The sequence below is a fragment of the Amycolatopsis sp. NPDC054798 genome (assembly GCF_053611505.1).
Map to the genome: position 1 here is coordinate 1 of NZ_JBSHAM010000037.1, position 56950 is coordinate 56950.

50 protein-coding genes and 1 pseudogene (1 of these 51 cut by a window edge) are annotated in these 56950 nt (G+C 69.7%); 28 read left to right on the plus strand and 23 right to left on the minus strand.

Annotated features, from left to right (window positions below):
* Positions 1 to 49: 49 nt before the first annotated feature.
* From ACWGIC_RS22895 to ACWGIC_RS22910, 4 genes are all read right to left on the minus strand, one after another.
* On the minus strand, positions 50 to 1432 hold the full coding sequence (locus tag ACWGIC_RS22895; RefSeq protein ID WP_452077979.1) for a DUF7850 domain-containing protein: 1383 nt from the start codon (positions 1430 to 1432) through the stop codon (positions 50 to 52).
* A 54-nt stretch (positions 1433 to 1486) separates the two neighbouring features.
* A complete protein-coding gene (locus tag ACWGIC_RS22900) occupies positions 1487 to 3571 on the minus strand; it encodes a PhoX family protein (protein WP_452077980.1) in 2085 nt (694 codons plus the stop codon).
* A 160-nt stretch (positions 3572 to 3731) separates the two neighbouring features.
* Entirely contained in the window at positions 3732 to 4952 is a 1221-nt protein-coding gene (locus ACWGIC_RS22905; protein WP_452077981.1) for an MFS transporter, read from the minus strand.
* Positions 4942 to 5436, minus strand: a complete 495-nt coding sequence (locus tag ACWGIC_RS22910; RefSeq protein WP_452077982.1) for a MarR family winged helix-turn-helix transcriptional regulator — start codon at positions 5434 to 5436, stop codon at positions 4942 to 4944. The genes ACWGIC_RS22905 and ACWGIC_RS22910 overlap by 11 nt, the downstream gene beginning before the upstream one ends.
* Positions 5437 to 5521: 85 nt before the next feature.
* Here ACWGIC_RS22910 and ACWGIC_RS22915 point away from each other — a divergent pair, with 85 nt between their 5' ends.
* Together ACWGIC_RS22915 and ACWGIC_RS22920 are read left to right on the plus strand one after the other, a co-directional pair.
* A complete protein-coding gene (locus tag ACWGIC_RS22915; protein ID WP_452077983.1) occupies positions 5522 to 6160 on the plus strand; it encodes an HAD family hydrolase in 639 nt (212 codons plus the stop codon).
* Positions 6161 to 6219: 59 nt separating this feature from the next.
* On the plus strand, positions 6220 to 7077 hold the full coding sequence (locus tag ACWGIC_RS22920) for an SAM-dependent methyltransferase (protein ID WP_452077984.1): 858 nt from the start codon (positions 6220 to 6222) through the stop codon (positions 7075 to 7077).
* Positions 7078 to 7158: 81 nt separating this feature from the next.
* On the opposite strand, the gene ACWGIC_RS22925 is transcribed toward ACWGIC_RS22920, so the two are convergent.
* Together ACWGIC_RS22925 and ACWGIC_RS22930 are read right to left on the minus strand one after the other, a co-directional pair.
* The gene (locus tag ACWGIC_RS22925) at positions 7159 to 8247 is read right to left on the minus strand and encodes an inositol-3-phosphate synthase (RefSeq protein WP_452077985.1); all 1089 of its coding nucleotides are present in this window, start codon (positions 8245 to 8247) and stop codon (positions 7159 to 7161) included.
* A gap of 65 nt (positions 8248 to 8312) precedes the next feature.
* On the minus strand, positions 8313 to 8870 hold the full coding sequence (locus ACWGIC_RS22930; RefSeq protein ID WP_452077986.1) for a PadR family transcriptional regulator: 558 nt from the start codon (positions 8868 to 8870) through the stop codon (positions 8313 to 8315).
* Positions 8871 to 9114: 244 nt separating this feature from the next.
* Here ACWGIC_RS22930 and ACWGIC_RS22935 point away from each other — a divergent pair, with 244 nt between their 5' ends.
* The 3 genes from ACWGIC_RS22935 to ACWGIC_RS22945 all read left to right on the plus strand — a co-directional run bounded on the left by ACWGIC_RS22935 (position 9115) and on the right by ACWGIC_RS22945 (position 15280).
* Positions 9115 to 9516 carry a DUF5318 domain-containing protein gene (locus ACWGIC_RS22935; RefSeq protein WP_452077987.1) on the plus strand — a complete coding sequence of 134 codons (402 nt, stop codon included), beginning with the start codon at positions 9115 to 9117 and terminating at the stop codon, positions 9514 to 9516.
* Between the two features lie 100 nt (positions 9517 to 9616).
* Positions 9617 to 12520, plus strand: coding sequence for a transglycosylase domain-containing protein (locus ACWGIC_RS22940; protein WP_452077988.1), 2904 nt, complete (start codon positions 9617 to 9619; stop codon positions 12518 to 12520).
* 219 nt (positions 12521 to 12739) lie between these two features.
* The gene (locus ACWGIC_RS22945; RefSeq protein ID WP_452077989.1) at positions 12740 to 15280 is read left to right on the plus strand and encodes a transglycosylase domain-containing protein; all 2541 of its coding nucleotides are present in this window, start codon (positions 12740 to 12742) and stop codon (positions 15278 to 15280) included.
* A gap of 65 nt (positions 15281 to 15345) precedes the next feature.
* Here the strand turns inward: ACWGIC_RS22945 and ACWGIC_RS22950 are convergent, their stop codons facing one another.
* Entirely contained in the window at positions 15346 to 16404 is a 1059-nt protein-coding gene (locus tag ACWGIC_RS22950; protein ID WP_452077990.1) for a Gfo/Idh/MocA family oxidoreductase, read from the minus strand.
* A gap of 57 nt (positions 16405 to 16461) precedes the next feature.
* On the opposite strand from ACWGIC_RS22950, the gene ACWGIC_RS22955 reads away from it, so the two are divergent.
* Together ACWGIC_RS22955 and ACWGIC_RS22960 are read left to right on the plus strand one after the other, a co-directional pair.
* Complete coding sequence (locus ACWGIC_RS22955) at positions 16462 to 17529, plus strand: ROK family transcriptional regulator (protein WP_452077991.1); 1068 nt, start codon at positions 16462 to 16464, stop codon at positions 17527 to 17529.
* Between the two features lie 37 nt (positions 17530 to 17566).
* Complete coding sequence (locus ACWGIC_RS22960) at positions 17567 to 19138, plus strand: glycosyltransferase family 87 protein (protein WP_452077992.1); 1572 nt, start codon at positions 17567 to 17569, stop codon at positions 19136 to 19138.
* 55 nt (positions 19139 to 19193) lie between these two features.
* On the opposite strand, the gene ACWGIC_RS22965 is transcribed toward ACWGIC_RS22960, so the two are convergent.
* Positions 19194 to 19967: a deoxyribonuclease IV gene (locus ACWGIC_RS22965; protein WP_452077993.1), complete on the minus strand. Its 774-nt coding sequence runs from the start codon at positions 19965 to 19967 to the stop codon at positions 19194 to 19196.
* A gap of 103 nt (positions 19968 to 20070) precedes the next feature.
* Here ACWGIC_RS22965 and ACWGIC_RS22970 point away from each other — a divergent pair, with 103 nt between their 5' ends.
* The 12 genes from ACWGIC_RS22970 to dnaB all read left to right on the plus strand — a co-directional run bounded on the left by ACWGIC_RS22970 (position 20071) and on the right by dnaB (position 30252).
* On the plus strand, positions 20071 to 20907 hold the full coding sequence (locus ACWGIC_RS22970; protein ID WP_452077994.1) for a hypothetical protein: 837 nt from the start codon (positions 20071 to 20073) through the stop codon (positions 20905 to 20907).
* 166 nt (positions 20908 to 21073) lie between these two features.
* Entirely contained in the window at positions 21074 to 21985 is a 912-nt protein-coding gene (locus ACWGIC_RS22975; RefSeq protein ID WP_452077995.1) for a hypothetical protein, read from the plus strand.
* A gap of 79 nt (positions 21986 to 22064) precedes the next feature.
* On the plus strand, positions 22065 to 22985 hold the full coding sequence (locus tag ACWGIC_RS22980; protein ID WP_452077996.1) for a hypothetical protein: 921 nt from the start codon (positions 22065 to 22067) through the stop codon (positions 22983 to 22985).
* Between the two features lie 102 nt (positions 22986 to 23087).
* Positions 23088 to 23411 (plus strand): 30S ribosomal protein S6, encoded by a 324-nt coding sequence (gene rpsF / locus ACWGIC_RS22985; protein ID WP_116206072.1) that lies wholly within the window; start codon positions 23088 to 23090, stop codon positions 23409 to 23411.
* A 30-nt stretch (positions 23412 to 23441) separates the two neighbouring features.
* Positions 23442 to 23969, plus strand: a complete 528-nt coding sequence (locus tag ACWGIC_RS22990) for a single-stranded DNA-binding protein (RefSeq protein WP_009085240.1) — start codon at positions 23442 to 23444, stop codon at positions 23967 to 23969.
* A 34-nt stretch (positions 23970 to 24003) separates the two neighbouring features.
* A complete protein-coding gene (gene rpsR, locus ACWGIC_RS22995) occupies positions 24004 to 24252 on the plus strand; it encodes a 30S ribosomal protein S18 (RefSeq protein WP_009085242.1) in 249 nt (82 codons plus the stop codon).
* A gap of 14 nt (positions 24253 to 24266) precedes the next feature.
* Positions 24267 to 24731, plus strand: coding sequence for a 50S ribosomal protein L9 (gene rplI / locus ACWGIC_RS23000; RefSeq protein WP_344282598.1), 465 nt, complete (start codon positions 24267 to 24269; stop codon positions 24729 to 24731).
* Between the two features lie 194 nt (positions 24732 to 24925).
* Positions 24926 to 25288 carry a hypothetical protein gene (locus tag ACWGIC_RS23005; RefSeq protein WP_452077997.1) on the plus strand — a complete coding sequence of 121 codons (363 nt, stop codon included), beginning with the start codon at positions 24926 to 24928 and terminating at the stop codon, positions 25286 to 25288.
* A 7-nt stretch (positions 25289 to 25295) separates the two neighbouring features.
* Positions 25296 to 25904, plus strand: coding sequence for a DUF3558 domain-containing protein (locus ACWGIC_RS23010; RefSeq protein WP_452077998.1), 609 nt, complete (start codon positions 25296 to 25298; stop codon positions 25902 to 25904).
* A gap of 45 nt (positions 25905 to 25949) precedes the next feature.
* Positions 25950 to 27314, plus strand: a complete 1365-nt coding sequence (locus ACWGIC_RS23015; RefSeq protein ID WP_452077999.1) for a hypothetical protein — start codon at positions 25950 to 25952, stop codon at positions 27312 to 27314.
* Positions 27315 to 27325: 11 nt separating this feature from the next.
* Positions 27326 to 28123: an ESX secretion-associated protein EspG gene (locus tag ACWGIC_RS23020; RefSeq protein WP_452078000.1), complete on the plus strand. Its 798-nt coding sequence runs from the start codon at positions 27326 to 27328 to the stop codon at positions 28121 to 28123.
* A 725-nt stretch (positions 28124 to 28848) separates the two neighbouring features.
* A complete protein-coding gene (dnaB, locus tag ACWGIC_RS23025) occupies positions 28849 to 30252 on the plus strand; it encodes a replicative DNA helicase (RefSeq protein WP_037809085.1) in 1404 nt (467 codons plus the stop codon).
* Positions 30253 to 30278: 26 nt separating this feature from the next.
* On the opposite strand, the gene ACWGIC_RS23030 is transcribed toward dnaB, so the two are convergent.
* On the minus strand, positions 30279 to 31553 hold the full coding sequence (locus ACWGIC_RS23030; protein ID WP_452078001.1) for an MFS transporter: 1275 nt from the start codon (positions 31551 to 31553) through the stop codon (positions 30279 to 30281).
* A gap of 130 nt (positions 31554 to 31683) precedes the next feature.
* Between ACWGIC_RS23030 and ACWGIC_RS23035 the strand changes: the two genes are divergently transcribed.
* Positions 31684 to 32127, plus strand: coding sequence for a MarR family winged helix-turn-helix transcriptional regulator (locus tag ACWGIC_RS23035; protein WP_452078002.1), 444 nt, complete (start codon positions 31684 to 31686; stop codon positions 32125 to 32127).
* 67 nt (positions 32128 to 32194) lie between these two features.
* Here the strand turns inward: ACWGIC_RS23035 and ACWGIC_RS23040 are convergent, their stop codons facing one another.
* The 4 genes and pseudogenes from ACWGIC_RS23040 to ACWGIC_RS23055 all read right to left on the minus strand — a co-directional run bounded on the left by ACWGIC_RS23040 (position 32195) and on the right by ACWGIC_RS23055 (position 34998).
* Complete coding sequence (locus ACWGIC_RS23040; RefSeq protein ID WP_452078003.1) at positions 32195 to 33187, minus strand: aldo/keto reductase; 993 nt, start codon at positions 33185 to 33187, stop codon at positions 32195 to 32197.
* Positions 33188 to 33262: 75 nt separating this feature from the next.
* Positions 33263 to 33724 (minus strand): hypothetical protein, encoded by a 462-nt coding sequence (locus tag ACWGIC_RS23045; protein ID WP_452078004.1) that lies wholly within the window; start codon positions 33722 to 33724, stop codon positions 33263 to 33265.
* A 262-nt stretch (positions 33725 to 33986) separates the two neighbouring features.
* Positions 33987 to 34532: pseudogene (sigM, locus tag ACWGIC_RS23050) on the minus strand (RNA polymerase sigma factor SigM); the annotation flags it as partial.
* A gap of 97 nt (positions 34533 to 34629) precedes the next feature.
* Positions 34630 to 34998 carry an ArsR/SmtB family transcription factor gene (locus ACWGIC_RS23055; protein WP_452078005.1) on the minus strand — a complete coding sequence of 123 codons (369 nt, stop codon included), beginning with the start codon at positions 34996 to 34998 and terminating at the stop codon, positions 34630 to 34632.
* Between the two features lie 95 nt (positions 34999 to 35093).
* Between ACWGIC_RS23055 and ACWGIC_RS23060 the strand changes: the two genes are divergently transcribed.
* Entirely contained in the window at positions 35094 to 36272 is a 1179-nt protein-coding gene (locus ACWGIC_RS23060) for an MFS transporter (RefSeq protein WP_452078006.1), read from the plus strand.
* A 3-nt stretch (positions 36273 to 36275) separates the two neighbouring features.
* Here the strand turns inward: ACWGIC_RS23060 and ACWGIC_RS23065 are convergent, their stop codons facing one another.
* Positions 36276 to 36815, minus strand: coding sequence for a YciI family protein (locus tag ACWGIC_RS23065; protein ID WP_452078007.1), 540 nt, complete (start codon positions 36813 to 36815; stop codon positions 36276 to 36278).
* Between the two features lie 103 nt (positions 36816 to 36918).
* Between ACWGIC_RS23065 and ACWGIC_RS23070 the strand changes: the two genes are divergently transcribed.
* The gene (locus ACWGIC_RS23070) at positions 36919 to 37698 is read left to right on the plus strand and encodes a dioxygenase family protein (protein WP_452078008.1); all 780 of its coding nucleotides are present in this window, start codon (positions 36919 to 36921) and stop codon (positions 37696 to 37698) included.
* A gap of 82 nt (positions 37699 to 37780) precedes the next feature.
* On the opposite strand, the gene ACWGIC_RS23075 is transcribed toward ACWGIC_RS23070, so the two are convergent.
* Both ACWGIC_RS23075 and ACWGIC_RS23080 read right to left on the minus strand, forming a co-directional pair.
* Entirely contained in the window at positions 37781 to 40861 is a 3081-nt protein-coding gene (locus ACWGIC_RS23075) for a PE-PGRS family protein (protein WP_452078009.1), read from the minus strand.
* A gap of 191 nt (positions 40862 to 41052) precedes the next feature.
* Positions 41053 to 42090 carry a hypothetical protein gene (locus ACWGIC_RS23080; RefSeq protein ID WP_452078010.1) on the minus strand — a complete coding sequence of 346 codons (1038 nt, stop codon included), beginning with the start codon at positions 42088 to 42090 and terminating at the stop codon, positions 41053 to 41055.
* Positions 42091 to 42387: 297 nt separating this feature from the next.
* On the opposite strand from ACWGIC_RS23080, the gene ACWGIC_RS23085 reads away from it, so the two are divergent.
* The 3 genes from ACWGIC_RS23085 to ACWGIC_RS23095 are packed head-to-tail and all read left to right on the plus strand — an operon-like array spanning position 42388 to position 45394.
* Positions 42388 to 43608: an AI-2E family transporter gene (locus tag ACWGIC_RS23085; protein WP_452078011.1), complete on the plus strand. Its 1221-nt coding sequence runs from the start codon at positions 42388 to 42390 to the stop codon at positions 43606 to 43608.
* Positions 43605 to 44741, plus strand: coding sequence for a MacS family sensor histidine kinase (gene macS / locus ACWGIC_RS23090; RefSeq protein ID WP_452078012.1), 1137 nt, complete (start codon positions 43605 to 43607; stop codon positions 44739 to 44741). Before ACWGIC_RS23085 ends, macS begins: the two co-directional genes overlap by 4 nt.
* A complete protein-coding gene (locus ACWGIC_RS23095) occupies positions 44738 to 45394 on the plus strand; it encodes a response regulator (RefSeq protein ID WP_452078013.1) in 657 nt (218 codons plus the stop codon). The genes macS and ACWGIC_RS23095 overlap by 4 nt, the downstream gene beginning before the upstream one ends.
* Positions 45395 to 45396: 2 nt before the next feature.
* Here ACWGIC_RS23095 and ACWGIC_RS23100 read toward each other — a convergent pair whose 3' ends face one another.
* Positions 45397 to 46455 (minus strand): hypothetical protein, encoded by a 1059-nt coding sequence (locus tag ACWGIC_RS23100; protein WP_452078014.1) that lies wholly within the window; start codon positions 46453 to 46455, stop codon positions 45397 to 45399.
* A gap of 72 nt (positions 46456 to 46527) precedes the next feature.
* On the opposite strand from ACWGIC_RS23100, the gene ACWGIC_RS23105 reads away from it, so the two are divergent.
* A complete protein-coding gene (locus tag ACWGIC_RS23105) occupies positions 46528 to 47190 on the plus strand; it encodes a DUF1707 SHOCT-like domain-containing protein (RefSeq protein WP_452078015.1) in 663 nt (220 codons plus the stop codon).
* A gap of 55 nt (positions 47191 to 47245) precedes the next feature.
* On the opposite strand, the gene ptsP is transcribed toward ACWGIC_RS23105, so the two are convergent.
* From ptsP to ACWGIC_RS23120, 3 genes are all read right to left on the minus strand, one after another.
* Complete coding sequence (gene ptsP / locus ACWGIC_RS23110) at positions 47246 to 48922, minus strand: phosphoenolpyruvate--protein phosphotransferase (RefSeq protein WP_452078016.1); 1677 nt, start codon at positions 48920 to 48922, stop codon at positions 47246 to 47248.
* On the minus strand, positions 48915 to 49220 hold the full coding sequence (locus tag ACWGIC_RS23115) for a hypothetical protein (protein ID WP_452078017.1): 306 nt from the start codon (positions 49218 to 49220) through the stop codon (positions 48915 to 48917). The genes ptsP and ACWGIC_RS23115 overlap by 8 nt, the downstream gene beginning before the upstream one ends.
* 452 nt (positions 49221 to 49672) lie before the next feature.
* Positions 49673 to 50545 carry a ribokinase gene (locus tag ACWGIC_RS23120; protein WP_452078018.1) on the minus strand — a complete coding sequence of 291 codons (873 nt, stop codon included), beginning with the start codon at positions 50543 to 50545 and terminating at the stop codon, positions 49673 to 49675.
* Positions 50546 to 50887: 342 nt separating this feature from the next.
* Here ACWGIC_RS23120 and ACWGIC_RS23125 point away from each other — a divergent pair, with 342 nt between their 5' ends.
* The gene (locus tag ACWGIC_RS23125) at positions 50888 to 51625 is read left to right on the plus strand and encodes a TetR/AcrR family transcriptional regulator (RefSeq protein WP_452078019.1); all 738 of its coding nucleotides are present in this window, start codon (positions 50888 to 50890) and stop codon (positions 51623 to 51625) included.
* Here ACWGIC_RS23125 and ACWGIC_RS23130 read toward each other — a convergent pair.
* The 3 genes from ACWGIC_RS23130 to ACWGIC_RS23140 all read right to left on the minus strand — a co-directional run bounded on the left by ACWGIC_RS23130 (position 51622) and on the right by ACWGIC_RS23140 (position 56718).
* Complete coding sequence (locus ACWGIC_RS23130; RefSeq protein ID WP_452078020.1) at positions 51622 to 52359, minus strand: SDR family NAD(P)-dependent oxidoreductase; 738 nt, start codon at positions 52357 to 52359, stop codon at positions 51622 to 51624. The two genes, ACWGIC_RS23125 and ACWGIC_RS23130, sit on opposite strands and share 4 nt — an antisense overlap.
* 150 nt (positions 52360 to 52509) lie before the next feature.
* Positions 52510 to 55398 (minus strand): leucine--tRNA ligase, encoded by a 2889-nt coding sequence (gene leuS, locus ACWGIC_RS23135; protein WP_452078021.1) that lies wholly within the window; start codon positions 55396 to 55398, stop codon positions 52510 to 52512.
* Positions 55399 to 55557: 159 nt separating this feature from the next.
* Positions 55558 to 56718, minus strand: a complete 1161-nt coding sequence (locus ACWGIC_RS23140) for an esterase-like activity of phytase family protein (protein ID WP_452078022.1) — start codon at positions 56716 to 56718, stop codon at positions 55558 to 55560.
* Between the two features lie 65 nt (positions 56719 to 56783).
* Here ACWGIC_RS23140 and ACWGIC_RS23145 point away from each other — a divergent pair, with 65 nt between their 5' ends.
* Positions 56784 to 56950, plus strand: partial view of an SdpI family protein gene (locus ACWGIC_RS23145; protein ID WP_452078023.1) — the 5' portion only. Its footprint extends 256 nt past the window's final position; the window shows 167 of its 423 coding nt (coding positions 1–167); its start codon is at positions 56784 to 56786; its stop codon lies off the right edge, out of view.

Here is a 56950-nt window from a genome sequence, read left to right on the forward strand (position 1 = left end):
CCTTGAGGGAATCAGATTCCCTCAAGGAGCCCTTCACGGACCGCGGCGGTTACTCCGGGACGGAGGCGGCGGACGCGGTCGGGGAGGGCGGCATGGTCGGGGAGGGCGGGGCGAGGCCGATGTCCAGGTCCGTCCGCTCGCGCTCCTTGCCGCCGAGAGTGAACGGCGAGGTGCAGCCGGTCGCCGGGTCGACGGCCGAGTCCAGTCCCGGCGCGCCCGCGCCGCGCTGGGTGACGGTGAGCCCGTCCGGCAGCTTCGACACGTCGAAGCACACCTGGTAGGTGCCGTCCTTGCGCTGGTCGAACAGGTAGCCGCCGTCGGCGTTCGTGCGCGCGGTGGCGACGGTGCCGCCCGCGCCGTCCTTGAGCGTCACCGGCAGGTCCGGGTAGCCGGGTTCGTCGTCGTCCTGTGTGCCGTTGCGGTTCAGGTCTTTCCACGCGCGATCGCCGATCTTGCCGACCGCGGGCTGCGGCGTGACGGTGACCGTCGCGGTCGCCTTCTGTTCGGCGAGCGGCCCGCCCGGCCCGGAGCCGGTGACCTTCGCGGTGTTGACGTGCCCGTTGTCGTCCTCGGTGAGGTTCGGATGGTCGCAGGCGAGTTCCTTCGACGCGTTGCCGGCGAGGTCGAACGCGCCGGGAAGACCGGTGCACCACGGGTCCTTCACGAGCAGCCCGGTAACCGGCTGCGAGCCGGTGTTGGCGACGGAGATGCGGAAGTGCGCGGCGTCGCCGGCCGGGATGGCAGCCGACGGGCCCCACGTTCCGTCCGCCGGATTCCGCACCTCCATCTTCACCGTGAACGCGGCGAGACCCACGTGCACGCAGTCCCACAGGACCCAGTTGTGGTTGGTGCTGGCGAAAAACGAGACCGCCGCGGTGTCGTCCGGCGCGGTGACCGGCGGCAGCTCCTGCTGGGCGAGCTTGCCGTCGGAGGCGATGTCGTGCGTCACCGCGAGCGGTTTCTCCACCAGCACGCGGCCGGTCCGGTCGGCGAAGCGCAACCCGGTGGTCGCGCTCGCGTGCGCACCGAGGCCGGTCTGCGCCGTGCCGGTCCACACCGACAGCGAGTATTGCCCGCCGGGCACCGCCTTCAGCTGCTGGCTGGCTGAGCTGACCCGGCCGTCCGGAGTCTGGATCTGGGCGTTGACGTGCCCGTCGACCGCGTGCCCGGTGCTCGTGACGAGCTTCGGCGCCCGGTCCGCCGGGGTGCCGCGCGGAACCGGCGCGGCGGGGCTGAACAGGTACTCCCGCGGCGCTCCGCCGGGCGAACCGGCGTCCTCCAAGCTCGGGTTGGCCGCGATGCCGCCGCAGTCCGGGGCCGCCTCGGCGGGAGCCGACCCGGGAGAAACGACGGCGAGCGCGCCGACCAGCATCGCAGTACTGGCCGCCGCGCCCGCCGTGCGTCCGATCGCGACTTTCTTTGCCCGCCTCACGCGGTGAAGCTAGACCCAGGAAGGCACTTCGGCGGTGAGAAACACCCCAAAGTGTTACCGGCGGCCGATCCGGCCAGGCAATCCGAAGGCGCCCTTCTTCCACACCGACACGATCGCCGGCCGCGGCTGCGAGGCGCCGCCGTCCGGCCAGTGCGAGGTCGGGTTCGCCGAACTGGGCGCGTCCTCGCCCGGATGCTGCACCGCGACGAGCACGAGGTTTTCGGTGACGACCGGACCGCACGTCTCGGCTCCGACCGGCACGGACAGGAACTGCTTCACGTGCCCGCGCTCGGGACCGGCCACCGGAACCGAGAAGAGGCCGTCGTTCGCGCCGAGGGTGTTGCCGTCGGTGGAGATCCACAGGTTGCCGTGCGGGTCGAAGGCCACGTTGTCCGGGCACGAGATCGGGCTGACCTGGTCCTTCGGGAAACCGCCGAAGTAGGTGTCGGCCGTGGCCGGATCGCCGCAGACCAGCAGCAGCCGCCAAGAGAACCGGGTCGCGGCGCTGTCCCCTCGTTCCTCGTCCCATTCGAGGACGTGCCCGTTTTTGTTGCGGGTGCGGGGGTTCGCCTCGTCCGGGGCGGCCTTGCCCGCCGCGCCGCGGTCGGAGTTGTTGGTGAGCGCGGCGTAGATCCGGCCGTTGACCGGGTTCGGCTCGATGTCCTCCGGACGGTCCATTTTGGTCGCCCCGGCGCGGTCGGCGGCCTGGCGGGTGAACACGTAGACCTCCTCTGCGGTGAATCCGTCCACAAAGGACTTGTCGCCGCTGGCGAGGGGAATCCACTCGCCGGTGCCGTCGAATTCGCCGTCGGCGGGCAGCTTTCCGGAGCCGTCGATCTCGCCGGGGCTGTCGCCGGAGAACTTGGCGACGTACAGGGTTCCTTCGTCCAGCAGCGCCGAGTTGTGCCGCCGGGCGAGCGCGGAATGTCCCTTCTTGTACTTGCCCTTCGACACGAATTTGTAGATGTACTCGAACCGCTCGTCGTCGCCGGAGTACACCGCGACCCGTCCGTCCGCGGTGATCTTGACGTTCGCCGCCTCGTGCTTGAACCGGCCGAGCGCGGTGTGCTTCACCGGCGTGGAATTCGGGTCGTTCGGGTCGATTTCCACGACCCAGCCGAACCGGTTGGGCTCGTTGGGCTCGCGCGAAACGTCCCAGCGCTGGTCGAAGCGCTCCCATTTGCGCGTGCTCTCGCCGGTGCCGATCGCGTACCGCTTGAGCCGCGCGGCCTGCGCCGGATCGGACACCTTGTCCGCGTGCGCGAAGTACTGGTGGAAGTTCTCCTCGCCGGACAGCACGGTGCCCCACGGTGTGACGCCGCCGGAACAGTTGTTCTGAGTGCCGCGCACGCGCTTGCCGGACGGGTCGGCCGACGTCTTGAGGTACTTCGAACCGGCCGCCGGACCGCGCACCTCGAAGATCGTGTCGAGCGTGATCCGCCGGTTCAGCGGGCTCGGCACGGTGCGCAGCGCGCCGCCGATCGGGTCGCGCAGCGTCTGCAGCACCGACAGCCCGTGCGCCGCCCAGGCGATTTTCACCTGCTCCTCGGTGGGGTTCGCCGGGTCGTACTGATCGGCCGGGAAGAGGTGCACCTCGGTGGTGTACTCGTGGTTGACCACCAGCAGATTGCGCAGGCCCAGCGGATCCTGCGGGATCAGGCCGACGAAGTCGTTGTTGTAGCCGAACTGCTTGGCCTGCGCGGCGGCGGTCTGCTTGCGGAAATCGAACTTCGGCGCGCCGGGGACCACCGGGTCGCCCCAGCGGATCACCACGTGCTGGGCGTAACCGTCGGGGATGCTGACGGCGTCGAGTTTGTTCGGCGGCACCGGCGTGAAGTCGGTACCGGGCACCGTGCGGCCCTTCGCCAGCGGCGCCGGGGCTTGGGTCGCCGGAGTGGCCGCGGCAGCGGTGCCGGACAGCGCGGCGAACCCGCCCGCCGCCGCGGCCATCACCGCACCTGCCTTGAAAACGCCGCGGCGCGAGACGCCCTTGGCGATGTCGCCGAAGTATTCGTTGCCGGTCGGGTTCGGGGCCTCGTGCGCGCAGGCGTTGCCGCAGCGGTACTCGCAGGTGATCGGTGACCGTCCGCCGGAATGCGCGGTGTACAAGGGCAGCAGTCGTCCGGGCTCCAGGGACACGGGGCCTCCAGGGTCGCTTCTCGGTGGGAACGCAGCGACCGTATGCGGCGAAAACCCCCTGAACCGGACCAAAAGATGAACAACGGGTGTATTCCACCAAAGACGGCGATCGGCCCTGAACAGACAGTCCAGGGCCGATCGCCAAGCGTCGCGGAAGCGCTCAGAACTCCTCGTCGCCGACGAGCGCGGCCTCCTTAGGCACGGTGTGCGGGTCGGCCTTCTTCTCGCGCTGCGAAAGCAGGACGGCGGCGATCAGGCAGAGCACCGCGGCGACCAGGAACGGTCCCTGCTCCCAGCCCATCCACTCGGCGATGTGGCCGACGAGCGTCGCCGCGACCGCGCCGCCGAACCAGCGGCAGAAGTTGTACCCGGCGCTCGCGACCGGCCGGGGCGCGTCGCTGATCGACATCGCGGTGCCGGTGAACAGCGTGTTCAGCAGCCCGGAAACCAGACCGGACACGATGATCCCGACGACCACCACCGGCTTGCTCGGGATGGCCAGCACCAGCATCAGCACGGTGTAGCCGACCACCGCCAGCGCCGCCGCGTGCCGTTCGCCGAAGCGGGCGGCCATCTTCGGGGCGAGCACCACCCCGGCGATCGCCACGCACAAACCCCAGCCGCAGAAGATCAGGCCGACCGCGATGGCGTTCCAGCCGAGCACGAACGGGGACCAGGCCAGCACGGCGAAGAACGCGGCGGTGTACAGCGCCGAGGCGATCGACGTACGCAGCAGGCCAGGGTGCTTCAGCGCGCGGATCGGGTCGAGCAGCTTGATCGGATCCCGCTTTTCGTGCGAATCGCTCTTCAGGAAGATCGAGCACAGCACCAGCGCGGCGATCATCAGCACCGCGGTGCCGAGAAACGGACCGCGCCACGAGATCGTGCCCAGCAGCGCGCCGAGCAGCGGGCCGACGGCGAGCCCGACCCCCAGCGCCGCCTCGTAAAGCAGGATCGCGCCGGATTGGCCCCCGGTCGCCGCCCCGACGATCACCGACAGCGCGGTGGCGATGAAGAAGGCGTTGCCGAGCCCCCACACCGCGCGCAGGCCGACCAGCTGCTCGATCGAACCGGCCGCGGCGCACAGCGCGGTCGCGGCGACGATCAGCGTCAGCCCGACGAGCACGGTCCGCTTGGCCCCGAACCGGGCGGACATCGCGCCGGTGAACAGCATCGCGATCACCTGCACGCCGAGATACGACGTGAACAGCAGCGTGACCTGGGACGGCGAAGCGTTCAGGCCCTTGGCGATGGACAGCAGGATCGGGTCGACGAGGCCGATGCCCATGAACGCGATCACCGCGGCGAACGCGGTGATCCACACCTGTTTGGGCTGGCCTTTGACCGCGTCCAGCAGGCTCGAGTGGTGCTCAGCGCTCATTGCGGATCAGTTCCTCCTTCGGGAGTTCGGGGGCTTCAGTGGAGTGCGGGTCGTCGCGGTGGAAGTCGGCGATCAGCTTGGTGAGCGCGGGAAGCGCGGCGTCGATGGCGGCGCTCTCGGCCGGGTCGAGACGCTCGAGCCGCGCCCGCAGCTCCGCCTCCCGGCCGGCGATCATCTCGGCGTAGAACCGCTCGCCTTCCGGGGTGGCCTCCACGAGCACGGCGCGCCCGTCCGCCGGATCGGGACGGCGGCTCACCATGCCGAGCCGTTCGAGCCTGCCGACGACGTCGGTCATCGACGGCATCCGCACGCGCTCGAGCCGGGCAAGCCTGCTCATCCGGCTCGGCCCCCTGCCGACCAGTTCCGACAGCACCGACCCCTGGGTCAGGGTCAGCAGCTGCGCGGATTCGCGGCGCACCAGGTAGTACAGCCGGAACACCACCGGCCGCAGCCGCTGCGCCAGATCGCCCGTCGAGGAAGTCACTTAGCTAGGCTAACAAAAATTAGTTAGGGTGGCGAAGTAACTCGGCTCACAAGGTGGGCCAGACCCGGCCCCTTAGGCTGAAGAAGTGGATGCGGTGATCTTCGACCTCGACGGCGTACTGGTGGACTCCGAGACAACCTGGGACGAGGTGCGCCGCGCCGTAGTAGCCGAGCACGGCGGGACCTGGCTGCCCGAGGCGACCCGCGTACAACAGGGGATGAGCACCCCGGAATGGGCGCACTACCTGGTGGAAACCCTCGGCGCCCAGCTCACACCGGACGAAATCGCCCGCACGGTGATCGACGAGATGGCTGCCCGCTACGCCGACCGCCCGCCGGTGATCGACGGCGCGGACCAGGTCGTCCGCGAGATCTCCCGGCACTGGCCGGTCGCGATCGCCAGCTCGTCGCCGCCGGTGCTGATCCATTCGTTCCTGACCGCGTGCGACCTGACGTCGCTCGTCCCGGTGGCGGTGTCGAGCGAGGAAGTGGCCGCGGGCAAGCCCGAGCCCGACGTCTACCTGCGCGCGGCGATGCTGCTGGGCGTCGAAGCTTCCCGCTGCGCCGCGGTGGAGGACTCCACGAACGGCCTCCGCGCGGCGTTCGCGGCGGACATGACGGTGTTCGCGGTGCCGAACCCGCACTTCCCACCGGATCCGGAGGTGCTGCGGGAGGCGACCGTGCTGCCGAATCTGGCCGCACTGCCCGCCGCGCTCAGCGAGTGACGCAGCCCACAGCGGCTGCTTGGCGCCATCCTGGACCCTGATCAGCGAGAGGGGCGGAAATGGCTGTGCCGCAAGGGGACTGGGACATCGTCAGCAGCATCGGGCTCACCGCGCTCGGGGTGACCGCCGGCCGCGCGATCGCGACCGCGGCGCCGGAACCGCTGATCAGAGACCCGTACGCGGCGGAATTCATTCGCGCCGCGAAGCCGCCGCGGCCGTTGCCGACCGAACCGGGCGACGACGCGCTCTGGCTGGCGATCGCCGACTACGTCCAATTGCGCGCGCGCTTCTTCGACGACCTGATCACCGGGACCGAGGCGCCGCAGATCGTGCTCCTCGCCGCCGGGCTCGACGCCCGCGCCTTCCGGCTCGACCTCTCCGGCCGCGACGTCTACGAAGTCGATCAGCCGCGCGTACTCGCGTTCAAACAAGAAGTACTCGACGGACTGGGCGCGAACCCACGCTGCCGACGGCACCCGGTCGGCGCGGATCTGCGCGAGAACTGGCCCGCTGCCTTGGAAAACGCCGGCTTCGCCCCGGACCGGCCGTCGGTGTGGATCGCCGAGGGACTGCTGCCGTACTTGCCCGCGCAGGCCGAAGAACTGCTGTTCGACCTCGTGCACGCGCGGTGCGCGGCGGGCAGCCGGATCGGCGTCGAGCACATCCCGCCGGGCGATCTCGCCGAACTGTCCGGCACCTTCCAGACATCCGAGGCGGGCGAACAGATGGGCTTGGCCGCGAACAACGTCTTCTCCACCGAGCCGCGCCGCGACCCCGCCGAATGGCTGACCCAGCAGGGCTGGGACGCGCGAGTGGAACGCGCGGCCGAACTCGCCGGCCGGTACGGAAAGCGCATGCCCGACCTGCTCGCCGGCCAGATGGCGAAAACCGCGCTGGTGACCGCCGACCTGCCCTGAGCCGCCGGTAACAGCCGTGAAGGGCCCCTTGAGGGAATCTGATTCCCTCAAGGGGCCCTTCACGGACGGTCAGGCTGGGGCTCAGCGCTCCACTTCGCCGCGGATGAAGGCGTCGACCGAATCCCGCGCGGTCGAGTCGTCGTACTGCTCCGGCGGCGACTTCATGAAGTAGGACGACGCGGACAGGATCGGGCCGCCGATGCCGCGGTCCTTCGCGATCTTCGCCGCGCGCACCGCGTCGATGATGATGCCCGCCGAGTTGGGGGAGTCCCACACCTCGAGCTTGTACTCCAGGTTCAGCGGGACGTCGCCGAACGCGCGTCCCTCGAGCCGGACGTAGGCCCACTTGCGGTCGTCGAGCCACTGCACGTAGTCCGACGGTCCGATGTGGACATTGCCCTTGCCGAGCTCGCGGTCCACCTGCGAGGTGACCGACTGGGTCTTCGAGATCTTCTTCGATTCGAGCCGCTCCAGCTCCTTCATGTTCAGGAAGTCCATGTTCCCGCCCACGTTGAGCTGCATCGTGCGGTCGAGCTGCACGCCGCGGTCCTCGAACAGCTTCGCCAGCACGCGGTGCGTGATGGTGGCGCCGACCTGGGACTTGATGTCGTCGCCGACGATCGGGACGCCCGCGTCTTCGAACTTCTTCGCCCACTCCGGGTCGGAAGCGATGAACACCGGCAGCGCGTTGACGAACGCGACGTTCGCGTCGATCGCGGCTTGCGCGTAGAACTTGTCGGCCTCTTCGGACCCGACGGGAAGATAGGAGACGAGCACGTCGACCTTCGCGTCGCGCAGCGCGCCGACCACGTCGACCGGAGCCTCGTCGGACTCCTCGATGGTCTCGCGGTAGAAGCGGCCGAGGCCGTCGTAGGTGTGCCCGCGCTGGACGGTGACGCCGAGCGGCGGCACGTCGGCGATCTTGATCGTGTTGTTCTCGCTGGCGGAGATCGCCTCCGAGAGGTCCCGGCCGACCTTCTTCGCGTCGACGTCGAACGCGGCGACGAACTCGATGTCGCGCACGTGGTAGTCGCCGAACTGGACGTGCATCAAACCGGGGACGCGCGCACCGGGATCCGCGTCGCGGTAGTACTGCACACCCTGGACCAGCGACGAGGCGCAGTTGCCGACGCCCACGATGGCCACCCGAACGCGGCGGTTCTCGCCCATGCCGGTTTCTCCTTCAATCTCATTCACTTGCATCTGCAGGTCTGCCGCCCCGTTGCGGCCGCCGCTCAACCGCGCCCCGGCTGCTCCGGGCCGCGCTGCTCGGCTTGTTCGTGCGCGATCAGCTCGTTGAGCCAGCGCACCTCCCGCTCGCTCGACTCCAGCCCCAGCCGGTGCAGCTCGCGGGTGTAGCGGTCGATCTTTTCCTCGGCCCTGGCCAGCGCGTCCCGCAATCCTTCGCGCCGCTCCTCGACGCGGCGGCGGCGGCCTTCCAGGATTCGCATCCTGACGTCGGCCGGTGTCCGCGAGAAGAACGCCAGGTGGACGCCGAATCCCTCGTCGTCCCACGTCTGCGGTCCCGCGTCGCCCAGCAGTTCGGCGAAGCGTTCCTTGCCCTCGGCGGTGAGCTTGTAGACGCGGCGGCCGCGCCGGGACCAGGCCCGGTCGTCCGCCTCGTCGAACTCCTCGACGAGGTAACCGGCCCGCAGCAGCCGGCGCAAGGTCGGATACAGCGAGCCGTACGAGAACGTCCGGAACATCCCGAGCGTCTCGTGCAAACGTTTGCGCAGCACGTACCCGTGCATGGGGGTCTCGTGCAGCAATCCGAGGATCGCGAGTTCGAGCACACCACACCCCATTCCGGGAATACGCCGCGGCCAGCACCGTTGATCACCGGGACCGGCTCAGCCAACCTACTCGCCGAGTATATCGCGCCGATACATCGAAGTGGCGGAAGTAACCCGCGACCAGCATCCTCCCGGCGATCCGTGATCAGAGCGTTATCTAACTTTCGGCGTGTCCGAACGGTCGCCAAGAGTGCGGGAAAGCAGGGGGCACCGCGGACACAGAAAGAGCCCGTACTCTGTCCTCGTGCGAAACCAGCGGCAGGTTGTGGATTACGCCTTGCAGCGCCGTGCGCTGCTGGCCGGCGTCCGCTCCGGACGCGTCGGAGACCACGAGGTCTGCGACGCGAGCCCGTACCTGCTCCGCGCGGCGAAATTCCACGGCAGACCCGAGGACCGGGCCTGTCCGATGTGCCGCCGGGCTCCGCTGCACCTCGTCTCCTGGGTGTACGGCGACGAGCTCAAGCACGTCTCGGGATCGGCACGCACGCCCGCCGAACTGGCCCGGATGTCCGGGATTTTCGGCGAGTTCACCGTCTATGACGTAGAGGTGTGCCGGACGTGCCACTGGAACCATCTGGTCCTGTCCTATGTCCTCGGCACGGGAGAGCCCCAGCCGAGACGGCCGCGAAGGACTGCCGGGCAGTGACGAGTACCACAACCGCTGCAGAACGCAGGGCGGCGCGCCGCCGTCCGTCCCGGACGGCGGCGCCGACACAGCAGACAGTGCCGCCTTCGGAGGCCCATTCGTGAACGACGACCGCAACCGCTCCTGGCCGAGCCAGGAGCCAGATGCACCTCGCCGTGCCCGGCGACCGCAGGAGGACCCCGGTCCCGCCTGGCCCGCCGATGACGCCCCCCGGCGCCCCGCGCCTCCCCGCCGTCCTCCCGCCGGCGGGCCGCGCCCGCCGCGCGCCCCGCGAGCCGAAGCCGGCCCCGAATGGCCGAGCGGCGACGAAGGCGGTCCGCAGTGGCCCGCCGACGAGCCGCGCCGTCCGCAGCGCCCGCCGCAGAACCGCACTCCGCAAGGCCGGCCCCCGCAGGGACCCGGCCCGCAGGATCGCGGTTCGGGCACCCGCGCGGCGCAGATCCTCGACGGACAGGGCGCGCCCGGCCCGCGCCGCCAGCCGCCGGGCGGGCGTCCCGTCCCCAACGGCGGCCCCAACGGGAACGCCACCCAGGGCTTCCGGCAGCCGCCGCCCGGCGGACGGCCGCCGCAGCGCCGCCCGGTCCCGCCGCCGCCTCCGCCGTCCTATCCGGAGACCGACCGCGAGCCGGACCTGATCACGCACGCCGAGCACAACGGCTACGCCCCGTACGACGACCGGTACGACGATCGCTACGACCCGTACGACGAGGAGACCCGCCTCGCCCAGTACTCGGACGACGCGGACTTCGAGGACGACCCGGAAGGCGAGGAGGACGGCAAGAAGAGCAAGGCCGACCTCACGCCGAAGCAGCGCCGCAAACGCCGGTGGAAGATCATCCGGCGAGTGCTGTACGCGATGTTCGGCCTGTTCGTCGTGGTGCCCGCGATCGCGTTCGTGATCACCTATTTCACCGTCGACGTGCCCTCGCCGCAGGAAGTCCTCGCGAAGCAGAGCCAGCCGATCACCTTCTACTACGGCGACAAATCGTTGATGGGCCGCTCGATCCCGGAGGGCGGCAACCGCGAGCTGCTGCAGCCCAACCAGGTGCCCGAGGTGGTCAAGCACGCCGTGTACGCGGCCGAGGACGCGACCTTCGAGACCAACTCCGGCTTCAACGTGATGGCGATCCTGCGGTCGGTCTTCAACCAGGCGACCGGCGGCGTCGGCGGCGGTTCGACCATCTCGCAGCAGTACATCAAGCAGGCGACCAAAAACGACGAGGCCACGCTGACCCGTAAGTGGACCGAGCTGGCGAAGTCGTTCAAGCTGAACAACGAGACGTCCAAATCGGACATCATCACCGGTTACCTGAACATCGTCTTCTTCGGCCGCGGCGCGAACGGCGTCGCCGCCGCGTCGAAGGCGTACTTCGGCAAGGACGTCGGGCAGCTCAACGCTTCCGAGGCGGCGCTGCTCGCCGGGATGATCCAGGGTCCTGGCAAGGACAAAGACAGCGCGTACGTCCAGAAGCGCTGGAACTACGTGATGGACCAGATGGTGGCCAACCACTGGCTCTCGCCCGCCGACCGCAAGGCCGCGCAGTTCCCCACGCTGATCCCGCGCGACTCGCAGAAGAAGCAGGACGCCGGAACGCTGGACTACTTCATCCGGCAGCGCATCGTGCAGGAGCTGGAGGCAAAGGGCTACAGCGAGGACAAGCTGTACTCCACCGGCGCGAAGATCTACACGACGATCGACCCGAACGCGCAGAAGCTCGCCGTGCAGTCCGTGCAGGACAACATGGATGGCCAGACCGACGAGAACCTCCGGGGAGCGCTGGTCGCCGTCGACCCGAGAACCGGGGGCGTGCTCGCCTATTACGGCGGGCCGACCACGGTGAAGAACGACGCGGGCAAGGACGTGCTCGCCACGGACTGGGCGAACACGCCGCAGAACCCCGGTTCGTCGATGAAGGCCTACGACCTCACCGCCTGGCTCAAGATGGGCAAGGGACTCGGCGAAACCTTCGACGGCACCGACCGGCGGCAGCTCGGCGGCCGCGTGGTCCGCAACGCGGGCGAAAGCTCCAGCTGCGGTCCGGTGTGCACGGTCAAGAAGGCCATGGAGGTCTCGGCGAACACCGTGTTCTACGACATGGTGCTGAACCAGGTGCACCCGGCCAGGGTCGCGGAAGCGGCGAAGGAGGCGGGCGTGCGGCCCGCGCCGCAGGGCAAGGGCAAGCTCGGCACGAGCGACGCCAACATCTCCCTCGGCGGTGGCGCCACCTCGGTCACGCCGGAGGACATGGCCGCCGGGTACTCGTCGTTCGCGTCCGGAGGCGTGCGCCGCGACCAGCACTTCGTCGCGAAGCTGACCAACTCCCAGGACGAGGTCATCTTCGACAACACCAACGGGCAGGGCAAACCCGCGTTCGACGACAACTCGGACAAGAGCAAGCAGATCGCCGGGAACGTGACCGACGCGCTCATCCCGGTCATCGCCGAATCGCACCTGAAGTGCCCGAGCGGCCACGACTGCGCGGGCAAGACCGGTACGCAGCAGTACGACCCGCGGGACAACGACCCGAGTTCGTACAAGGACCGCAACGCCCAGACCTGGATGGTCGGGTACACGCCGTCGGTGTCGGCCGCGGTCTGGATCGGCGGCGACGGCAACAAGCCGCTGCACGACAAGAACGGCAAGCCGATCTTCGGTAAAACGATCGCGGGTCCGGCCTGGCAGGACTTCATCACGAACTACCTGAAGGACAAGCCGGGCGAGAAGTTCGACAAGGTCTCCCCGATCGGCAAGGACGCCGACGAGGTCGTCACGTCGAGCAAGGCGGCCCCGCCGCCGCGCGAAACGTCCAGCGAGCAGCCGCCGCCGCCCACGACGTCCTCGTCGTCGGCACCGCCGACCAGCTCGTCGCATCCGCCGTCGTCATCGACGACGACGAGCCCGACCCGGCCGAGCGGCATCTTCGGCGGCGGCACCGAAGGCGGCAATCCGGGCAGCGGGGGAGGTCCCGTGGTGAACGGCGAACCCACGCGACGCACTGGCTGACCAGCGTCTCGCACTGAAAAGAGGCTCCTCTCCGCAGGCGGAGAGGAGCCTCTTTTTGCCGGTACCGCCCGGCTGGGGGTGCGGTAGGTTCACCGACGGTCTCCCTCCCCCGGGAAGGGGATCGGCCAGGCGAGTGAACCTCGACCAGGGTTGGCGCGTCTGGTGAACAGAGGGCCTCCTGCGTCCGCAGCTTGCCCGCGTCCGAGAAGAGGATCCGCAGTGAACGACGACCGCAACCGCTCCTGGCCCGACCGGGATCCCGACCCGCGGCGTCAACCACCTCCGGCCCAGTCCGGGCCGCCGCCGTGGGCCCGCGGCCCGCAGCGTCCCGCCGCCGGGCCGGCCAGGCCCTCCGGTCCGGCCGGGTCTCCGCCGCCGGGCCGCCGTCCGCCGCCTCCCGGCCGCCGCCCGGTCCCGCCGCCGCAGCGCGAACCGGAGCTGATGACCCACCGGATCGCCGAGGACGACTACCGCGATCCGGGCTATCGCGACGCCGGTTACCGGGACGAGGGCCCGCTCGATCCGGACGAGGTCTACCCGCCGGAAGACCTGGACAAGAAGGGCCGCACGCCGCAGCAGCGCAAAAAGAGACGCTGGAAGATCATCCGGCGCTGTGCGTACGCGTTCGTCGGCGTCTTCATCGTCATCCCGGCGATCGCGTTCGTGATCACCTATTTCATGGTCGACGTGCCCTCGCCGCAGAGCGTCGCGCAGGGCCAGAACCAGGCCGTCACCTATCTCTACGCCGACGGCAGCCCGATGGGCAAGGACGTGCCCTCCGGCGGCAACCGGCAGATCCTCACCCCGCAGCAGATCCCGGACGTGGTGAAACACGCGGTGATCGCGACCGAGGACTCGACGTTCGAGACCAACTCCGGCTTCGACGTCACCGGCCTGCTGCGCGCGGCGTTCAACCAGCTCACCGGCAAGGCGGGCGGCGGGTCCACGATCTCGCAGCAGTACATCAAGAAGGCCACCGACAACGACGCCCCGACGCTCACCCGTAAATGGACCGAGCTGGCGAAGTCCTTCAAGATGAACCAGACGTACGAGAAACAGGACATCATCACCGCGTACCTGAACATCATTTACTTCGGGCGCGGGGCGTACGGCATCGGCGCGGCGTCGCAGGCCTTCTTCCACAAGGACGTCTCGAAGCTCGACTACTCGGAGGCCGCGCTGCTGGCCGGGCTGATCCAGCAGCCGGGCCGCTCGGAGAACCCGAAGGTGGCCCAGGGCCGCTGGAACACCGCGCTCGACCGGATGCTCGAGAACAAATACATCACCGCGCAGCAGCGGCAATCGGCGCAGTTCCCGGCCGTGATCCCGCTGGAGGAATCGAAGGACGACTCGAACGCCCCGTACCGGTTCATCCGCGACCAGGTGAAGGCCGAACTGGGACAGCACGGCATCGACGACGACAAGTACTTCGCCGGCGGCTACACGGTCCAGACCACCATCGACAAGCGCGCCCAGGAGCTCGCGACCCAGGCGGCGACCGACGCGCTGAAGGACCAGTCGGACGACCGGCTGCTCGATTCGCTGGTGGCGGTCGATCCGAAGACCGGCGGGGTGCTCGCGTACTACGGCGGGCCGGGGCTGGTCGACGTGAACGGGAAGAAGCAGGCCGCCCGCGACTGGGCGAACACCCCGCAGAACCCCGGTTCGTCGATGAAGGCCTTCGACCTCACCGCGTTCCTCAAAATGGGCAAGGGAATCAACTCGACCTTCGACGGAAGCAACAACCGGGTCTTCGACGGCCGCGTCGTGCGCAACGCGGGTCCCAGCTCCAGCTGCGCCGGGCAGTGCACGGTCGCCGAGGCGATGAAACGGTCGGCGAACACGGTGTTCTACGACATGGTGCTGAACGAGACGCATCCGGGCCCGGTCGGACAGGCCGCCCAGGAGGCGGGCGTGAAGACCAAGGACAGCGGCGGCAAATCGGAGATCTCCACCGCGGACGCCAACATCGCGCTCGGCGGTGGAAACACCCGGATCACGCCCGCGGACATGGCCAGCGCGTACGCGACCTTCGCCGCCAACGGCCTCCAGCGCGACCGGCACTTCGTGAAGAAGGTGACCAACTCGCAGAACGAGGTCGCCTACGAGGCGCAGCCGAGCGCGGGCAAGCCGGTGTTCGACAGCAGCGCGGACAAAGCCAAGCAGATCGCGGGCAACGTGACCATGGCGCTGGGTCCGGTGATCGACTTCTCGCACCTGAAGTGCCCGTCCGGCCATGAATGCGCCGGCAAGACCGGTACCCAGCAGCACACGAAGCGGCCGGGCGAACCGGCGTGGGCGGCGAACGCGAACGCACAGACCTGGATGGTCGGCTACACGCCGTCGGTCTCGGTCGCGGCGTGGGTCGGCGCGGACGGCGACCAGGCGCTGCACGGTTCGGGCACGTCGCCGATCTACGGTTCGACGATCGCGGGTCCGATGTGGCAGAAGTTCCTCGACGGCTATCTCAAGGGCAAGCCCGCCGAGAAGTTCGATCAGGTGCAGTTGATCGGTGCGCAGGCCCCGCCGCAGCAGCAGGGGGACCAGAACGCGGGCGACGACCATCCGCCGCAGCAGACCAACGGCAACGAGCCGGACAACCCGGACGGCGACGGGAACAACCACGGCGGGCCGATCACCGGCGGGCCGAGTCAGCCGCATTGGCCGAGCGGGCTCCCGCACTGGCCGACGGGCAGGCCGTCGTCGCACAACCCGCCTAGCGGAGGCCCGTCGACCGGCGAGGATCCGCCGCAGGAATAGCGAAAAAGGCCGTGGCCGCGACGGTGGGGGGAGGCCGTCGCGGCCACGGCCGTTCAGGGGCGGTCTCAGCCGCCGAGCGTGATCACGCGGCCTTCGGCTCCCGAGCGGTGCGCGGCTTCGATCACGCGCAACGTCTCGACCGCGCTCGCCGGGTCCACCGGGAAGTCCGCCTCGCCGCGCAGCGCGTCCCGGACCTGGGCGTAAAACGCTTCGTAGCAACCGGTTTCGGTCGGCACCACTTCGGTCTGGTCGTTTACTCCGAGCCGCCCGGCGTCGCTTTCCGGTTCCACGCCCCAGCCCTCGTCGCCGGGACGGAGACCGGCTTTGATTTGCGGCTCTTGGACATCGAGGCCGTATTTGGTGAACGTCGCCTGGTCGCCGAGCACGCGGAAGCGCGGGTTGCGAGTGCCGGCGAGCGCTGACGACCACAGGTGCGACCGCACGCCGTTCGCGTGGTGCAGGGCCACGAACACGTCGTCGTCCACCTGGACACCGGGACGACGACGGTCGACCTCAGCGTAAACCTGAGTGACCGGGCCGAACAGCTGCAGCGCCTGGTCGACGATGTGCGCACCGAGGTCGTAGAGCAGACCGCCGGCCTCGGCCGGGTCGCCGAACTCGCGCCAGTTGTCCTTGATCTTCGGCACCCAGCGGTCGTAGCGGGATTCGAAGCGGAACACATTGCCGAGGCGGCCGGAGCCGAGCACCTTGCCGACGGTGCGGAAATCCGAGTCCCAGCGGCGGTTCTGGAAGACCGTCAGCCCGACGCCCTTGGCCTTCGCCGCGTCGACCACCCGCTGCGCTTCGGCCGCGGTCGGCGCGAACGGCTTGTCCACAACCACTGGAAGCCCCGCCTCGATCGCGCGGAGGGCGAGCGGCACGTGCGTACGGTTCGGCGTGGTCACCACGACCAGGTCGAGATCACCCGCACGGGCGAAAAGCGCGTCCGCGTCCGGGACTACCTCGGCGTCGGGATGTTCGGCGCGCGCCTGCGCGGCCCGGTCCGGGTTCGCGGTCACCAGCACGGCCGGCACCAGGCCGGGCGTCGCCGCGACCAGCGGCGCGTGGAAGATCCGGCCGCCGATCCCGTATCCGAGGATGCCGACCCGCGCGTCTTCAGCCATGAACCCCATTAAACAACACTGTTGCGTAATAGGCCACCCGTCCGCGATGATCGGCCGATGGCGGAAACCGGCGTCAATCTGCGCGGGCTGCGACGCCACAACCGCGCGCTGCTGCTCGGGCACATCCTGCGCGCGGGCGGGCTGAGCCGGGTCGAACTGGCGCAGCGGTCCGGGCTGACCCAGCAGGCCGTGTCGAAAATCGTGTCCGACCTGCTGCCGGAAGGCCTGCTGGACGTCGAACGCGCACCCGCGGCCGGGGTCGGCAAACCGCGCACGATGCTGCGGCTGCGCGCGGAAGCCCGCTGCGCACTCGGCGCACAGCTCGACCGGGACGGCTATCTCGTGCTGCGCACCGGACTGACCGGCGAGGTCGAGGAGATCGCGGAAGGCCCGCTGCCGATCGGCTTCACACCGGAAGCCGCGGTCACCGCGATCGCCAACGGGGTGCGCAAACTGCTCGCCGACGTCGATCCGGCGCGCGTGCTCGGGCTCGGCGTCGGCGCGGTGGGGCCGCTCGACCACCACGCCGGCCGCGTCCGGGACGCCACGAACATGCCCGGCTGGCACGACGTCCCGCTGCGCGATCTGCTCGCCGAACGCACCGGTTTGCCGGTCACGCTGGACAAAAACACCAATTCCGCCGCCTTCGCGCACGCCTGGCCGGAGGAGACCGCGGCGGCGACGGCCGTCGTGCTCGTCGGCACCGGAATCGGGGTCGGCCTGCTGATCGACGGACGCGTTTACCGAGGTCCGCGCACCAACGCGGGTGAGTTCGGCCACACCACCATCGCCTACGCCGGACCGCGCTGTGCCTGCGGACGCCGCGGCTGCGTCGAGGTCATGCACCGCGCCGCGGGCACGCCGCACGACGCCGCCCGGCTGCTCGGCATCGGACTCGCCGACCTGGTGCAGGTGCTCGATCTCGAACGGATCGTCCTGTTCGGACGGACCGTCCGCGGCGCGCCCGAGGTCTACCGGGAAACGGTCTCGCAGCAGCTGCGCGACCTGCTTCCGGTGCCGTACTGGCAGCGCATCGACGTCGAAGTGAGCGATCTCGACGAGGAGGCGGTGGCCCTCGGCGCCGCTTTCGAGGTGCTTGCCGCGTTTTACGAAGATCCGAAATGACCGGCGCCCCACCTGCGGACCGATAGCATCTCCCGACGTGTCCCGCGTCTCCGAACCCGCCACGGCCGAAGAGCCGGATTCGGCTCCCCGCACGCTCACCCCCGCGGAGCGGATCGCCCCCAGCAGGCAGGACCCGCTGGTGGCCGCGGCGACGAGACCCATCGGCGGTCCGATCGGTGCGCACGCGGCGGTAGGCAGGCAGTGGTTCTGGTCGCCGCAGCGCGTCGGGCTCGCGATGGCCGTGCTCGCGCTGGTGCTGTGCTGGTTCGGCAAGGCGTCGTGCATTCAGCAGTACAGCGATTCCAACGGGACGCACCAGCTCGACTGGCGGTCCGGCCGTCCGTTCGTCGCCATGTGCTACTCCGACATCGTCCCGCTCTACAGCTCGGAGAAGCTCGACGATTCGCGCACCTTCCCCTATGTCACGTCGTGGCAGGAGGATTCGCAGACCGCGGAGAACCAGACCCGGTACATGGAGTACCCGGTGGTCACCGGCCTGTTCCAGTGGATCAACGCGAAACTCGCGGCGGGCTGGACCTCGGTCGCGAACGCGGGCTGGCTGCCCGGCGCGCTGCCGGTGGCGATCTACTTCAACATCTCCGCGTTCTGGCTCGCGCTCGCCTGGCTGGTCACCGTGTGGGCCACGGGGCGGACGACGAAACGCCGGCCGTGGGACGCGGTGCTCGTCGCCGTCTCTCCGCTGGTACTGGTCCATACCTTTACGAACTTCGACGCGCTCGCCACCGCGGCCACCGCCGCCGGGATACTGGCGTGGTCGCGAAAACGCCCGGAGGTCGCCGGAGTCCTGTTCGGACTCGGCGTCGCGACCAAGCTGTATCCGCTGCTGCTGCTCGGAGTGCTGTTCCTGTTGTGCCTGCGCGCCGGGAAACTGCGCGCGTGGAGCCGGACCGCAGTGTTCACCGTGCTGGCCTGGCTGGTGGTGAACGTCCCGTTCATCGTGGCCGCGCCGCGCGGCTGGTGGGAGTTCTTCCGGCTCAACACCTTGCGCCCGATGGACCCGGATTCGCTCTACAACGTGGTCTCCTACGCCACCGGCTGGGCGGGTTTCGACGGCGTGCTCCAAAAAGGACAGACGCCGACCGTGCTGAACCTCGTGGTGACGGTGCTGTTCCTGATCTGCTGCGCGGGAATCGCGTACGTCGCGCTCACCGCGCCGAGGCGGCCGAGGTTCGGGCAGCTGGCTTTCCTTGTGGTGGCGGCGTTCCTGCTGACGAACAAGGTGTGGAGCCCGCAGTACTCGCTGTGGCTCGTCCCGCTGGCCGTGCTGGCGATCCCGCGCTGGCGGCTGCTGCTGGGCTGGATGGTCATCGACGCGGCGGTGTGGGCGCCGCGGATGTTCTACTACCTCGGCGTCGACCACAAAGGACTGCCGGCGGGCTGGTTCCTCGGCGGGGTAGTCATCCGCGACCTCGCCGTGATCGGGCTGTGCGTGCTGGTGATCCGCGAGATCTACCGTCCGCGCACCGATCTGGTCCGGCTCTCCGGGGACGACGATCCGGCGGGCGGCGTGCTGGAGCGGGCCCGCGACAAGGTCACCTTCGCGCCCTTCCTCCGCGCCCGCGCCGACGCTCAGCAGCCGGTCTCGTGATCCGTGAAGGGCTCCTTACGGGAATCTGATTCCCTCAAGGAGCCCTTCACGGACTTCAGACGAGTTGTTTGCGCAGGTACGCGATGTCGGCGGCCTGGCCTTCGCCCGGCGTCTCGACGACCACCGGCGCGCCTGCCTGGCGCACGACCTCGGCGAGCAGTTCCGGTTCGATCGTGCCGTCGCCGTCGACCACCGAAGCGTGCCGGTCGCGGTTGGAGCCGTGCTCGTCGCGGGAGTTGTTGCAGTGCACCAGGTCGATCCGGCCGGTGATGGCCTTGATCTTCTCCACCGCGGTCTCCAGATCCCAGCCCGCCGCGTAGGCGTGGCAGGTGTCGAGGCAGAAGCCCGCGCCGAACTCGCCGACCTTGTCCCACAGCCGGGCGATCACGTCGAGTTCGCGAGTCATCGCGTTGTCGCCGCCCGCGGTGTTCTCGATCAGGATCGGCACCGCGAAGCCGCCCTTCTCCGCTTCGCGCTCGAAAAGCTTGCGCCAGTTGAGCAAGCCCTCCTCGACGTCGTCGCCCGCGCCGACGTGCCCGCCGTGCACGATCAGGCCCTTCGCGCCGATCGCGGCGGCCCCGTCGGCGTGCTGGGTGACGTTCTTGCGGGACGGGATGCGGATCCGGTTGTTCTTGGACGCGACGTTGATCAGGTACGGCGCGTGGATGAACACCTCGACCGGGGAGGCTTTGATCTCCTCGCCGTGCGGGTGCGGCTTAGGTGCCTTCCATCCCTGTGGGTCGGAGAGGAAGAACTGGACGACGTCGGCTTCTCGCTCGGCGACGGCGGCCAGCGGATCGTCGTCGCGGACATGGGCGCCAATCTGCATGCCTTGACGCTACTACCGGGCGAATCTCCCCCTTCCGGCCCAGTTGGTGACTCTCGTGGAGTACCGTGAGCGCGTTCCGTGATCCACTCGGGGGAGGAAAGACATGCGGAAACGCGCTGGACGGACGGTCGCGCTCGGAGTCGCGCTCGCCGCGCCTCTGCTGTCGGCAGCACTGGCCTTTCCCGCCACCGCGTCCGCGGATCCGAACCCGACCGTGAGCGGCGATTGCGAATCCACGCTGCAGAACGGCAAGAACGGCACCGGCCTCGCGCTCGACGCGGGCGCTCCGCTCAACGCGCCGAACCGGCTGACCGTCGGCCTCGATTCCAAGGCGAAGCAGTCCGACGGCAACCACACGCTGCTCACCGTCCCGGTCGGCGATGTCGCCCGCACGCTGGGGGTCGGCGAGGTCCCGGTGGTGGGCGAAACGGCCGCGAAGGACACTTGCCCGATGCTGCAGGCGACGGCGAACGGCGTCGGCAACGCGACCCAGGGACTGATTGGCGGAGTACCGCCGCTCGTCCCGACGCCGCCTGGACCGCCGGGGCCCAACCCGGGACCGCCGAAGCCCAATCCGCCGTCCCCGGCCCCCGGTCCCGGCGGTCCTGGCCAGCCCGTCCCCGGCGGTGACTCGCTCGGCCCGGTGATCTCCGGCGGCGGACTGTCCGGACCGTCCGGCCTCGACGCGGTGTCCGGCATCTTCACCGGAGCCGCGATGCTCCCGGCGACCTTCGTGCAGGCCCCGATCGTCACGACGGTCGTGCCCGGCCAGCTGCCGCAGGACCAGGTGCCGACGGTCGACGCGAAGCGGTCCGGCACCGCCGAGGCGCTGCCCGCGGCCAACCCGCCCGCCCGGCTGCCGCTGCTGATCGCGGTGCTGGCGCTCGCGATGGTGGCCGCCGCGCTGGTGCGCACGTGGCTGCGCCGCAAACCCGCCTGACTCTCACCCTGAGTAGCGCCCGCTTCCACCCGAATGCCTGACCTCGGAGGGGAGGCGGGCGTTACTCGTCTTCGTTACCGTCGTTGTCCTCAGCAAGGCAGGTACAGCGGACTCGGCGAAAGGGTCGACGGCCATGCAGCAGCACCGGGCACGGAGGGCCACCGCAGTGGGCGCCGCCGCTTTCGTCCTGGCCGGCTCCGCCGCACTCGCCGCGCCAGGCACCGCGTCGGCGAGCACGCTGACCGCGACCTGCGGTTCCACCATCACCGCCAAACCCGGCGACCACGTCCAGGCGACCACTCCACTGCTCGGCATCCCGATCGACCTCGGCATCGTCGGCCAGGTCTCCGGCGTGCTCACCGGCACCATCAACGCGATCCTCGGCACGGTCTGCAAGGTCACGGTGAACGTGGTCAACACCGTCGTCGCGCCGGTCCCGGTGGTCGGCGCGCCCGCCGCGAGCGCGGTCAACGGCGCGGTCGCGGGCACCACGAACACGCTTCAGCAGGGTGTCGCGGCGGCCGGCCAGGCTTTCACCGGCAGCCAGCAGCCGGGCAAGCAGAACCCAGGTCCCAACCCGCAGCAACCGCCGTCCGGCAGCAACGGCGGCAGCCCGCAGCAGGGCGGCTCGCCCGGGCAGCAGGCTCAGATGCCGGGCTCGACCAGCCCGGTCCTCGGCGATTTCGGCGGAACCGGCGGCGGGGCCGCGCCGTTCTCGGCGTTCCTGCCGAACTTCGGCAATTTGTCGTACGGCTACAGCACCGGCTACGCGCCGATGCGCGATTACAGCGGCATCCCGATGGCGATGGCCGGATTGTTCAGCCCGTCGCCTTCGCTGCGATACGGCAGCCAGATCCCGGGTTACGCGCCGCAATACGGCATCTCCAACCCGGACGGCTCGACCGGCGGCGACCGCACGATCCAGAACGCGGGCAACGCCGAAGCATTGCCGGGCACCGGCGGCAACCACACGAACGGGTTGGACTGGCCGGTTCTGGTGGCAGTTTTGGCACTCTCCGGAGTCAGCGCGGGCCTGGTCCGCACCTGGGTGCTCCGCCGAATGGCCGCTACGAATTAGGCCAACTCACCAGTATCTTTGCCGGAGTCCACTCGTTGTTCCTGATGCGACGAACCATGCCCACGGACCCCGGAGGATAGTGCTCGTGCGGAAAATCCCCACCTGGAAGCGAACCCGTCGAGCACTCACCGTCACCGCTCTCGCCGCCCTCTTCACCGGCGGCACGTTCCTGGGCACCGGCACCGCGTCCGCGGCGACCACGCTCGCGAACCAGTGCAAGGGCTCGGTCACCGGCGGCATGGGCGACGCGGTCGCCGTGCCCGGCTCGGCGGTCAAGGAGATCGTCCGCCAGTCGGCCAGAGACCAGGTGACGTTCTGGAGCTTGGCCACCGTCTGGCCGGACTCGCTGGCGAACGCCATCGCGAACAAGGGCAACCTGCAGGTCGGCGCGATCCCGAACTCCGCGGGCGGCACGATCGGCGGGGACGCGATCGGCCAGGTCGTCTCGAACGCGCTGAAGAACGAGTGGGGACTCGGCGTGCTGCCGGACACCAAGACCAAGGTGCTGAACGGGATCCGCAGCGGGGTCGCGTCCGCGTGCGGGCTCACCACGGTGGCGAACAACTACCAGGCGCCGTCGTCCTCCAGCTCCCCGTCGAACAGCGGCACCCAGCCGAACGGGAACGCGCCCGCGCAGAACGGCGGCGGCAACCCGCTCGGCAACTACCAGCCGGGCTCGACCGGAATCGCGCCGCCGCGCGACTACGGCAACATCCCGACCGCGACCGCGGGCACCCCGGGCGCGCTGGGCACCGCGATCGCGCCCGGCGCGCGCTACGGCACGCTGCCCGGTTCCGGCGCACTGCCGCAGCAGCCGTCGGCCGGACAGGACCCGCAGGGCCAGCAGGGCCCGGACATCCGCAACGCGGGCAACGCCGAAGCGCTGGCGAGCCAGGGCGGAGCCTCGGACGTCCAGCTGCCGATGCTGCTCGCGGTGATCGTGCTGGCCGGGGTCACCGCCGGGCTCGTCCGCACCTGGGTGCTGCGCCGCGTCAGCTGACCCGCCGGACGGGACTGCCGGACCCGCCGGGTACGCTTACCTGGACAAACCCTCCTGTCACGGAATCCGCCGTGGCCGCGAGACCATAGGAGGTGAGTGGTTATGTCACGCCATTACGAGGTAATGGTCATCCTGGACCCCACGCTCGACGAGCGTACGGTCGCGCCCACGCTGGACAACTTCCTCAACGTGATCCGCACTTCGGGCGGAAGCGTCGAGAAGGTCGACGTCTGGGGCCGCCGTCGCTTGGCGTACGAGATCAAGAAGAACGCCGAGGGCATCTACGCGCTGCTGGACCTGAACTCGACGGCCGACGCCGTCAAGGAACTGGACCGCCAGCTGTCGCTGCAGGAAACCGTGCTGCGCACCAAGGTCATGCGCCGCGAGGTCAAGGCCGCGGCCAAGCCCGCGCCCGCCAAGGCCTGATCCGAGCCCGATTCCGAAGGGACGCCATCCGTGGCTGGAGACACCGTCATCACCGTGGTCGGGAACCTCACGTCCGACCCGGAACTGCGCTTCACCCCGTCCGGTGCGGCGGTCGCGAACTTCACCGTCGCGTCCACCCCACGCACGCTCGACCGCCAGAGCGGCGAGTGGAAGGACGGCGAGGCGCTGTTCCTGCGCTGCAACATCTGGCGACAGGCGGCGGAAAACGTCGCCGAGTCGCTCACGCGGGGCGCCCGCGTGGTGGTGCAGGGGCGGCTGAAGCAGCGGTCGTTCGAGACCAAGGAAGGCGAGAAGCGCACCGTCGTCGAGCTCGAGGTCGACGAGATCGGCCCCTCGCTTCGCTACGCGACGGCGAAGGTCAACAAGGTCAGCCGCGGTGGCGGCGGCGGTGGTGACTTCGGCGGCGGAGGCGGCTTCAACGGAGGCGGCGGCAATCGCGGCGGCGGCGGCAACAGCGCGCCCGCCGACGACCCGTGGGGCTCGGCCCCGCCCGCGGGCGGTGGCGGCGGAGGCTTCTCCGACGAACCCCCGTTCTGATCTCATCTCTTTCTAGAATTCCAGGAGTACTCCAGTGGCCAAGCCACCCATTCGCAAGCCCAAGAAGAAGGTCTGCGTGTTCTGCAAGGCCGAGAAGAAGGGCCGCCCGGAAACGATCGACTACAAGGACACCAACCTGCTGCGGAAGTACATTTCCGACCGCGGCAAGATCCGTGCCCGTCGCGTTACCGGCAACTGCAGCCAGCACCAGCGCGACATCGCCATCGCGGTGAAGAACTCGCGCGAGATGGCGCTGCTGCCCTACACGTCCACCGCGCGCTGAGGGGAGCACTAGTCATGGCGAAGATCATTCTCACCACCGACGTGGCGAACCTCGGCGGCCCCGGCGACATCGTCGAGGTCAAGGACGGCTACGCCCGCAACTACCTGCTGCCGCGCGGCTACGCCATCGTGGCCAGCAAGGGCGCGGAGAAGAACGTGCGCACGATCCAGCGCGCGCAGGAATCCCGCCGCATCCGCGACCTCGACCACGCCAAGGAGATCAAGGCGACGCTCGAGGGCCTCGGCGCGATCCAGCTGACCGGCAAGGCCGCAGCCGGCTCGAAGAAGCTGTTCGGCTCGATCACCGCCGGCGAGATCGTCGACGCGATCAAGGCGCAGGGCGGCCCGCTGCTCGACAAGCGCGTCCTCGACCTGCGCGACCACATCAAGACGGTCGGCAAGCACTCGGTCAACGCCCGCCTGCACCCGAACGTGAAGGTGGACCTCCGGCTCGAGGTCAAGGCCACGGCCGCGAACTGACGCTCGCGTCTTTTTCCGCGAACCGCCCCCGGGACTTTCTCCCGGGGGCGGTTTCGTTTCGGCGGACTTCCCGCAGCTCGGACCCGGTCTCGAAACAACTGAAGGCGAAGCGGGAACCAACTCGCGTGCGTTACCATCCAACATGCTGATCTCGCCGCTTGGGGAGCGAGAACTGTGCCAAAGGGGGTCACCGCGTGTCCGACGTACCACCGCCCGCGCCGATCATGGTCGGCGGATACGGATCCGCAGGCGGGTACAAATTCAGCGAGGACGAGGTCGACTCGGTTATCAAGCAGTGGGAAGACCTGCGGGTGAACCTGAACAAGGACCTCTCCGATGCCCGGTTCATCGCCGATGTCAAGCGCCCGGCCGACGAGTTCGCCAGCAACGACTTCATCGCCAAAGGCGCGAACCCTTCCGGACAGACCCTGCTGGAGCAGCACCAGCGCATGGTCGACTATGTCACCAACTTCATCACCGCGTTGAAGGCCGCCAAAAACAAAATCACCGTCGCCGAGCAGGAAGCACGCGACGCCGCAAGCAAGACGAAGGTCTGAGCTGCTCATGCCGCACCGCACCATCCGGATCGCCGCCGCTGCCGTCGCCGCTCTCGGTCTCTTGACCGCGTGCAGCGGAGGAGGAAAAACCGGAGGAGGGGACGCCCCGCCTTCGTCCGCCGCTGCCAGTTCGACAGCCGGGGGCAGCGGATCCGGTCCGAAGGTCCCGGCCCCGCTGCCGACCCAGGACTTGCTGGGCGACAACCCGTGCAAGGTCCTCACCAACGCCGAAGCGACCGATTTCGGCCTGGTCGCGCCCGGCGAGAAGGCGACTGGGCAGGTCCCCGGCTGCGACTGGAGGTCGGCCGACGAAGGCCAGAACTCCATCGGGCTGCGGCTGTCGGCGTCTCAGACCCCGCACGGCATCAGCGACATCTACGACCAGAAGGCCCGGCAGGCGTACTTCCAACCGGTATCTGTCGATGGCTATCCGGGCGTCTATGCCGATACCCAGGACGGTCGGCCTTCCGGCACTTGCACGTTGTGGCTCGGGGTGACCGATCAGCTCGCGGTCGCAGTGATCCCGTCGATCGGTGTCGGTCCTAACAAGAGCAACCCCTGCGGTCTCGCGCAGAAGTTCGCGGGCGCACTGATCAAACACCTGAAGGCGGCATGACCACCCGTCAGCCGGCGCCCGGCTCAGAAGAAGGAGTGGCTCATCATGGGGAATGACGCCAACACCGTAGGCAAGGAACTGAAGTACGCGGCGGGCGGTGCCGTCGCCGGCGCAGCGGTCGGTTCGGTCGTGCCGGTCGTCGGCACGGCGGTCGGCGCTGTCGCAGGTGCCGCGGTCGGCAGCCTCGTCGGCCTGTTCAGCGGAGGTCCGGACGCGGAGCTCGCCCAGGCGGACCTCGGCGGCCGGTCGATCGACGCGCGCACGATCTGGGAGAAGATCCACGTCGGCGACAGCTCGTCGCTGCAGAACGGCGTCCATTCGGCCAACAATCTCAAGACGGTGCACAGCGACCGGATCACCGAGATCGACAACCTGAACAAGAAGATGGACGCCGCCTGGCAGGGCGGCGGCGCCACCGCGGCGCAGGCGGGCGCGCACCCGCTCGGCGTCTGGCTGCAGGACTCGGTCAACAACCTCGGCAAGAGCCACACGTACCTGAACACCCAGGTCGACTGCTTCTCCACGGTCAAGGGCAAGGTCCAGGAGATCGCCAAGGATCCGCCGCACGCCGGGTTCCTCGACGGGATCAACCCGCTGAGCGACAAAGACGACGAGATCAACCAGTACAACGAAACCGGCAAGGCGAACGTCCAGGCCTACACCAACTACTTCAACGCCAGCGGGCAGAACGCGAGCCAGCTGCCGCAGTACAGCGCCTGGCAGGGGAACAACATCTCCAACCCTGGCGGCGGTCCCGGCGACTTCGGCGGCGGGCCTGGCGGCACGGGCGGCAACTTCGGCGGCGGTCCCGGCGGCGGAGGCGGCGGCTTCACCCCGCCGAAGGTGGACACGCCCAAGTTCAACCCGAACATGCCGCCCAACACCCCGCCGCACACCACGGTCCCGACCGGGCCGGGCGGTCCCGGGCACGGCATCACGGACCCGACCGGCCACTACCCCGGCGCGAACGACGGCGTGACGACGTCGGGCTGGACGCCTCCGACCGACCCGAGCAAGTTCAACCCGAGCACGTTCGGTCCCGGCGGCGGCGCCGGCCACTTCGGTCCGGGCGGCGGCGGTGGCGGCGGCGCGGGTTCCGGCGCTGGCGCGGCCTTCGGTCCCGGCGCGTTCGGCGCCGGCGCGGGCTTCGGTCCCGGCGGCACCGGTTCCGGTGCGGCCGCGGGCGGCCTGGCCGGCGGTGCCGGAGCGGGCGGCATGGCCGGAGCCGGTCGCGGCATGGGCGGAGCGGGCAAAGCCGGTGCGGCCGGAATGGGCGGCATGGGTGCCGGAGGCAAGGGCGGCAAGGGCCAGGAGGACGAGGAGCACCAGACGAAGTACCTGGTGGAAGAGGACGCCAACGAACTCTTCGGCTCCGATCAGCTGACCGTCCCGCCGGTTATCGGTGAATGAGGCCAGCCGACGTGATCACGCTTGACCGACCCACCAAGTTCACCCTCCCGACGCTGTACAACCTGATCCGGCGTCGGGGCGGTGAGCCCCATCAGGCCATCGCCGAAACCCCGGTGTTCCACGACCCGGACGCCGAGCGGAAGCTGGACCAGCAGGTCAACGAGGCGCTGACCGAGTCCGGCCTGATGGGACCGCGCGGCATGGACCGCGATCTGCTCGCGCTGATCGAGTCCATCTCGCATCCGCAGCTGGAGTACTACGGCTGGTTCGACGGCACCTTCGAAGACGGCAGCCCCGGCAACTACTCGGTGCTGTGCGGCAGCGGGAACGGCGGCGGCTTCGGGCTGCTCCGGGTCATCGGCGAGAACACCGTCACGGTGTCGCGCCAGCGGCCGGACCTGCTGCTGCAGACGTTCCTCGACCTCCTGCCCGCGGGCAGGGCGGCGGCCGGGCAACCGCTCATCACCAGCCGCAGCGAGTACCAGAGCGGCCGGGCCGCCGGCTCGGAGGACGTTTCGCGGGGCTCGATCATGCAGAGCGGGCAGCGCAACGAGCAGCTTTCGCCGCTCAAGGAGATCCAGCGGATCCTCAAACTGCCGCGCACCGGCAGCGGCGCGCTGTACGTCGCGACCCGCCCGAACGGCGGACGGCGGCGGCGCATCCCGAAGCCGGTGAACTTCATCGACACCAGCGAGGGCCGGTGGCTGATGGAGGAGCGGCCGGGGCAGGACTCGCTCATCGTGTTCACCCCTGGCACTCCGCAGGCCATCTCCGAACGGCTGCGCCAAGCGCAGAGCTCCTTGGGCTGAGCGCCCCGAGCGTTACTCCGGGTGGGGTTCCCGGTACGGCACCGCGAGGTGGCCGGCCGGTGAACCTCACCCGGTTTCGCGTTTGCGGCCGGTTAACCTGCGCTTTTCCCGGATCGCTCACTGTCCGCAGCCATCGGCTGGACCAAGCGGGCCGTTCTCCTTCGTTCAGCCCATCGGGTCGGTGATCTACCGTGCGTAGCAACCATCCACAGGGCAGTGGACCGGCCCGGGTGCGACACGCCGAAGAACCAGTTCGACACGACACGCCGGACGAGTTTTCGCGAAGTTCTCCACAGTCTCTACACAGGCCTTGACCTGCGGGTTTTGCGAAGCCGATCTGCACTGTCCCCACTTTGTCCACAGGCTCACCGGCACCTGTGATTCGTTGCCCCCAGTCATCCACAGGTTGTCCACAGGACGGTCAACACCCGGAATTGCGCTCGTCCTTCCGGGGGATCTAGCGTGCGTTCGCGCCCAGTACTCCCGGTGGCTCCGCGTGGCGGTCATCGGCGCGGGGAACCGTCCGGTCCATCATCGAAGAGGACCGGGCGGACGAGGTGGGAAAGCCGGGCCGACTCCGGCATACTCGAACAGGTGTTCGCCTTGACCGGTCTCTTCGCGAGACGGTCGGCGGGCGCGGTTCGGCACAGGCGCACGCGAGACAGGCGCACGCGAGACGACGGGGCCGGCCGGGACGACGGCTGGGCGAGGGAGGTGTCCGGGCAGTGGCGGTGACCGATGACCGCGGTCCGGCGTACGCGGAGTCCGATCCGGGTCCGAGCGACCCCGGCCCTGGCGGGTTCGACCGCCAGCCGCCGCAGGACATCGCGGCGGAGCAGTCGGTGCTCGGCGGCATGCTGCTGTCGAAGGACGCGGTCGCCGACGTCATCGAGGCGCTCGGCCCCGGCGATTTCTACCGGCCGGCCCACCAGGCCGTGTACGACTGCATCCTCGATCTCTACGGCCGCGGCGAACCGGCCGACCCGATCACCGTGGCGGCCGAACTGGAACGCCGCGGCGAACTCGGCCGCGTCGGCGGGGCGCCGTACCTGCACACGCTCATCGCGACCGTGCCCACCGCGGCCAACGCGGGCTATTACGCCGAGATCGTGTCCGAGAAGGCGGTGCTGCGCCGGCTCGTGGAAGCGGGCACGCGCATCGTGCAGTACGGCTACGGCGCGGCCGCGGCCGACGGCGCGAACATCGACGAGGTCGTCGACCGCGCACAGGCCGCGATTTACGACGTCACCGAACGCCGCACGAGCGAGGACTACGTCGCGCTGGAGGACCTGCTCCAGCCGACCATGGACGAGATCGACGCGATCGCCTCGCGCGGCGGCCAGTCCCAGGGCATCCCGACCGGATTCGCCGACTTCGACGAGCTGACCAACGGCCTGCACCCCGGCCAGATGATCATCGTCGCGGCCCGTCCCGGTGTCGGCAAGTCGACTTTGGGACTGGACTTCGTCCGTTCGGCGTCCATCAAGCACGGCCTGACCAGCGTCATCTTCTCGCTGGAAATGAGCCGCACCGAGATCGTGATGCGCATGTTGTCGGCCGAGGCGAAAATCCGCCTCGCCGACATGCGCGGCGGCAAGATGTCCGACGACGACTGGACGCGGCTGGCCCGCCGGATGAGCGAGGTGTCGGAGGCCCCGCTGTTCGTCGACGACTCGCCGAACATGACGATGATGGAGATCCGCGCGAAGGCCCGCCGGCTCAAACAGCGGCACGACCTGAAGCTCGTGGTCGTCGACTACCTGCAGCTGATGACGTCTGGCAAGCGCGTCGAATCGCGGCAGCAGGAGGTTTCGGAGTTCTCCCGTCAGCTGAAGCTGCTGGCGAAGGAGATCGAGGTGCCGGTGATCGCGATCTCCCAGCTGAACCGTGGTCCGGAACAGCGCACCGACAAGAAGCCGATGCTGTCGGACCTGCGTGAATCCGGTTCGCTGGAGCAGGACGCGGACATCGTCATCCTGATCAACCGCCCGGACGCCTGGGAACGCGACGATCCCCGCGCCGGGGAGGCCGACCTGATCCTGGCGAAGCACCGTGCCGGTCCGACGAGCACGATCGTGGTCGCCCACCAGCTGCACTACAGCCGGTTCGCCGACCTGGCTCACGACTGACATCGACGCTCACTGCGAGCAGATGGTTAAGGGCGTCGACGTGGCGGCCCAAGAGGCACCGGCCTGGATGACGTTCGGCTCGCTGCTCGGCGCTTCCTGCTGGGGTGGGTGCGGTCGGTGGTCCAGGCGAGCGCGGCGATGACGGGGAAGGCTGCCGCGGTGAGGGTGACCGCCTGCCAGTTGCCCAAGTGGTAGGCAAGGGTGCCGAGCTGGGAGCCGATGGCACCGCCGAGGAAGAAGGTGGCGATGTAGACGCTGGTGATCCGAGCGCGGGCGTCGGCGTCGAGTTGGTAGATGGTGTGCTGTCCGAAGATCAGGGAGCACTGCACGGCGCAGTCCAGGAGGACTGCGGCGGCGGCGAGAACGAGGATCTGGTGGGCGGCCATCCCGGCCCAGACGAGGGCGGCGGAGGCGAGCAGGCAGGTCGCGGGGGTGAGCCGGTGGGCGAGCCCTCGGTCGGCGAGGCGGCCCGCGAACGGGGCGACGAGTGCGCCGGCGGCCCCGACGAAAGCGAACAGGCCGATCTGGAGCTGGGAGTAGTTGTACGGCGCGACGGCCAGGACGTAGGAGATAGTCGTCCAGAACGCGCTGAAGGCAGCGAACATGCAGGCGTGGTAGAAGGACCGGCGGCGCAGCTGCGGGTGCACGCGGACCAGACGGGCCGTGGAGCGCAGCAGCGCGGGGTAGGAATGAGTGCTGGTGGAGGCCCGGCGGGGCAGCGCGCGGCGCAGGACAAGGGCCAGGATCGCCATCAGGGCGGCGGAGACCAGGTAGACGGCGCGCCAGCCCGCGACGTCCGCGAGCAGGCTGCCGACGGTGCGGGAGAGCAGGATCCCGGCGAGCAGTCCGCTCATGACCTTGCCCACCACAGCACCGCGCAGGTGATCGGGGGCGAGGTCGGCGGCGTAGGGGACGAGGACCTGTGCGACGACAGAGGTGGCGCCCGCGACGAGCGCGGCGATGAGCAGGACGGTGAAGGTGGGGGCGAGGCCGCCGGCGGCCATGGCCAGGGCCGTGACGGTGAGCAGGACGGAGACCAGGCGGGAGTTCTCGATGCGGTCGCCGAGGGGGACCAGGAACACCATGCCGGCGGCGTAGCCGAGCTGGGTCAGGGTGATCAGCAGGCCGGCGGTCGAGTCCTGGAGCTGGAAGGTCCGGCGCAGCATCTCCAGGAGCGGCTGGGCGTAGTAGAGGTTGGCCGCGGTCAGCCCGCAGGAAGCGGCCAGGAGTACGACCAGCCAGCCGGGCAGTGCTCGCTGTCGCGTGTTCGGCTCCGGTGTGGCACCGGCGGCTGTGGACATGGTCTATCTCCGGATGCGGACGCGGGAGGGGAGAACGTCGATCGCTCGAGCGAGCAGTCGACCAGAATAGAACTAAGGTTCTACATTGAACCTTGATTCAATATAGAACGCGATGAGTACGATGTCAAACATGAAGAACCCGGGCGACCCGCTACCCCAGGGGATCGAAATCGGTGCGCTGTCCAGGATCATTCGGCAGCACTTCGCCGACCGGATCGAGCAGGTCATCGACCCTCTGGGGCTCACTCTCGGGCAGTGGACGGTGCTGCGGGAGCTGAAGCGGACCCCCGGTGCCTCCGCCTCGGAGCTCGCGCGCGCCGCGGTCCACACGCCGCAGGCCGTCAGCCGTCTCATCCGGACCCTGCAGGAGGAGGGACTGGTGGAGCGCTCCCCAGCCCGGGGCCGGGTGGTGGACAACCATCTCACGGCCAAGGGACACAAGCTGATGGACGAGACCTTCATCCAGATTGAGGCCCGGCTGGCTCCGGCACTGGAGAAGTTCGGCAGGGCCAACACCGAGGAGTTCCGCCGTCTGTCTCATCTCCTCATCGAAGCCCTGGAAAACCCGGCCTGAGCCAGCTGATCGGGGGTCACCGGTGGACGCGACGTCGACGCCGTGTCGAGCTGGACGTCGCACACCGCTAAGCCCGGGCGACCTCAGCGGTGTGCGCGGGGAGGTAGCGCTCGCCCAGCACCTGGTCGCTCAGCGGGTCCAGCACGGCCAGCGCCTCGGCGTCCAGGGTGAGGTCCAGCGCGGCCGCGTTCTGCTCCAGCCGGGCCGGGCTGCGGGTGCCCGGAATGGCCGCCATCGCCACCCCGAGCCGCTCGGCCTGGGCGTACACCCAAGCAAGCGCCACCTGGGCCGGGGTGGCATCCAGCCGGCCGGCCACCTCGCGCACGGTCTGCGCGATCGTCTCGTTGGCGTCGCCCGCCTCGCCGGCGAAGCGGGGGTTGGTGCGCCGGAAGTCCTTCTCACCCAGCGCGGAGCGGTCCAGGACGCCGGTCAGGAACCCCCGCCCCAGCGGCGAGTACGGCACCAACCCGACCCCCAGCTCGGCCAGCACCGGGGTGACCGCCTCGACGTCGCGGGTCCACAGCGAGTATTCGCTCTGCACCGCGGTGATCGGATGCACCGCGTGCGCCCGGCGCAGCAGCTCGCCGTCGACCTCGGACAGGCCCAGATGGCGGACCTTGCCGGCCTCGACCAGCTCGGCCATCGCCCCGACTGTCTCCTCGATCTCCACGTCCTGGGGCGGGCGGTGGGCGTAGTACAGGTCGATCACGTCGACGCCCAGCCGCAGCAGCGAGGCGTCGCAGGAGCGCAGCACGTAGTCCCGGGCACCGCGGATGCGACGTGCCTGGTCTCCGGCGCTGCGGTCGATGCCGAACTTCGTGGCCAGCTGCACCTGGTCCCGGCGACCGTGGACGGCCCGGCCCACCAGCACCTCGTTGTGTCCGCTGCCGTAGGCGTCGGCGGTGTCCAGGAACGTGATGCCCAGCTCTAGAGCCCGGTTGATGGTGGCCAGGCCGCCGTCCCAATCGGCGGCACCGTAACTCTCGCTCATCCCCATGCACCCGAGGCCCATCGCGCTGACGGTGAGACCGGACGAGCCGAGTGTGGTTCGGGTGATCATGCGCGGACACTCCTCCTGTTGACGGACGCGTCCGAAGCTAGGAGGTGGAGCGCGCTCCATGTCAAGCGAAGCGACTCAGCCGTCGGACGGGCTCGGGGCGGAATTGGCCAAGGTCTCGCGCTGGGCATCGGCGATCTGCTGGGTGTCGGAGGCGTCCGCGCGGCGGATGACGAACAGCTTCGCGAGAGCCAGCAGGCTCGGCCCGGTGAGCAGCGCCGCGAGCCAGGTCTGCCCGCTTACCCCGACGATCACGCCGCCCGTCAGCATTCCCGCCGCGAGGGCGAAACCGGCCCAGAGCCCGCTGAGATACCGCACGTGCCGACGTCGCTGCTCGTTCTCCAGTTGGCGAAGTTTTCGCTCGCCTTCCTGATGGCAGCGACGTTGCTCGTTCTCGGTCCGGCGCAGCGTCTCCAGGCGATGCTCGTGCTCGCGCTGGAGTTCCGGCTCGAGTGCTTTGAGGGCGATCTCCAGGTGTTCAGGGGAAACCTGGGCCCACATCTGCGCGATCCGCTCAGCGTGGGAGGCATGCTCACTCATCGGACGCCGTCCCCCTGTTGTCGTCATCGCGGGTCGTCGCGGCGCGGAGGGCGTACTCGACGGACGGCTCGCGCAGCAGGTCGGCCGGGGGTGGCCCGAGCGCGAGGAACAGCCGCTGCAAACCGGTGTTCACGCGAGCCGCGGACTCTTGCACCGCGTCGACGGCTGGCGTCGTCCCGCTGGGGAGGCCGTCCAGCCATCGCTGTACCACTTCGACGCGTCGGGCCTGCTCGTTCGCAGCGGTGTCGGGGTGGGCGGGAGCCGGTCGGGTTCCGCCGTGCTGCGGGTGCACATGGCTGAGCAATTGCGCGAGTTTGCTCTGCGCACGAGCGCGACGCGACTTCACCGTTCCCTCGGCGATGCCCAGCAACCGCGCGGTCTCGGCCACCGAGTAGCCCTCGACGTCCACCATCATGACGACAACGCGCTGTTCCTCGGACAGCTCGTTGATCGCATCCATGGCACCGCGGGGAACTACCCGTTCCCAGCGACGGGATTCAGGAAGCGGGAAGGTGGGACGGGCCTGTTTGCGCCGAATCCGGTCCAGGCAGGCCTTCACCACGATGAGATGCAGCCACGTGGCGAGCTGGGCTTCCGCCCGGAACATCGCCGCCTGGCGAAACGCCGAGATCATGGCGTCCTGCAGAGCGTCCGCGGCCTCCTCGGGGTCGCCCAGCGTGCGCAGCGCCACCGCCCACATCCGGTCCCGGTGCCGTTCGATCAGCTCGGCGAACGCAGCCGGATCGCCTCCCAGGTGGCGCGCGAGGAGGTCGGCGTCGCTCAGCGCGGAGGAAGACGAGTCGCCCATCTCGCCCCCTTCGCCCCGGCATCCGGGGGTAGCGGAACCGCTCCGTAGTGCTCCAGCTTAGCTCCGCACGACCCCCGGCGAGGCAGGATTCCAGCGCTCAGCCCTGATGGGGCCGCCAGTCCGCGACCAGCTCCAGCAATCCGGGGAAACGGGCGTTGAGGTCCTCCGCGCGCACCCGGCTGCGGCGTTCCAGCCCGTACTGCCGCTGCCGCAGGACGCCCGCCTCGCGCAGTGCCTTGAAGTGGTGGGTCAGCGACGACTTCGGGCGGTCGAGCCCGAACCAGCCGCACGGATGGTCGTAGGCCTCGCGTTCCAGCAGCAGTTTCCGCACGATCGTCAGCCGCAGCGGATCGCTCAGCGCACCGAGGACGATTTCCAGCCGCAGGTCTTCTCGCGCCGGTTCGGGAAGCGGCGACGGGAGTTCGGCGGGCGGGGCATCCGGGTCGGTCACCGAGGTCGAGCGCATGCCGCCATTCAACCACTCCAGTACGAGATAAGTCGAACTACTGCTAGGTTCGAGTTCATTCGTACTAGTTCGACTTATCTCGTACTGGAGGATCCATGACCGTCGTCGCGCCCTCGCGGGTCAGCAGTCCGTGGCTTGCCGCGTGGCCGGTTACCGCGGTTTTCGTGCTTTCGAACGCGCCTACCCCGCTGTACGTGCTGTGGCAGCACCGGCTCGGGTTCTCCGCTGGCACGCTCACGGTGATCTTCGCGGCCTACATCGCCGGGTTGCTGGCCGCGCTGCTCGTGGCGGGGCGCGCGTCGGACCGGCTCGGGCGCAAACCTGTTGTGCTGCCTGGGGTTTTGCTCGCTCTGCTCGCTTGCGGGTTGTTCGCGGTCGCGACGTCGGTGTTCGCGCTGGCGGTCGCTCGGCTGCTGGCCGGGATCGCGGTCGGCATCACGGTGTCGGCGGGCATGGCGGCGGTCGTCGACGTCGGCGGGCCTGGACGTGCTCGCACTGCGACGCTCGCGGCGTCGACCGCGATGGTGTTCGGCGCTGGACTCGGACCGCTGCTGGCCGGGGCGTTGTCGGAAACGCTGCCGGGGCCGACCGTGACGATCTTCGTGGTTTCGGCCGCGCTCCTGCTCAGCGCGGTCGTCGTGGTTGTTCGTCTGCCGCTCGGGCGACCGGTCGATTCCGGCGCGGGCGGCTGGGTGCGGGTCCCTGCGGTGCCGCGGGCACAACGCAAGTACGTAGCGCTCGGTATCGCGGTTTTCGCGCCGGGGATCACGTCGACGTCGTTCGTGCTTTCCCTCGGACCGGCACTGCTGGCCAGCGTGCTCGGCACCAGCAACCGCCTCCTCGCCGGGGCCACCGCGTTCGTGATGTTCGGTGCGGCGACTGCGGTTCAGTTCGCGGCGAAGCGGCTCGAGGTACGCACCATCCTGCTCACTGGCGCGGCGGCGGGGGTCGCCTGCATGGCCGCGTTGCTAGTCGCCGTCCACGCGCAGTGGATCGCGGCCATCGTGGTGACCGCCGTGTTCGCGGGAGCCGCGCAGGGGCTTGGCCAGCTTGGCGGGCTCACCCTGATCAGCACCCACGTGCCCGAGCGGCGGCGCGCCGAGGCCAACGCTCTGCTCAACTTCGGCGGTTATCTTCCGGCCGCACTGCTGCCCGTCGGCACCGGCTACCTCAGTGACGCCCTCGGAATCGCTACCGGATCGACGGTTTTCGCCGCGCTTCTCGCGCTTGCCGCGCTGACAGCTGGCGGAATCGTGTGGCGTTCGGCCCGCTGACGGTCAGGAACGGCCGCCTGGTTGCCAGTTGTGCACCTCGATCGCGGCGTAGTGCTCAGCGGTGAGCAGTCCGCGCGCCGCGTCGGCATCGGCGGCTTGCACCAGGGCCGCCGTGCCGAGCCAGGCGGTGCCGTCGTCGGACCACAGCGGGCCGTAGGCGATCAAGGCCTCCGTGGCGGCCGGTTCAAGGTCGGCGGCGGGACCGGAACCCAAGCCCAGCACCAAATACAGGTTCGCCGCCTCCGGATCGCCGGGGAACTCCCACATGGTGCGGCCGAGAACGTTGTCCCAGCGGCGGATCAGGACGTCCCGGTAGGCACCGGCCTGGTAATTCGGTTCCGCGAAAGCGAATTCGCGCGCCGCGGCGGCGTCCGGCAGGTCGACGATGTGCACGCTTCCGGTCGGGAGTCCGCCGTTCATGGTGGGGCCACGGGCGATCAGTTCGGCGGCGAAACCGTCCATATAGGACCAATGCTTCTCGAGCAGCTCGGTGCGCAACGCGGCGGAGCCGGGGCGGTCCCGGTGGTAGACGAAGAACTTCACCGGGCGAGTCTGACGCACTTTCCGGGAGCCCGAGCACGAATTCGCCAAGACCGGAAACACGGCGTACGGTTGTAGTTGAAGTTTCAAACACTTGGAGGCAGCCATGGCGACCCGCACCCCGGTCCTGTACCTGAGCCACGGTGCGCCCCCGCTCGCCGACGACGCGACGTGGACCCGGCAGCTCGCGGAATGGTCCGCCGACCTGGCGAAACCTCGCGCGATCCTGGTCGTTTCGGCGCACTGGGAAGAGGCTCCGCTGACGCTCGGCGCGACCACGACGGTCCCGCTGGTCTACGACTTCTGGGGCTTCCCCGAGCGCTACTACCAGGTCACCTACGCCGCGCCGGGAGCGCCGGAGCTGGCCGCGCAGGTGCGCAAACTGCTGCATTCCACCGAAACCCCGGTGCACGACGCGCCTGACCGCGGCCTCGACCACGGCGCGTACGTCCCGCTGGTGGAGATGTTCCCCGCCGCCGACGTCCCGGTGCTGCAGATCTCCATGCCCTCGCTCGATCCGCGGGCGCTCTACGACCTCGGCCGCAAACTCGCGCCGTTGCGCGACGAAGGCGTACTGATCATCGGCAGCGGATTCTTCACCCACAACCTCCGCGCGATGCAGGAAGTCAACGGCACCAACGGAACTCCGCCGGGGTGGTCCGCGGAATTCGACCACTGGGGCGACGAGGTGCTGCGCGCCCGCGACCTCGACGCGTTGCTCGACTTCCAGCACAAAGCCCCCGCCGCCGCGATGGCCCACCCGCGGATCGAGCATTTCGCGCCGCTGTTCGTGTCGCTCGGGGCCAGTTCGGCCGAGGGCGAGGGCCGCACGGTGATCGACGGCTTCTGGCACGGCCTGGCAAAGCGATCGCTCGAATTTTCCTGACCCAGCACAAAAAACGGGCCCGGAAGCACGTGGCTTCCGGGCCCGCCCGGGGTTACCCCCGGCTCGCTTCAGGCGAAGCGGTTCACTTCTTGAAGATGCCGGTCACCTTCGCGGCCAGCTTCTGGAACGCACCCAGCGGACCGGTCGCGTCACCGGCAGCCGGAGTGGTCGGCAGGGTCGTCGGCGCACCCGGAACGGCGGGCAGCGCGGTGACGGCCGGCAGCTGGTTCAGCGTCGGCAGCGACGTCTTCACCGGCAGCTGAGCGGGAACGGCGGGAACGTCCGCACGCTCGGCGCCCGGCAGCGCCGGAACACCCGGCAGCGCCGGGGCCGACGGCAGGTGGACGCCGTTCTGAAGCCCGGACACCGACGGCAGCGCCGAAGCACCCTTCAGCTGGTTCAGCTGACCCAGCGCGGACAGGCCGCTGACCTGCGGCACGTCGGCACGCTGGGCACCCGGCAGGGCCGGGGCGGGCAGCGTGGTGGCGGTGGGCAGGCTGCCCAGGCCCGGCAGCGCCGGAGCCGACGGCAGCGACGGCGCGGCCGAGGAGCCACCCGGCACGGCGGGCAGCGCGGGGAGCTGGTCAGCGCCCATCTCGCCGCCGATCGGCACGTCGATGGCCGGCGGCTCCTCGACGTCGGTCGCGTTGGGGGCCTCGGCGGTGGCCACGCCGAGCACCTCCAGCGGCACGTCGTAGACCTGCACCAGCGCACCCAGCGGGTGGTAGAAGTCGAAGCCGGACAGGGCTTCGCCGGTGCCGTCGGTGTTGGTGTCGTCGTCGCCGTCGGTCACGTCGGTGACGTTGTCGCCGACCGCGTGCGCCACGCCGCCCACGGCCACGCCGTCGCCGAAGACCTGCGCAACAGCCGGGACCGGGAAGTCGAGGATGTCGCCCGAGATCGAGCCCTCGGTGCCCGAGGTGGTGTCCTCGCCAGCGTCGGTGACGACGGTGTTGTTCATGGCGTCGCCCGAGGACACGCCCGCCGCGGAGACCGCGTCGCCGAAGACCTGCGCCACCGGAGCGGCGTCCGCGCCGACGATGTCGCCCGCGACCGCGCCACCGTCACCGTTGGTGGTGGCGTCGCCGCCCGCAGTGGAGGTGACGTCGTTGGTGGCGGTGCCATGGCCGATCGCGCCCCCGGCGACCCCGTCGCCGAAGATGGTGCCCGCACCGGCGATCGGAGCCTTGACGATGTCGCCGGCGAGCGCGCCGTCCTTGCCGTCGGCGCTGGCGTTGCCGCCCGCCTTCGAGTCGGTCAGGTTGGTGCTGTCGCCGGTACCGATGCCGGCCACCGAACCGCCGACGCCGTGGCCCTGGACCGGCAGCGAGACCGGAGCCTCGACGAGGTTGCCCGCGCCCGCGCCCTGCGCGCCGGTCGCGTGCACGTCGCCACCCGCGGTGGAGGTGGTGTCGTTGCTGGCCTTGCCGTGGCCCTGGCCGACGAACGAGGCACCGTCGCCGAACACCTGCACCGGCAGCGAAGCCGGAACGGTGCCGAGGTTCGAGCTGAGGAAACCGTTGTCGTCAGCGGTGTTCCCGCCGCCGCCGGCCTTCACGACCTTGGTCTCGGAGCCGTCGGCCGAGCCCTGCCCGATGAACGAGCCGCCCACGCCGAACACCTCGGCCGGCGCGGCCACCGGGACCTGCACGATGTTGCCCGAGCCGGACGAGTCATTGCCCTGGGTGCCGTCGTAGTTGCCCGCGGTGACGGTCTTGGTCTCGGTCGAGGTGCCCGAGGCGTTGCCGATGTGGCTGCCGCCGATGCCGTGCACCTCGGGGGCGCCCGCGATCTGGCTGTTGACGATGTTGCCGGTCAGCGTCGAGCCGTTGCCGGTGGTGTAGCTGCCGTCACCGGAGGTGGCGGTGGTGGTGTTGTCGCAGTTCGCGACCGCGCGGCCGATGTAGGTGCCGCCCACGCCGCACGCCTCGACCGGGAGCGCCACTGCCGGGTCGACCACGTTGGCCGAGCCGGCGGCGTCGTTGCCGCTCGTCTTCACGAAGCCGCCGGAGGTGGCGGTGGTCTCGTGGGTGGAGGAGGAGGCCTGCCGGCCGACCGTGCCGGTGTCGGCGTTGCCGATCCACGAAGCGGCGACGGACGCGACGTTCGCGACCGGGCTCGTCTGCGCGGCGGCGGCGTTGCCGGACAGGAACGACTGGTCCCCGTCGGTTTCCTCGTAGGTCGGGAGGCCGTGCAGGCTGCCCGGACGGGTGTCGCCCGCCTTGGCGTCCGCCGAGGAGCTGGAGACGGAGTCCGCGTCCGAGCCCCACGCGCCGGCGGCGTTGCCGTTGAACTTGACCGGCAGCGCGATCGGCACGCCGACCACGTTGCCGCTGCCCGCGGCGCCCTTGCCGTTGGTCTTCATCGAACCGCCGGAGGCGGCGGTGGTGTCGGCGTTGTAGTCGCTGTAGGCGTTGCCGAGGATCCAGGACGCGGCGTTGCCGGTCACCTGGACCGGGGTCGCGAACTGGCCGCCGACGACGTTGCCGGACAGGCCGGAGCCCTCGCCGGTGGTGTCGATGTTCCCGGTCTCGGTCGTGCTCTGGTGCGCCGAACCGCCCTTGACCGCACCGCTGCCGCCGGCCAGGCCGACGCCGTTGCCCGCGATCTGCACCGGGAGCGCCCAGTCGAGCGCCACGACGTTGCCCGCGATGCCGGAGTGCTTGCCGTCGGTCGCGGTGTCCTGGTTGTGGGTGTAGGTCTGGTCGTGGTCGCCGCCCTGGACGTGCGCGTCGCCGATGACACCGACGGCGTTGTCCACGATCTGGACCGGGACGACGAGGTCCCCGTTGACCTTGTTGCCCTTGAACACGTCGCGGGTCGGCTCAAGCTGCTGCCGGGGCGCGTCGCCCTTGGGGAGGCTGCCGGTCAGGCTGCCCGCGGAGCCGCCGGGCGTCTTCGCCGAGGCGAGCGCTCCCTTCACGGCCGAGGTGACGGGCTTGGTGCTGATCTCGTTGTGGTGCGCCGGGAGGTCGACCTGCCCGAGCGGGGTGCCGATCGCGTTGTTGGCCTCGTCGATCGGGACGGTGACGTTCAGGTCGAGCGGGGAGGCCGGGGTGTCCGGGTTGACGTTCTCGTCGGCCGAGGCGATGCCGGTGCCCAGCATCAGCAACCCACCCGTGACCAACGCGGTCTGGAGTCCGCGCTTTGCCCAGGTCTGCATGGGGTTTTTCTCCTTCATATCGGGGTCCCTTGCGGGTTTGTGGCGGTGTTCCTGCGTCTCAGGAATGCACCGGGGAATGCGTGCGCGGAAATTGCGCAGCGCGCGAAAAACCCGCGGGATATGTGTCGATGACGGCGACCGCACGCGAAGGCGTGCAGAGGGTGCGTCAAAGACCCCGCGGGTGAAGTGGATCAGTCAGGAGTGACGCCGGGCTGTTCGCCCGGGGTGCGCGGCGTGTGCGCGAGGCCGGTGCGGGTCGAACCCGCAACAGCGCTGTCGACGGCGGCGGCGACCCAGGAGGGAACGCCGAAGTGCAAACCGTCGAGGTGTCCGCCGGGCGCGGTGTTGCCACCGGCCGGGGAGTTCGGGATGGAGAGCGGCGCGGCCGGAAGCTGCGCCGGGGAGAACGGGGCACCGGGCAGACCACGGTCGCCGTGGTGCCGCGCCGGCAGTTCGGCGCCCTGCACCGGAGCGGTGGACTGAACGTCCGCTTCCGGGAAGACCGACTGCAGTGCGTCGGACGTGGTGATCGCGGCGGCGCCGAGGTTTTGCTCCGCCTCGGCGGGCTGCTCGGGAATACCCGTGCCCGGCGCGGGCAGCTGCTCGGAGCCGGGGGCCGGAACGTCCGGCAGTTTCGGCAGATCGACCAGGTTCGAGGGAGTGCTCGGGTCGAGCAGGTCCCACAGCTTCCGGCCGAAATCCTGTGCGGCGGGCGGCGGGGTGGTCGCGTCGGCGATCACCTGGCGGGCGTCCTCCGGCTTGCGCGCGATGTGCTCGAGCGAGCCGACCGTGCGCTGCACCGGCTTGACGACCGCCTGCTGCCCGAGGTCGCTCACCGCGGCGCTGACCTTTCCGGCGGCCTCCTGGCCGTCGGCGAGGTCGTCGCGGTGTGGACCGCTGAGCCGGTCGAGCGAGCAGGTGGGCCGCGACGTGCCTGGTTCAGACCACGTGGTGGCACCCTGGCCACACGACGAAAGCCCTTGCACCGCACCGGTGACCTCGCCCGCGAACCGGGACGCGCCGTCGGTGACGTCGCTGATCCCCGCGGTCGTCGCGTCGGTGACCGGCGTGACGCTCGCGTCGACCGTGTCCGCCGAAGCGGCGGAAGAGGAGACGGCCCACGCGGCCGCGGTGGCCGCGAGCGCGCCGCCGACGACGAACAACGCACGCGACGCGAGACGGCCGAAGCGCGTCGCGCCCCGCCTCTCGTGCACAGCGTCGTTCGTCACAGGTGATTTCTCCTCAGGCGAAAAATGATTTCGGTTTTTCGGCGGAACGGCACAGTTCCGCGGTGGTGCAAAACCGAGACAACCAAATTCACTGCCCTCCGCGCATCCTCGACACGACTTGATGCCACCATCGTGTGAACAACACAGAGTGTGGCCGGGCCTCACGATGGGTCATCCCAGGAGAAGACAGCCGGTTACTCCGGAGTCGGTTCGCGCGGCCGTGGCGAAGCGGTGATTCACACCGGCCACTGGGCGATCCGCCCAGTTTTCGCCGGCCGGGCCGATACGGTTGACCCTGTGAGCCAGCCAGGGCGCGGACAACGCGAACAACCGTCCCTTTCCGATCCAGTCGCCGACGTCACCGGCTTCATCCCGCGCGGCCTGCGCGTATCCGCCGCGCTGTCGTGGCGGTTCATCGTGGTGATCGCCGCGCTGTACGCGGTGGTGTGGCTGCTGGGCTATCTCGCGTCGGTCGTGGTGCCGGTGTCGATCGCGCTGCTGCTTTCGGCGCTGCTGGCCCCGGCGGTGTCGCGGCTCGTGCAGATCCGCTTCCCGCGCGGGCTGGCCACGGCGATCGTGCTCGTGGCCGGGCTCGCCGTGCTCGGCGGCCTGCTGACGTTCGTGATCACCCAGTTCTCCAGCGGCCTTCCCGAACTGCAGCAGCAGCTGACCACGAGCCTCAACCAGATCAAGGACTGGCTGATCAACGGTCCGCTGCACCTGCGCCAGGAGCAGATCCAGGACTTCATCAACCAGGCGATCGGCTTCCTGCAGAACAACCAGGCGTCGATCACCACCACCGCACTGACCACGGCGGGGACCGTCGGCGAGATCCTCACCGGCTTCGTGCTGACGCTCTTCGTCACGATCTTCTTCCTCGCCGGGGGCGGCGGCATCTGGTCGTTCCTGGTGCGCGGCGTGCCGCAGCGGGTGCGCCGGCGGGTGGACGTGGCGGGCAGGCGCGGCTTCGCGTCGCTGGTCAGCTACATCCGCGCGACAGCGGCGGTGGCCGTGGTCGACGCGGTCGGCATCGGCATCGGGCTGTGGATCGTCGGCGTGCCGCTGGTGATCCCGCTGGCGACACTGGTGTTCCTCGGCGCGTTCATCCCGATCATCGGCGCGCTGATCACCGGCGGCGTCGCGGTGCTGATCGCGCTCGTGTCGAAGGGGATCATCGGCGCGGTGGTCGTGCTGGCCATCGTGGTCGGCGTGATGCAGCTGGAAAGCCACGTGCTGCAGCCGCTGCTGCTCGGCCGCGCGGTGCGGCTGCATCCGCTCGCGGTGGTTCTCGCGATCGCCATCGGACTGGTCGCCGCGGGGATCGCGGGCGCGCTGCTCGCGGTGCCGCTGCTGGCCGTGCTCAACTCCGGGGTCCGGTCGCTGCTGCACGAACACGATCCCGATCCGGCGACGGTCGACGCGCTGCACAGCCAAGCCGCGAACCCGAACGACGACCCTGAAGAGGGCACGGACGACAAGACCGACAAGGACGCCGGCTCCGGCGAAGACGAGAAGTGAGCGTTCGATCCATCCGAGATCCGGTGGCACCGCTGTGGCGCGGTGTCGTGGTGCTGCGCGTCGTCACGTGGTTGTTCGCGCTGGCAGTGGCGATCGCGCACCACTCGGGCTTCCAGCGGCCGTGGCTGGGGTGGGTCGTCATCGGAGTGATGGCCGTGTGGTCTGTCGTGTCGAGTCTGGCGTACATGCGCGAGAACGGACGGCACCGCTGGCTGGTGATCTTCGACCTCGTACTCACCACAGCGCTCCTGCTCACGTCGCCATGGATCCTGTCGGACGCGCAGTTCGACAACGCGACTACGCCGTTGATCACCACGGTCTGGGCGGCGGTAGCGCCGATCGCGGTGGCAACGCGCTTCGGCGCGCGCAGGGGCGTACTAGCGGGCCTCGTCATAGCAGTAAGTACTGGTGTCGCACGCGCGCACGTCGACATCGACGTCATCCGTGACGGCGTGCTGTTGTGCGCGAGCGGGCTCCTTGTCGGCATGGCGGCGACGCTCGCGCGTAGCTCCGCCGAAGCGCTCGCACGCGCACTTCGCACCGAAGCAGCGACGGCCGAGCGCGAACGGCTCGCGCGCTCGATTCACGACAGCGTGCTTCAGGTCCTCGCGCGCGTACGGCGGCGCGGTCTCGAAGTAGGCGGCGAAGCAGCAGAGCTGGCACGGCTCGCGGGGGAGCAGGAGATCGCGTTGCGCGCGTTGGTGAGCAGCGAGCCGACGCGGTCCGGCGACACCGCAGACCTCCGTTCGGCGTTGCAGCTGCTGGCGACCACCTCGGTGCAGGTCTCGACCCCGGCCGGCACGGTGGACCTGCCCGCGCACGTCACCGAGGAACTCGTCGCGATCACCCGGGAAGCACTGGCTAACGTGGAGAAACACGCCGGCCCGGACGCACACGCCTGGGTGCTGCTGGAAGACCTCGGCGGCGAGGTCGTGGTGAGCATCCGCGACGACGGGCCGGGGATCGAAAACGGCAGGCTGGAACGAGCCGAGGCCGAGGGCAGGCTCGGGGTCGTGAAGTCGATTCGCGGCCGGGTGAAAGACCTCGGCGGGACCGCGGTGCTGGACAGCGCTCCCGGCCGGGGCACGGAGTGGGAAGTGCGGGTGCCAGCCACGATGAGGGACGGGCGATGACGGAACGGACGATCTCCGTGATGGTGGTCGACGACCACCCGATCTGGCGCGACGGCGTGGCCCGCGACCTGTCCGAGAACGGGTTCGAGGTGGCCGCGACCGCCCCGGACGCGCCGGCGGCGATCCGGATCGCGCGCACGGTGCGACCGGACGTGGTGCTGATGGACCTGAACCTCGGCGGCACGTCGGGTGTCGAGGCGACCCGCGAGATCACCGCGGCGGCGCCGGACACGCGCGTGCTGGTGCTCTCGGCCAGCGGCGAGCACAACGACGTGCTGGAAGCGGTGAAGGCGGGCGCGTCGGGCTACCTGGTGAAATCGGCGTCCGCGGCGGAACTGGTGGACGCGGTGCGCCGCACGGCCGACGGCGACCCGGTATTCACCGCCGGGCTGGCGGGCCTAGTGCTCGGTGAGTACCGGCGGATGGCGGACGCCCCGGACGGCGTGCCGGAACCGCCGCGGCTCACCGACCGGGAGACCGACGTGCTCCGGCTGGTCGCGAAGGGACTGACCGCGCGGCAGATCGCGGAGCGGCTGGTGCTGTCGCACCGGACGGTGGAGAACCACGTGCAGTCGACGTTGCGGAAACTGCAACTGCACAACCGGGTCGAGCTGGCGCGGTACGCGATCGAACACGGGCTGGACGAGGACTGAGGTCAGGAGGTCGCGACCCCGGCGGCCTGCTGCGCTGAAGCGAGTTTCGCCTTCCCCAGCCGCCACGCCGGTTCGCTCGGATGCCACGCCGCGACCACCCCGTCGTCCACGATCAGGTCGCCGGCTTCCGTCCACTCCAGGCCGGAGTGCTTCAGGTTTTCCGTCGAATACGGCATCGACGGCGTTTGCTGCCAGGTGCCGTCGCTCAGATTCAACAGCCACAGGTCCCGGGTCTGCGTGCCGGTTCCGGGGAATGACGGGGTGCCGAAATCGACCGCGGCGACACTGCCGTCCCGGCTGGGCAGCACGTACGGATTGGGCTCCGGGACCGGCAGAGTCACCGGTTTCCGCGCACCGCTGCGCAGGTCAAGCACGGTCAGGTCGGTGAGGCCGCCGAGGACGAGCCGGTCGCCAGCCGCGGCGAGGATGCGCGGCGACTGCTGCACGGAGCGCCCGGTGGCCGGGTCGATCAGGACGTCAACGGTGTCCGCGCCCCCGTTGCCGACAGTGATCAGCAATCCGTGCGACGTCTCCACCCGGACGAGCGTGCGGCATGACGCCACCGTGCCCCGGCCGAACGAGACACCGGTGAGCGCGACGTGTTCCAGCCGGCAGAGGTCCGGACCGTCCTCGCGGATCAGCCACACGCTGGTGCCGTCCGCACCGGGGGCCGCGCTCATCGCTTTGCCGAGCGACCGCGGTGCCGAAAGCCCCAGGTAGACATACACCTCGGCCGGAGGACAACCGGATTGCTGGCAGGTCGGCGCGGTCAGCACGACCGGGGTGTGGCCGACGCGCACCACCGACACCACCCGCTGCCCGCCGGGAACGCCGGGCAGGGTTCCGCGCGCGCCCGAGTCGGCGTCGAACACTGTCGGCGGGGACGTGGCCAGCAACAACTCCACCCCGATGCCGCCGGTGGCGACGTTTCCCTCGATGCCGGTCGGCGGAGGCAGGGTCGGCGGGGCCGGCGTCGGGCGCGCCGAACTCACCGGGGCGGGCGCCGGAGCGCCGCTCGTGCAGGAGATCAGCAGGCAACCGGCCGCGGCCAGCGCGACCATTGCGCGGAGTACGGGTCCGTTCAGGGTTTTTCCCCGATCTGCCAGCGGAAATCGAGTTCTACCATCGATGTCATGGCCGAGGAAGAGACGATCGCCGCGCAGCCCGCGACCGAGACCAAGCCGTTGACCGCGCGCGACATCCGGGTGTCCGACGACGAACGCGAACACGTCGTCGGGGTGCTGCAGAAAGCCATCGGGCAGGGGATGCTCACCCTCGACGAGTTCACCGAACGCACCGACCAGGCGCTCGCGGCCCGCACCCGGGGCGATCTCAACGCCGTCCTCGCCGACCTGCCCGGGCTGGTGCACCCCGGCGCGGCCCCGCAGTACTCGCCGCTGCCCGACCCGCCCGGCTACGCACCGAACTACGGGCTTGGCCAGCGGCTCGAACTCAACGCCAAGTACTCGTCACTGCAGCGCAGCGGCCCGTGGCAGGTCCCGGCCGCGATGGTGGTGCGCAACAAGTACGGCAGCACCAAACTCGATTTCACCGAGGCCCGCGTCGCCACCCCGGTGGTGCAGATCGAACTCGACGCGAAATGGGGTTCGGTCGAACTGGTCATCCCGCAGCACGCGGCGGTGGACTACAACTCGATCACCGAGATCAAGTTCGGCTCGCTCGACGACAAGACCGGCAGCAACGGCCGCGCGGGCACCCCGCGCTACGTGCTGACCGGACGCATCCACGGAGGCTCGCTGGTCATCCGCCACCCTCGGCGGGGCATTTTCGGCTGACCAGCGTCCGGCGCCGGATCCGGTTACCCCATCTCTCACCGGGTCCGGCGTCCCCTTACCGGGAGACCGCCTCCGCGACCGCCTTGCGCGCCGAGGCCGGATCGGCGGTGGCCAGCGCCGCCGCCGCGATCTCCCGCGCCTGTTCCCGCGACACTGTCGCGAGGCTCGCGCCGACCGCCCGGACCGCCGGGGCGTTCATCGACAGACTCGTCAGGCCGAGCCCGGCCAGCACCAGCGCGAGCCGCGGGTCGGCCGCGGCCTCGCCGCACACGCCCGCCGGTTTGCCGGTCGCTTCCGCCGCGTCGCCGATCAGCTTCAGCAGGCGCAGGAGGCCGGGCTGCCACGGGTCGTTCAGCTTCGCGACCGCGCCGAGCTGGCGGTCGGCGGCGAAGGTGTATTGGGCCAGGTCGTTGGTGCCGACGGACACGAAGTCGACCGCTTCCAGGATTTCCCGCGCCAGCAATGCGGCGGCGGGAATCTCGATCATCACGCCCGCGCGCGCGATCCCGGCGGCGCGCACGCGCTCGGCGAACCAGGCGGCTTCCTCGACGGTGCCGACCATCGGGGCCATCACCGAAACTTCCGCGCCGGAGTCCTCCGCCGCGCCCGCGATGGCTTCCAGCTGGCGGTCGAGCACCTCGGGCCGGTCGAAAGCGATCCGCAGGCCACGGACACCGAGCGCCGGGTTGGGCTCGTCGTCCGGAGACAGGAACGCGAGCGGTTTGTCCGCGCCCGCGTCCAGCGTGCGCACGATGACCGGCTTGCCGCGGAACGGCGAAAGCACTGCGGCATAAGCTTTTCGCTGCTCTTCGACGGACGGCTCGGCCGGTGCGTCGAGGTAGCAGAACTCGGTGCGGAACAGGCCGACGCCCTCGGCGCCCGCGTCCGCGGCGGCCTGCGCGTCGGCCGGGGAGCCGACGTTGCCGTACACCTTCACCCGGTGCCCGTCGGACAGTTCGCCGACGCCGTTCCATTCGGCCGGGCCGGACGCGGCGGCGGTGACGATCGGCGCGGACGCGTCGACCGCCTCGATCACGCCGGTGTCGCCGTCGACCGACAGCGCCTTCGCCTCGGACGCCAGCAGCCCGCGCACCGCGACGACCGCCGGAATCCCCAGCGCCCGCGCGAGAATCGCGGTGTGGCTCGTCGGGCCGCCCTCCTCGGTGACCAGCGCGAGCACCTTCGCCGGGTCGAGACCAGCGGTGTCGGCAGGCGCGAGGTCGCGGGCGACGAGAACGCTCGGCGAAGTCAGCTCAGGCACCCCGGGCGGGGCGACGCCGAGCAGTTCGGCGACAAGCCGGTCGCGCACGTCGCGCACGTCGCGGACCCGCTCGGCCATGTACCCGCCAGCGGCCGCGAGTGCTTCCGCGAAACCTTCGGCGGCCTGGTAGACGGCGCGGGCCGCGGGTAGGTTCCGCGCCGTCACCAGCTGTTGAGCCTGAGTGGTGAGCGCCGGGTCGGCGGCCATCGCGGCCGTGGTGATGAGGATCGTCGCGGCCTCGCCGGTCGCGGCCTCGGCCTGCGCTTCGAGCCGCGCGGCGACCGCCTGCGCGGCGGGTTCGATCCGGGCCGCCTCCGCTGCCGGATCGGCCGGCGCTGGCGTGCTGGCGGGTTCCCCGAGCGGCTCGGCGACCCGCACGACGGGTCCGCTCGCGCGTCCGGGGCTCACCGCGACCCCGGTCAGCGAGGAACCGGCAGCGGACTCGGCCGGAGCGGCGGCACTCTCAGACATGGTCTAGACCATAGCTCACGTAGACCTCGATCTCTCGCGGCGCCGCGTCCGTTTCCCGATTTCGTACCCGTTCGACCACCGGACGCACCTCCTCGTGCCACCAAGCGCTGGCCAGTTCCGCGCGGTCGCGCAGGACCCGGCCCCGCAAAGTCTGCCGGAAACCCCAGGCCTCCGCCGAGTCCGCGAGCCGGAACCAGTCGGCCGGGTCGTCCAGCCACAGGTCGGTGCGATCGGCGTCGGCGAGCGGGACCCGCTCCAGAAACATCCGTTCGGCCTTCTTCGACGGCAGATCCGCCATCGTCAGGCAGCGCATCGCCGGAGCGGTCGGACCGGACGTCGGCTACGACCGTCTCGGCTCCGCGCGCCCTGGCCAGCGCGATCCGGTGGTGTCCGTCCTCCACGAAGTACATGTCGCCCAGCCGCACGAGCCGCACCGGCGGGAGCTCCCCGACGGCGCCGGCGATCGCCTGCCAACGGTCCCGCAGGGCGCGATTGCGAGGCCGGAAGAGCCGGTCGAAATCCTCGGCACGCGCGAGTGACCCCACCACGCCCTCGACCGGGACCGAGCGCAACCCCTCGTAGGTTTCCGCTGTTCTGCCCAACGCGGCGAGCGTCTCGTCGAGCGACATCAACTCCAGCGGATCACGCCGCCGCGCCGCAGCGGCCATCCGCAACCGGGTCGCGTACCCCTGCCACCACGCTGAACGGAACGAATCGCCCACGTGGTCCACAACACGACCCGGACGTGACTCATTCCAGCTCGGCGGCCGTCGGATACGACGGTTGAGCACCGTGGCGGGTCACGGTCACGGCGGCCACCTTCACCGCCCGTTCGGCGGCTTCGACCAGCTCAGCACCGTCGGCGAGGGCCGCGGCCAGCGCGCCGGCGAACGCGTCGCCCGCGCCCGTGGTGTCGACCGCTTCCACCTTGGGCGACTCGACGGTTGTCGACTTATCACCCTCGATCACCGCCGCGCCCTTGGCCCCGAGCGTGACCACCGCCGCGCGGGGTCCGAGGTCGAGCAGCTCGCGCGGATCAGCGTCCTCCGAACCGAGCAGGTAGGCGGCCTCGTGCTCGTTGACCAGCAGGACGTCCAGCGCGGCCAGCGTTTCCCGCGACACCTCGGCCGCCGGGGAGAGGTTCAGCAGCACCCGCGCGCCGTTGCCGTGCGCCCGCACCACCGCGCGTTCGATCGTCGGCAGCGGCACCTCCAGCGAAGCGACCAGCACGCGAACGCCGTCCAGCGCCTCGTCGGTGACGTCGCCGGGTTCCAGCGCGGAGTTCGCACCGGGGGAGACGAGGATGGAATTTTCCCCGTCCGGAGTCACGGTGATGTAGGCGATTCCGGTAGGCCGATCGACTGTCCGCACGAATTGCGTATCAACCCCCGCATTTGACAGCGAATCCCGCAGCATTTGACCGTAGGCGTCGTCGCCGACCGCACCGAGCAGCGCGACGTCCGCGCCGAGTTTTCCCGCCGCGACCGCGGTATTCGCACCCTTGCCGCCGGGGGACAACGCGGTGTCGCCGCCCAGCACCGTCTCGCCGCCGCCGGGGCGACGGTCGACCGGCACCACCAAATCGGCATTCGCGGACCCGACCACCAGCACCGCAGCACTCATGCCGCCACTCTGCCACGGCCCGTCCTTTCCGCCATCTGTGCCCGAAAGTGAAAGCGTTTGTAACTTTCGCGGCGCTCAGTGCGACAATCAGGCGGAACAGCGTCAGCCCGTCACTCGATCGGGGGATCCGTATCCCCCGGGCGTCACTTCTGAGACGGGCTTCGCTCTTCTTCGAGCGTCACTGGCCTCGAGCCGATGACGTTGCCCCGACCGGAAGCGCACCGGAGAGGGCATCGGGTCGCCGGCGCCGATCACGTAGCCCCCCGAGTGATCGGCGTCGGCGGCGCCCCGGTTCTCGCGCCAAGTGCCGAAATAGGTGTCCAGACCACCTAGACTGCCCAGATGAGCAGCCCCACACGCAGGGGTCGCGCGCGAGCGGCTACCGAATCCGACATCCGCCGGACCGCGCGAAACCTGCTGGTAGGCCAGGGCCCGGAAGCCGTGACGCTGCGGGCCATCGCCCGGGAGCTGGGGATCACCGCACCGGCTCTCTACCGTTACTACGAATCCCGCGACGACCTGCTGGAGAACCTCCGCCTGGACGTCTGCACCGACCTCGCCGCCGAGATCGCCGAGGACATCGCGGAACTCAAGGACGAAGGCCTGCTGCAGCTGTTCCAGATCTGCAAAGGCTTCCGCCGCTGGGCACTGACCCACACCAAGGAATTCACCCTGGTGTTCGCGTCGCCGACCGGGGCCACCGGCACCGCGACCGGCAGCGCGCTGCGCAGGCTCGACGAGCCGTTCGGCCGGATCTTCCTCGCCGCGGCCGGCCACGTGCTCGCCCAGCACGACCTGGTCATGCCGCCGAACGACGTGGTCCCGCCCGAACTCCGCGACGACCTCACCGCGTTCCAGCAGGATCTGCTCACGGTGCTCAAGGAGTCCGGGCGGGAAATCCCGCCGGAGAAGCTGGACCTCGGGCTCACCTACCTGATGATCACCTTCTGGGCGCGGCTCTACGGCCACGTGACCCTCGAGGTGTTCGGCAACTACCCGATCCCGGTGTCCAAACCGGACGTGCTGTTCGAGGCCATGCTCACCGACCTCGCCCGCGACGTCGGCCTCTACTCCGGTTAGGCCGCGTGCCCGCCGTCGACCGAGAGGGTCGCGGCGGTGATGTACGCGCTGTCCGGCGACGCCAGGAAGGCCACCGCGTCCGCGACCTCCGCCGGATTGCCGTACCGGCCCGCCGCGGTCATGGACGCCTGGTCCGCGGCGTACGGGCCGTCCGCCGGGTTCATTTCGGTGTCGGTGGGTCCCGGGTGCACCAGGTTCACCGTCACGCCGTTCGGAGCCAGTTCGCGGGCCAGCGCCTTGGTCAGCCCGACCATCGCGGACTTGCTGACCGCGTACAGCACCATTCCCGGCCCCGGCACGCGATCGGTGACGCAGCTGCCGATCGTGATCACCCGGCCGCCTTCGCCGAGATGCGCGGCCGCCGCCTTGGTCGCGGCCAGCACCCCGCGCACGTTCACCGCGAGCACGCGGTCGACGTCGTCCATGCCAGTCTGCTGCAACGGTCCGACAAAACCCACGCCCGCGTTGTTGACCAGCACGTCCAGCCGCCCGAACTCGGCGACCGCCGCTTCCACCGCGGCCTCCACCGCCGCTGCGTCCGCGTTGTCCGCGCGGACCGCGAGCGCGCGCCGCCCGAGCGCCTTGATCCGGTCGACAACCTCCGCTGCCTGCTCGGCGTTCACCGCGTAGGTGAGCACCACATCCGCCCCAGCCTCGGCGAGCCGCGTGGCCGTCGCCGCACCGATTCCGCGGCTGCCGCCAGTCACCAGCGCCACTTTGCCGTCGAGGTTCATGTCCGTCCTTCCAGTGTGTTTCCCTTGTCCCCCAATACAAGCGGCGGAAGGCGGACGAAGCTGGCGTCTTTCGGTCGTGACGATCCGAGGGCTCTCCGGCAGCAAAAAACCGGCCCGGGAGAGATCCCGGGCCGGTTTTTCGCTGAAGGCTCAGAGCACGATGTTGACCAGACGGCCCGGCACCACGATCACCTTGCGCGGCGTCTTGTCGCCGACCAGCGCGGCGATCTTCTCGTCGGCCAGCGCCGCCGCCTGCACCGCGTCGTTCTTCGCGTCCGCGGCCACGGTGATCCGCGAACGGACCTTGCCGTTGACCTGGATCGGGTACTCGACCGAGTCCTCGACCAGGTACTTCTCGTCCACGACCGGGAACGGCCCGTGCACCAGCGAATCGGCGTGGCCCATCCGGTGCCACAGCTCCTCGGCGACGTGCGGGGCCAGCGGAGCCAGCAGCAGCACCAGCGGTTCGGCCAGCTCGCGCGGGGTCGCCGCGGTCGAGCCGTACACCTTGGTCAGGTGGTTGTTCAGCTCGATCAGCTTCGCGCCCGCGGTGTTGAACCGCATCTCCGCGTAGTCCTCGCGGACCCCGGCGATGGTGCGGTGCAACAGTTTCCGGTCCGCCTCGGTCGCCTCGTCGGCGGAAACCCGCAGTTCGCCGGTCTGCTCGTCGACCACCAGCCGCCACAGCCGCTGCAGGAACCGGTGCGCGCCGACGACGTCCTTGGTCGCCCACGGCCGCGACATGTCCAGCGGACCCATCGACATCTCGTACACGCGGAAGGTGTCCGCGCCGTAGTTGTCCGACATTTCGTCCGGCGTCACGGCGTTCTTCAGGCTCTTGCCCATCTTGCCGTATTCCTGCTTGACCTCTTCGTCACCGAAGAAGAACTTGCCGTCGCGCTCGACGACTTCCTCAGCAGGCACGTACACACCGCGCTTGTCGGTGTAGGCGAACGCCTCGATATAGCCCTGGTTGAACAGGCGGCGGTAGGGCTCCTTCGAGGAGACGTGGCCCAAGTCGTACAGCACCTTGTGCCAGAAGCGCGAGTACAGCAGGTGCAGCACCGCGTGCTCGACGCCGCCGACGTACAGGTCGACGCCGCCCGGGTCGTCCACGCCGTGCTCGGCCGGGCGAGGGCCCAGCCAGTACGCCTCGTTCTCCGGCGCGCAGAACACGTCCTGGCTCGCCGGGTCGACGTAGCGCAGCTGGTACCAGCAGGAACCGGCCCACTGCGGCATGACATTGGTGTCGCGGCGGTACTTCTTCGGCCCGTCGCCCAGGTCCAAGGTGACCTCGACCCAGTCCTTCGCGCGCGACAGCGGCGGCGACGGCTCGGAGTCGGCGTCGTCCGGGTCGAAGGTCTTCGGCGAGTAGTCGTCGACCTCCGGCAGCACGACCGGCAGCTGGTCCTCGGGCAGCGCGATCGGCTGGTTGTTCTCGTCGTAGACGATCGGGAACGGCTCGCCCCAGTAGCGCTGGCGGGCGAACAGCCAGTCGCGCAGCTTGTACTGCACGGTGCCCTCGCCCGCGCCGCGGTCCTCCAGCCAGGCGATGATCGTCTTCTTGGCGTCCGCGACGCCCATGCCGTTCAGGTCGACGGTGTCGTTGGCCGAGTTGATCGCCGGCCCGTCGCCGGTGAACGCCTCGCCCTCGAAGCCCTCGCCCGGGTCGACCGTGCGGACGATCTCCAGCTCGAACTTCTTCGCGAAGTCGTAGTCGCGCTGGTCTTGGGCGGGCACCGCCATGATCGCGCCGGTGCCGTAGCCCATCAGCACGTAGTCGCCGACGAAGACCGGGATTTCCTTGCCGTTGACCGGGTTCACCGCGTAGGTGCCGGTGAAGACGCCGGTCTTCTCCTTGTTCTCCTGCCGGTCCAGATCGGACTTGCGGGAGGCGGCGGCCCGGTAGGCGGCCACGGCTTCGGCGGGCGTCTTCGCGCCACCGGTCCAGCTTTCCGGGTGCTCACCCGGCCACTCCGCCGCGGTCAGCTTCTCCACCAGCGGATGTTCCGGAGCAATCACCATGTAGGTGGCGCCGAACAGGGTGTCCGGACGGGTCGTGAAGACCTCGATCTTCTCGTCTCCCGCAGCGAACGAGACGCGGGCGCCCTGCGAGCGGCCGACCCAGTTGCGCTGCATGGACTTGACCTTCTCCGGCCAGTCCAGCAGGTCCAGGTCGTCGACCAGGCGGTCGGCGTACGCGGTGATCCGCATCATCCACTGGCGCAGGCTCTTGCGGAACACCGGGAAGTTGCCGCGGTCGCTGCGGCCGTCCGCGGTCACCTCCTCGTTCGCCACGACGGTGCCCAGGCCGGGGGCCCAGTTCACCGGAGCCTCGGAGATGTAGACCAGCCGGTGGTCGTCGATGATCTTGCGCTGCTCGACGCGGCTCAGCTCGGCCCACGGACGGCCGTCCGGCGTCGTGCGCTCACCCGCGGCGTACGCCTTCTCCAGCTCGTCGATCGGACGCGCCTTGCGGGCGTCCTCGTCGTAGTAGGAGTTGAAGATCTGCAGGAAGATCCACTGGGTCCACTTGTAGTACTCCGGGTCGATCGTCTCGATCGACCGGCGCTCGTCGTGGCCCAGCCCCAGCCGCTTCAGCTGGCGGCGCATCGTGGCGATGTTCTGTTCGGTCGTGGTGCGCGGATGCGTGCCGGTCTGCACCGCGTACTGCTCGGCGGGCAGGCCGAACGCATCGTAACCCAGCGTGTGCAGCACGTTCCGGCCGATCATCCGGTGATACCGCGCGTAGACGTCGGTGCCGATGTAGCCCAGCGGGTGCCCGACGTGCAGGCCGGAACCGGACGGGTACGGGAACATGTCCTGCACGAACAGCTTGTCCGAGGGCACCGGCTCGCCCGCTTCCGCGAGCGGGCCGACCGGGTTCGGCGCGTGGTAGGTGCCGTGGTCGGACCAGTGGTCCTGCCAGCGCTGCTCGATCTGCCCGGCCAGCTCCGCGGTGTAGCGGAACGGCGGGGCGTGCTCAGCGTCCGCGGCACTCTTCGCCGCGGCCCCGGTGGCCTCGTCAGACCCTGTCATCGCCGTCTTCCTCCGTGTCGAGCCACTCCCAGAAACAACTCGACCCCCCAAGCCAGAAGGCATGAGGGGTCGCCGCGCCGAGCCGGTCATCGGACCAGGTCAGCGCGGCAGGCCAAGGAGCAGCCGAGCCGTGTTCATGCACTCATCGTAACGCCCTGGTCAAAGCCGTTCCGACGGGACCGCCAAAGCGACGACCTGGGTGACTTGCGACGCGGAGAAGTTGTTGTCGCTTACGAGCACGAGGCTGCGCTCCCCGGACGGCAGCGCCGGACCCCAGGTCATCCCCTCGATGTTGTCCACAGTGGACAGCGGGAGGTCGGAAAGGTCGGCGAGCAGCTTCTTTTTCACCGGCTTGACGTGCTTGGCGGCCGTCAGGGACGGAGTGCGGAGGACGTTCGTCGCGCCAGAGGTGTCGATCTCGAAAATGCGCACCTTGTTGCCGACGCCGGTGACGAAGGACCGCTCCATCATCAGGAATTTCGTCGGATCCGCCTGATTCACCGCGAGCATCGAGGAAACCCCGGTGTCGGCGAACCCGGTGGCCGGCTTCGGCTCGGCGAAGAGCTTTTCCTGCGGATACGCGTACTGCGCGAGCACGGGCCCGAACCGGCTCTGCAGGGTGATCCGCGACAACGCACCCGACGTCGGCGTGGGCGGCGGGCCGTCCTGCAGCAGCGGGGCCTCGACCTCGCTGGCCAGCAGCGTGCCGAACCCGGTGTAGGCGAGCCCTTCAAGCACGTAGTTGCGGCGCGGACCGGCGTCCGGCGTCATCCGCTCGTTGGCGGGCAGCGGCAGATCACGCACGTAATGACCGTCACGGGCGGCTTCGCGGATCGACGGCTGGATCAGGTGCTGGTCCGCGAGCCGGTCGCCTTCCTGCGACCAGACGTACTGCCCGGTCCACGGGTCGACGCGCAGTTCTTCCGGGTCGATCGTCTGCTCGTTCTGGGGAGCGGCCGGATCGTTCTTCGCTAGCGGCGGGTACGGCGTGCCGTCCGGGCGCAGCAGCGGATGCGTGCCGGTGAAGGTGACCGGACCCACACCCTTGGCGCTGACGTCGAACTTCGCGGTGTAGAAGCGGGCCGGGTTGATCGCGGACCGGTCGTCGCTGATGAAGACATAACCGCCGGTGCGCTGATCGAAGTCGACCGACGACAACCCGCCGACCGTGGTGCCCTGGAACTGCAGGTTGTGCGGCACCCGCTGCTCACCGAGCAGCCGAACCGGACGCGGCGCGGCGTCCGCGGTTCCAGGGATGAACAAGGACAGCGTGACGATCCCGGCGGCAGCGAGCAGCCGGTGTCGCGTGGACGAAGACATGGCCCGTAGCACAGCCGACGAGGGTATCCGGGACATTGCCGCGAGGTCACGCTTATCCTCAAGAGGTGTTCGCTATCGCGCTCGTCCCGATCGTCCTTGGTGTCGTCGTCGGCTGGGGTGGATTCCTCGGCGTGCGCGGACGGCTGAACAGGGCAAGCGGGGCCGGAGTCCGGACCGAAGCCTCGATGCGCAGCGAAGAGGCGTTCAAACTCGCCAACCGCGTGGCCGGCAT

What these genes read in the sequence shown, in the direction of transcription:
- ACWGIC_RS23115 (WP_452078017.1), bottom strand. Translation starts at nt 49,220, where the DNA reads ATGGCGGATCTGCCGTCGAAGAAGGCCGAACGGATGTTTCTGGAGCGG.
- leuS (WP_452078021.1), bottom strand. Translation starts at nt 55,398, where the DNA reads ATGACAGGGTCTGACGAGGCCACCGGGGCCGCGGCGAAGAGTGCCGCG.
- ACWGIC_RS22955 (WP_452077991.1), top strand. Translation starts at nt 16,462, where the DNA reads ATGGCGGAAACCGGCGTCAATCTGCGCGGGCTGCGACGCCACAACCGC.
- ACWGIC_RS23040 (WP_452078003.1), bottom strand. Translation starts at nt 33,187, where the DNA reads ATGATCACCCGAACCACACTCGGCTCGTCCGGTCTCACCGTCAGCGCG.
- ACWGIC_RS23035 (WP_452078002.1), top strand. Translation starts at nt 31,684, where the DNA reads ATGAAGAACCCGGGCGACCCGCTACCCCAGGGGATCGAAATCGGTGCG.
- ACWGIC_RS23125 (WP_452078019.1), top strand. Translation starts at nt 50,888, where the DNA reads ATGAGCAGCCCCACACGCAGGGGTCGCGCGCGAGCGGCTACCGAATCC.
- rpsF (WP_116206072.1), top strand. Translation starts at nt 23,088, where the DNA reads ATGTCACGCCATTACGAGGTAATGGTCATCCTGGACCCCACGCTCGAC.
- ACWGIC_RS23095 (WP_452078013.1), top strand. Translation starts at nt 44,738, where the DNA reads ATGACGGAACGGACGATCTCCGTGATGGTGGTCGACGACCACCCGATC.
- ACWGIC_RS23015 (WP_452077999.1), top strand. Translation starts at nt 25,950, where the DNA reads ATGGGGAATGACGCCAACACCGTAGGCAAGGAACTGAAGTACGCGGCG.
- ACWGIC_RS22920 (WP_452077984.1), top strand. Translation starts at nt 6,220, where the DNA reads ATGGCTGTGCCGCAAGGGGACTGGGACATCGTCAGCAGCATCGGGCTC.
- ACWGIC_RS22950 (WP_452077990.1), bottom strand. Translation starts at nt 16,404, where the DNA reads ATGGCTGAAGACGCGCGGGTCGGCATCCTCGGATACGGGATCGGCGGC.
- ACWGIC_RS23070 (WP_452078008.1), top strand. Translation starts at nt 36,919, where the DNA reads ATGGCGACCCGCACCCCGGTCCTGTACCTGAGCCACGGTGCGCCCCCG.
- ACWGIC_RS23105 (WP_452078015.1), top strand. Translation starts at nt 46,528, where the DNA reads ATGGCCGAGGAAGAGACGATCGCCGCGCAGCCCGCGACCGAGACCAAG.
- ACWGIC_RS23140 (WP_452078022.1), bottom strand. Translation starts at nt 56,718, where the DNA reads ATGTCTTCGTCCACGCGACACCGGCTGCTCGCTGCCGCCGGGATCGTC.
- ACWGIC_RS23030 (WP_452078001.1), bottom strand. Translation starts at nt 31,553, where the DNA reads ATGTCCACAGCCGCCGGTGCCACACCGGAGCCGAACACGCGACAGCGA.
- ACWGIC_RS23075 (WP_452078009.1), bottom strand. Translation starts at nt 40,861, where the DNA reads ATGCAGACCTGGGCAAAGCGCGGACTCCAGACCGCGTTGGTCACGGGT.
- ACWGIC_RS23010 (WP_452077998.1), top strand. Translation starts at nt 25,296, where the DNA reads ATGCCGCACCGCACCATCCGGATCGCCGCCGCTGCCGTCGCCGCTCTC.
- rplI (WP_344282598.1), top strand. Translation starts at nt 24,267, where the DNA reads ATGGCGAAGATCATTCTCACCACCGACGTGGCGAACCTCGGCGGCCCC.
- ACWGIC_RS22970 (WP_452077994.1), top strand. Translation starts at nt 20,071, where the DNA reads ATGCGGAAACGCGCTGGACGGACGGTCGCGCTCGGAGTCGCGCTCGCC.
- ptsP (WP_452078016.1), bottom strand. Translation starts at nt 48,922, where the DNA reads ATGTCTGAGAGTGCCGCCGCTCCGGCCGAGTCCGCTGCCGGTTCCTCG.
- ACWGIC_RS23120 (WP_452078018.1), bottom strand. Translation starts at nt 50,545, where the DNA reads ATGAGTGCTGCGGTGCTGGTGGTCGGGTCCGCGAATGCCGATTTGGTG.
- ACWGIC_RS22905 (WP_452077981.1), bottom strand. Translation starts at nt 4,952, where the DNA reads ATGAGCGCTGAGCACCACTCGAGCCTGCTGGACGCGGTCAAAGGCCAG.
- ACWGIC_RS23100 (WP_452078014.1), bottom strand. Translation starts at nt 46,455, where the DNA reads ATGGTCGCGCTGGCCGCGGCCGGTTGCCTGCTGATCTCCTGCACGAGC.
- ACWGIC_RS23130 (WP_452078020.1), bottom strand. Translation starts at nt 52,359, where the DNA reads ATGAACCTCGACGGCAAAGTGGCGCTGGTGACTGGCGGCAGCCGCGGA.
- ACWGIC_RS23060 (WP_452078006.1), top strand. Translation starts at nt 35,094, where the DNA reads ATGACCGTCGTCGCGCCCTCGCGGGTCAGCAGTCCGTGGCTTGCCGCG.
- ACWGIC_RS23045 (WP_452078004.1), bottom strand. Translation starts at nt 33,724, where the DNA reads ATGAGTGAGCATGCCTCCCACGCTGAGCGGATCGCGCAGATGTGGGCC.
- ACWGIC_RS23055 (WP_452078005.1), bottom strand. Translation starts at nt 34,998, where the DNA reads ATGCGCTCGACCTCGGTGACCGACCCGGATGCCCCGCCCGCCGAACTC.
- ACWGIC_RS22925 (WP_452077985.1), bottom strand. Translation starts at nt 8,247, where the DNA reads ATGGGCGAGAACCGCCGCGTTCGGGTGGCCATCGTGGGCGTCGGCAAC.
- ACWGIC_RS22965 (WP_452077993.1), bottom strand. Translation starts at nt 19,967, where the DNA reads ATGCAGATTGGCGCCCATGTCCGCGACGACGATCCGCTGGCCGCCGTC.